Origin of the sequence: Streptomyces ochraceiscleroticus (genome assembly GCF_000720485.1) — a bacterium.
Taxonomy (GTDB): Bacteria; Actinomycetota; Actinomycetes; order Streptomycetales; family Streptomycetaceae; genus Streptomyces; species Streptomyces ochraceiscleroticus.
Map to the genome: position 1 here is coordinate 112,021 of NZ_JOAX01000008.1, position 56,151 is coordinate 168,171.

The window sequence follows — 56,151 nt, forward strand, 5'->3', positions numbered from 1 at the left end:
CACCGGCGCCGTCACCGAAGAGGAAGGCCGTCGCGCGGTCCTCCAGGTCGGTCAGGTCCGAGAGCCGCTCCACGCCGATGACCAGCACGTACTCCGCCGAGCCCTCGGTGACCATGCCCTTGGCCAGGGTCAGGCCGTACCCGAAGCCCGCGCAGCCCGCCGAGATGTCGAACGCGGCCGGCTTGCCCGCCCCTATCCGGTGCGCGATCTCCGTCGCGACCGCCGGGGTCTGCTTGAAGTGCGAAACCGTCGAGACGATCACGCCGCCGATCTGCTCCGGCGTGATACCGGCGTCGGCGATCGCCTTGCCGGCGGCCTCCACCGACATCGCCGCGACGGTCTCCTCGGGACCGGCCCAGTGGCGCGTGGAGATGCCCGAGCGCGACCGGATCCATTCGTCGGACGAGTCGATGTACTTGAGGATCTCCTCGTTCGGCACGACATTGACGGGGCGGTAGCCGCCCACGCCCATGATCCGCGCGTACGGGGCGCCCTGCGAGGGCTTGATCTTCGAGGTCATGCTCTTCGGTCTCCTTATCCGGCCGAGTTCTCGGCAGCGGGAGAAGCGTGCTCGGCGATCAGCTCGCGGGCCGCGTCGAGGTCCTCAGGGGTCTTCAGCGCGAGAGTCTTCACACCGGGCAGCGCACGCTTGGCGAGGCCCACCAGGGTCCCGCCCGGAGCCGCCTCGATCATCGCGGTGACGCCCAGCTCCTTGAACGTCTCCATGCACAGGTCCCAGCGGACCGGGTTGGCCACCTGGCCCACCAGCCGCTGCACGACCTCCTGGCCGCCGGTGACGACCTGGCCGTCCTTGTTCGAGACGTACCGGGTGTGCGGGGCGGCGGGGGACAGCTCGGCCACCGCGGCCTCCAGCGTGGCGACCGCCGGGGCCATGTGCACCGTGTGGAACGCGCCGGCCACCTTCAGCGGGACGACCCGCCGGGTGCCCTCCGGCTTGTCCTCGGCGAGCGCCGCGAGCTGCTCGGCGGTGCCGGCGGCCACGATCTGGCCCGCGCCGTTCACGTTCGCCGGGGTCAGGCCGAGCTTCTCCAGGTGCGGCAGGACCGTCTCCGGCTCGCCGCCCAGCAGGGCCGACATGCCGGTCTCGGTGACGGCCGCGGCCTCGGCCATGGCCAGACCACGCTTGCGTACGAGACCCATGGCGGCCTCGTCGGGCAGCACACCGGTCAGCGCCGCGGCGGCGAGCTCACCGACGCTGTGCCCGGCTGCGGCGCCGACGAGCGACGCGAAGTCCTCCGGCGAGGCGAAGAGCTGCCGCGCGGAGATCAGCGCGGAGGCGACCAGCAGCGGCTGGGCGACGGCGGTGTCACGGATCTCCTCCGCGTCCGCCTTCGTGCCGTAGTGGACCAGGTCGAGGTCGATGGCGGCCGACCAGGCACGCAGCCGGTCCTCGACACCGGGAAGGTCGAGCCAGGGAGTCAGGAAGCCGGGCGTCTGAGCGCCTTGGCCGGGAGCGACGAGTACGAGCACTCTCACACTCTCTCTTGTGGGAGGTCCCGCCCGCCCGTGGGGACAGGGACGAAGAACCATCGGGGTAATTGTGGGTGTCCGACAAAAGCTTAGGGCTGCGCCTCACCGTCGGCCAGACGCCCCAGGATGAGGGCGATACGCAAGGTGAACGCCGAGCGGACATCGGACGGCGACCATCCGGTGACGTCCGTCACACGTCGCAGCCGGTAGCGCACGGTGTTGGGGTGGACGAAGAGCATCCGCGCCGCCCCCTCCAGGCTGCTCGCCTGCTCCAGGTAGACGCTCAGCGTTTCGAGGAGGGCACTGCCTGCTTCCTCCAGTGGTCTGTAGATCTCCTCCACCAGCTGATCGCGGGCAGCCGGGTCGCCGGCCATCGCGCGCTCCGGCAGCAGATCGTCCGCCAGTACCGGCCGCGGCGCGTCCGGCCAGGCCGCGCACGCCTTCAGGCCCGCCGCCGCTGCCTGCGCCGACCGCGTCGCCGCCAGCAGGTCCGAGACCACCGGGCCCGCCACCACGGGACCTGCGGCGAACGGCCCGATCAGCGCCTTCGCCGCCTTCAGCGGCTCGTCCGAACCCCCCGCGATCACCACCAGCCGGGTCCCGAGCACGCCCGTCAGCACCTGCAGCTTCGCGTGCCGCGCGGCCCGCCGGATCGCCTCCACGGTCAGCTCGCTGTCCCCGTCCGGGGCCGTACCGAGCACCACCGCCACATGCTCAGGGGAGTTCCAGCCGAGCGCCGCGGCCCGGGACACCGCGCCCTCGTCCGCCTCACCGGACAGCACGGCGTTGACGACCAGCGACTCCAGCCGCGCGTCCCAGGCGCCGCGGGCCTCCGCGGCCTGGGCGTAGACCTGTGCGGTCGCGAAGGCGATCTCCCGCGCGTACACCAGCAGCGCCTCGCGCAGCACCGACTCGTCACCCGGAGCGGCGACATCGTCGATCGCCGTCTCCATGACCTCGATGGTGGTGCGGACCATCTCCACGGTCTGCCGCAGCGTGATCGCCCGGGTCAGCTCGCGCGGCGCCGTACCGAAGACGTCCGTGGAGATCGCCTGCGGGGTCTCCGGATGCCGGAACCACTCGGTGAAGGCCGCGATGCCCGCCTGCGCCACCAGACCGATCCACGACCGGTTCTCCGGCGGCATCGCCCGGTACCACGGCAGTGTCTCGTCCATGCGGGCGATGGCATGGGCCGCGAGCTTGCCGGAGGACTTCTCCAGGCGGCGCAGGGTCGCGGAGTGCGGGTGGGCGTCGTGCGATGCGGGTTCAGACACGGGCACAAGCCTGCCTTATCGGGGCGGGGTGATGGCGCGGTGGGGCTACGGTGGCTGAATGCTGTGTTGCCCGGGGGCGCTGCGGACGTCGGCGGCGACGCCGCGGGCCGGGCCCCCGGCCGGCCGCCGACCGGGCGGGCCGGAGCGGATCAGGAGAGGTGGACACGGGTGATCCAGGTACGCAGAAGCGACGAGCGGTACCGCGGCGGGGACGCCGACGCCGGCATCGACACCCGGCACGCCTTCTCCTTCGGACGGCACTACGACCCCGGCAACATCCGCTTCGGCGCGCTGATCGCGTGCAACGAGGAGCGGCTGGCCCCCGGGGCCGGCTTCGACGAACACCCGCACAGCAACACCGAGATCGTCACCTGGGTCGTCGAGGGCGAACTGACCCACCGCGACAGCACCGGACACGAGACGCTCGTACGGCCCGGCGACGTCCAGCGGCTCGGCTCCGCCGCCGGCGTACGGCACGTGGAGCGCAACGACTCCGACGCGCCGCTGCGTTTCGTCCAGATGTGGCTGGCCCCCACCGCCTCCGGCGGCGAACCGGACTACGAAGTGGTACGCGGCATCGCCGACGGCACCCCGTACGCCGTGCCGCGCGCCGACGCGATGCTGCACGTCCGGCGGCTCGCGGCGGGCGACCGCACGGCCGTACCGGACGGCGCGCGGATCTACGTCCATGTCGTACGCGGCGCGGTACGCCTCGGCGACGCGCTCACCGACGGCGGCCCGGCGCTGGTGGAGGCGGGCGACGCGGCGCGCGTCACCGACGCCAAGGAGCTGGAGCTGACCGCCGAGTCCCCGGCGGAGCTCCTGATGTGGGAGATGCCGGAGGAGCCCACGTACGGCTGATGCCCGGGCGCGGCCTGCGCGCCGCGGCTCGGGGCCCGTCTCAGGCCGCCCGCAGGTCCGCCAGTACCGCGTCCGTGAAGGGCGGCCACGCCTCGATCGCCCACGGCCCGAACGCGCGGTCCGCGAGCGCGGCGCAGGCGGCGCCCGCGTCCGGATCCACCCACAGGAACGTGCCGGCCTGCCCGAAGTGCCCGAACGTACGCGGCGAGGACCCGGCACCCGTCCAGTGCGGCGCCTTGCCGTCCCGGATCTCGAAGCCCAGCCCCCAGTCGTTCGGCTTCTGGTTGCCGTACCCCGGCAGCACGCCCGACAGCCCGGGGAAGACCACCGAGGTCGCCGCGTCCAGCGTCTCGCGCGCCAGCAGCCGCGGCGCCAACAGCTCAGCACCGAACCGTGCCAGGTCGGCGGCGGTCGACACGCCGTCCTTGGCCGGTGAGCCGCCGACCGCCAGTTCGGTCGCCGTCATGCCCAGCGGATCGAGCACGGCCTCCTTCAGGTACTGCGGGAAGGGGATGTCCGTGGCCTTCGTGAGGTGCTCGCCCAGCGCCTCGAAACCGGCGTTGGAGTAGATCCGCCGCGTACCGGGCGCGGCCATCACCCGGTCCTCGTCGAACGCCAGCCCGGACGTGTGCGCGAGCAGATGCCGTACCGTGGCGCCGTCCGGGCCCGCCGGCTCGTCCAGCTCCACCGCGCCCTCCTCCACCGCGAGCAGCGCGGCGTACGCGGCCAGCGGCTTGGTCACGGAGGCCAGTGCGAAGCGGTGCTCCTGCGGCCCGTGCGCACCGGCCACCGTGCCGTCGGCTCGTACGACGACCGCCGCAGCAGTGGGCACCGGCCAGTTCTCGATCATCCGCAGGCTCTCCATGGCGCCCAGCGTAACTTCCTCAAGATTCAGCCAAGTCTTCCCTTGCTTGGAGTGCACTCCAGCTCTCTAGCGTTGTCAGCGGCGTGAGCGAAACGGCGAACGGGAGAGACGGCATGACGGTCATGGAGAGCGCTCCGGTCACGGCACCGGCGAAGCCGCGCAACTGCGCCGGCCTGCGGTCCGGTCCACGGCGCGCCGACGGCCAGGACCAGTACACGATCAGCGAGGTCGTCGGCCTCACCGGGCTCAGCGCGCACACCCTGCGCTGGTACGAGCGCATCGGCCTGATGCCGCACGTCGACCGTACCCACACGGGACAGCGCCGCTTCAGCAACCGCGATCTGGACTGGCTGGACCTGGTGAGCAAGCTGCGGCTGACCGGCATGCCGGTCGCCGACATGGTCCGGTACGCCGAACTGGTCCGCGAAGGCCCGGCGACGTTCGCCGCCCGGGAACGGCTCCTCACGGCACACCGCGAGGACGTCCGGCAGCGGATCAACGAGCTGCGCGACACGCTGGACGTCCTCGACTACAAGATCAACCTGTACGCCGACGCCCGCCTGGGGTCGGAGGAGTGAGCCGGTGGCTGAGCGGGGGAGGGCTCCGCTCAGCCCACACCCAGGGCAAAGAGGGTGAAGCTCGCGGAGAGGGCCGTGGCGGCGCCGAGCCGAGTGCGGCTCGCGCCCCAGGGGGCCTCGAAGCGGCGGGTGAGGAGGGTGAGGGCGGCCAGTGTCAGGGCGAAGAGGGGGAGCCAGGCCAGGCGGGTGAGCAGCCAGGCCGTTGAGTCGGGGGCCGTGGTCAGGCCGGGTACCGGGCCGAGGGACGACGACGGCACCGCCACCGCCAGCATCGCGGTCTGGTGCCAGCAGAAGACGGTCATCGCGCAGAGGTTGACCACCACGACCGGCGCCCACAGTGCCGGCCGGCGCAGCAGCGCGGCGATCCGGTCCCGCAGCAGGACGGCGGCTCCGCACTGCGCCGCCGCCAGGGCCGGGACCAGCAGCGACGGCGGGTGCGAGTTCGTCCGGGCGGCGCCCGGGACGCCGACCATGCTCGCGGGGTAGTGGAAGACCAGGAGGAGGACGGCGAACACGGCCGCGCCACCGGTCAGCAGCGTCCACGCGGCGCGCCGGCCGAGCCTTCCCCGCTGCCGCTGCCCGGACGGCGTGGGGGCTTCTCCCTCGCCCCAGCAGACGCCGAGCTGGTACGCGAACAGCCAGCCGGGGAGCAGGTTGAGCAGCGCGAGCCAGGACGGCACGGCGGCGGCATACGGGCCGTACCGCAGGAAGTCGACCACCGCGACGGCCGCGAACAGCGGTGCGGCCGCCCATGGCCCGAGTCGTCGCGCGGCGCGCACGCAGTACGGAGTGAGCGCCGTGACTCCGGCGTACACGCCCACGAACCACAACGGCTGTACGACCAGCGTCGCCCCCGTCCGCAGCGTCGCCTCGGGCACCCCGGCGGCGGACAGCCCCCCGATCAGCAGCGCCCAGATGGCCGTTACGGCAAGTGCCGGGCGGCCCAGGCGGGCCAGCCGGCCGCCCAGCCAGCGCGCGGTGGACTCCCCGCGCCCGCTCGCGCGCCGGTAGGACAGCACCGAGGAGTATCCGCCGACGAGGAAGAAGATTCCCAGGAGTTGGAGGACCCAGCTCACCGGCGCGAGGAAGCCGAGCGCGGACAGTGCGCTGGCGTTGTGCAGCGCGCCGTCGGCGTCCCGTGTGAAGCCGCCGGCCAGCCAGTGCCCGGCCGGCACGGCGAGCAGCGCGAGCGCCCGCAGCCCGTCGATCCCGCGGTCGCGGTGGGCGGGGGTGCGGGCCTCGATGGCGGCCACGGCCCTGCGGAGCGGGCCGTGTTGCTCGGTCCGGTCGGTCCGTCCGGTCCGGAGGCCGCTGTCGGCGGCACCGGTGGCCGGTCCGGCACCGGGGTTCGGTCCGGCACCGGGATTCGGTAACGCGAGAGTCATGGCGGTGTCCTTGGAAGAGGGCGCGCTCAGCGCACGCGGGAGGGGTGGCCGAGCACGATGTCGGCGAAGCCGTCCAGGGAGTCGGTGCCGGGCACGAGGTAGCCGGTGTGGCCCTCGGCGCGGTCGGCGGCGACGCGGCGCGCGCCGAACGCGGGGTCGGTCGGGTCGGTGCCGTGGCCCAGGCCCAGTACCTCGACGTTCGGGATGTTGGCGATCCAGTCCGAGGCGTCCCGGGCCGCCCACACCCGCCCGCCGGCGTGCAGATCGGCGGCGCGCTCCGTACGCGCCCCCGGCGAGCCGAAGAGGATCACGTCGCCGACCGCGCTCCGTCCGGCGCGGGGCGCCGCCAGACCGCAGACGACCGAGCCGTAGCTGTGGCAGAGCAGGGCGGGCGCCGGGTTGCCGGTCGCGGCGAGCCCCGTCAGCAGCCGGGCCAGCCGCGGCGCGCCGGCCTCCGCGAGCCGCCCCGTCGCGGCGTCCGGGCCGAGCCCGACCGGCGTGGTGTAACCGGCCCAGGCGATCACCGCGGTGGGCGTCGCCGTCTCCTCGGCGGACATCCGGGCGCGCAGCGAGGCCGCCATGGCGGTCGGGGTGCCGTACCGGTCCCGCTCGCGGTCGAACGAGCCGAGGTCGATGTCCGAGCCGGGCACGACCACCGCCGTGCGCCGGGCCGCGCCGAGGTCTCCGTACACCTCGGCGACCTGACCCCGGCCGCGCGGGTCGAAGAAGAGGATCTGCCGTCCGGGGGCGAGGAGTTCGGTGCAGCGGGCGGCCAGCGCGCGGGCACGGGCGCGGTCGTCGGCGGCGCGGCCGGGGTCGTCCGCGCGGGCGCGCAGGCGGGCGCGTTCGGCCCGCAGGGCGCGGGCGTTCGCGCGGTAGCGCAGCCGTACGGGCGCGCCGTCCAAGGTGCCCACGGTCAACGGGTGCCGGTCGGCGAGCCGTTGCCGCTCCGCCTCGGTCAGGCCGGCGAAGAAGCGGGCCACGGCGGCGGGTGAGGCGGTCGTGGGGTCGGGCAGCGGCCGGCCGAGCGTGTGGTCGGCGCGCCAGGCGGCGGCGCCCGGCGCGGGTCCGGTGACGGCGGTCTGCTCGGTGCCGGCGGCCCAGCCGCCGGTGGCGGCGACGATCGCGGCCGTGGTGACCGCGGCCAGCAGCCCGCGCCTGCGGCGGCTCGTCCCCCGTCCGGACCGTCCCCGTCCGGAACTCCCCTGTCCGGTCATCTCGGAACGCAGCGGCATGGTGGTGTCTCCCTCTCCCCGGTGGCGTGGCGGAGGGAAACGTAGGGAGGGGGTGGGTGATGCGGCGTCACACCACGGGGGCAACTGCCCGGTGATACCGGGGTACCGGGGCCTCGTCCGTACGGATGAGACTCACCGATCGCCCGGCGTCACCAGCCCCGACTCGTACGCGAAGATCACGGCCTGGGCGCGGTCGCGCAGGTCCAGTTTGGCCAGCACCCGCCCGATGTGGGTCTTCACCGTCTGCTCGGCCAGTACCAGTTCGGCCGCGATCTCCTGGTTGGACAGGCCGCGCGCGATCAACTCCAGTACCTCGGTCTCGCGCGCGGTGAGGCCGTTCAGGCGCAGCGCGGTGCGGTCCTTGCGGGGTGCGGGGCGCTGCCGCGCGAAGTCGGCGATCAGCCGGCGAGTCACCGAGGGGGCGAGCAGCGCCTCACCGGCCGCCACGACCCGTACCGCGGAGATCAGGTCGGCCGGCGGCGCGTCCTTCAGCAGGAAGCCGGACGCGCCGGCGCGCAGCGCTTCGTATACGTAGTCGTCGACGTCGAAGGTGGTGAGCATCAGCACCTTCGGGCGGTGCGTGACGCCCGGGGGCGGGGACAGCAGTTGCCGGGCCGCCTCCAGGCCGTCCATCTCCGGCATCCGGACGTCCATCAGCACCACGTCGGGGTGGGCGCGGCGGCTCAGTTCGACGCCTTGCGCCCCGTCCGCCGCGTCGCCGACGACGTCGATGTCGCTCTGCGCGGCGAGCAGGGCGGCGAAGCCCGCCCGCACCATGGCCTGGTCGTCAACGATGATCACGCGGGTGGTCATGCGCGCGTCGGGTCCTTCCCCGTCGGGGGCTCCGTGAGCGGGAGCCGGGCGGCGACACGGTAACCCCCGTTCGGCAGCGGGCCGGTGTCCAGGGTGCCGTCCAGCAGACGTACGCGCTCGCGCATTCCGACCAGTCCATGGCCGGTCCCGGTCGTCTCCAGCGGCTCGGCGGCGCGCGGCGGCGGGCCGTTGACGACCAGGACCGACAGGCCGGTGCGGTCCGGCGTGACCGAGACCCGGGTGCGCGCGCCGGGCGCGTGCCGTACGACGTTCGACAGCGCTTCCTGCACGATCCGGTACCCCGACAGGCCGACGGCGGGCGGGAGTTCGCCGAGCGCCCGGGAGAGCGTCAGTTCCACCGGCACACCGGCGCGTACGGTCCCCTCCACCAGCCGCTCGAGCTGGTCAAGGCCCGGCTGCGGCGCCTTCTCGGGACCGCCGTCCCGTTCGCTCTCCTCGCTGCGCAGCACGCCCAGCAGCCGGCGCATCTCACCCAGCGACTCGCGCGCCGTCGCGGCGATCGTCCCGAACTCCTCGGCGGCTTCCGGAGTCAGGCCCTGGAGGCGGTACGGCGCGCTGTCCGCCTGCACCGTGATCACCGACATGTGGTGCGCGACGACGTCGTGCAGCTCGCGGGCGATACGGGTGCGCTCCTCCAGCAGCGTCCGCCGGGCGCGCTCCGCCTCGCTGATCGTCTCCTGCTCCGCCAACTGCCGCCGCGCGTCGCCGCGTTCCCGCAGCGCGCCCGCCAGCAGCAGCACCACACCGGAGAGCACGAAGAGCAGCAGCCAGGTGGCGTCTGAGCGGGCGGGCCGCAGGAAGCCGGAGAGGATGCCGGCCGCGCCGGTGGCGAGCCACACGGCGAGCAGCACGCGGCGCCGCTCGCGCAGCCCGAGGGCGAGCGCCAGGACGAGGTACCCGACGATGGTGGGCGGCGGCCAGGGCCAGATGGTGCCCTGGGCGGCGGGGATGCTCGCCAGGACCAGCGCGGCGGCCAGGTCGGCCGCGAAGATCACCCACCACGCCTGCAGCGGGCGGACCACCGCCAGCAGCAGCGGGACGGTCTGGGCGACGCCGAGCGCGCCGGCCAGCCCGGCGTTCATGCCGTAGTCGTTGCCCAGGACGACGATGGTGCTGGGCAGCAGCGAGACGGTGAACCCGAAGGCGACGACGTACGGCAGCCACCGCAGCCAGCGGGACCGCTCCGCGCCGAAGAGGGGGCCGGGGGAAGGGGAGGAGGACGTGGACATCGCCGGATCAGCGTATGGGGGCCGGGCCCGCCGGGGCGTCATACCGGAGTCGTCGATCCGGGGTCATACCTGGGTATCAGGAGCGGCGCTACGAGGGCCGGTCGCGCCCGGCATACGGGGACGCGCCACCCCGCCGTACGAAGGCCCGCCACTTCGCCGTACGACAGCTCCTCACGTCTCCGTACAGAGCCCGATCACATCACGGTAGGAATCCCTACAACTCCGCCAGCAGCTCGGCCTTCTTCGCGCTGAATTCGGCGTCCGTCAGCAGCCCCGCGTCGTGCAGCTCGCCGAGCTGACGTATGCGGTCGGCGATGTCGGCGGGGCCGCGGTGCGGCTCCAGGGGACGGCACTGGGGCGCGGGCGCGGGGGCCGGGCCCGCGGTCCGTACGGCCTGCAGGACGGCCGCGGCGAACGGCAGCGACTCGTGGACCGGGCCGTAGCCGAGGCCGAAGATCACCGAGGCCGGGTCCTGTTCGGCGCCGTCCCGGCTCTCCTCCTCGGCACCGTGCGCCAGCAGCCGCAGATAGCCGTTGTGCCACGTGCCGGGCGGGGTGGGCGCCGAGCCGCCGTTCTCCGGGGAGCGCCACACCACGCCGGACAGCCCGTCGACCGGAAAGCTCTGGTCGCCGGACTTCCACTTCGCGGACGAGGCGCCGGTCCAGAACCAGCGGAACGCCACCGAGCTGCCGTCGAAGGACGCCTTGCCGTCGTACGCCTTGAAGGTCAGCGGCGGCTCCGGGGCCGCCACGAGGTGCTGCTCGGCGGGGCCCGCCGCGTCCGGGCCGAGGAGACCGGTCAGCTCGTCGCGGTAGTACTCGGCGCGGTCGGCGCGGTCGGCGGGGAGCACCAGGCGGTACGGGTCGGCGTCGTCCTTGAGCTGGCCGTCGGCGGCATCCATCAGCGGGTCGGCACCCGGCCGGGGCCGGGCATGCAGGACCACCGTCCCGCGCCTGCCCCGCGAGAGCCGCACCGAGCTCAGCGCTTCGTAGGGGATGCGGCGCTCGCCGAGCGCCTGGAAGAGCTTGGGCTTGCGGATCCCCCGTTCGAAGCGGATGAGCACGGAGTCCGTGTCGAACTCCCAGACGGCATGAAAACCGGCCAGCACATCACCCATGCGGTTCATCGTAAGCGGCGGGCGGCCCGCCCGTCCCCCTTCCGTACAGCACCGTGCTACGCGCGTCACGCCGTTCCCCGGCCCCGTTGTCCGGCCCGTCGTGCGGCTCCGGCCGGCCGCCGGGCCCGTACGGCGCCGGGCCGGCCCTCACGCCAGGTCGGCCGCGCAGTGTCCGTCGTCGGTCGCGCAGCTCACGCCCGCGACCGCGCCGACCCCGACGAGTGCGAAGTTGGCCAGGCTCTGCGTGCCGCGGGCGAAGTACCCCGCGTGCCCGTCCGCGCCCGCCGCGGACAGCACCCGGGAGCCGAACGCCGGGTCCACCGGGTCGGCGCCGTGCCCCAGCCCGCCCAGCTCCAGGTTCGGGATGTCCTGGATCCAGTCGTCGGAGTCCCGCATCGCCCACACCCGGGCGGTGGTGTGCAGCGCGGCGGTGTTCTGGGCGCGCATGCCAGGGCTGCCCGCCACCACGATGTCGCCGACCCGGGAGGGCAGCGCGCGGGCCGCCACGCCGCAGACCACGGAGCCGTAGCTGTGGCAGAACAGCGAGACGTCGGCGCCGGTCGGCAGCGCGCCGATCATCGACTCCAGGCGCTGCGCGCCCGCCTGTGCCATCTGGCCGGCCGCCGCGTCCACGCCGATGCCGGCGGGCGCGGTGTAGTCGGCCCAGGCGATCACGGCCGTACGGGCGTCGGGACGCACCGCGCGCTCCGCGTCGTACAGCGAGGACGCCATGCCCACCGGGGCCCGGACGGCCTGCTTGGTCCGCTCGAAGTTCACCAGATTGGTGTCCACGCCGGGCACCACGACCGACACCCGGCGGGCGTGCGTGAGATCGCCGAAGACCTCGGCGGCACGGCCGCCGGCGGCCGGGTCGAAGGACAGGATCTGCCGCCCGGGCCGCATCATCGAGTCCAGGCGGTGCATCAGCCGGCCGGCGTCCTGGCGCCCCTCCGGCGTCAGCCGCGCGTCGTGCGAGCGCCGCGCGGCCACGTCGCGTGCCTGGTCCATGGCCTTGCGGTTGGCCTGGTAGCGCAGCGTGGCGGGGGCGCCGGCCATGTTGCCGACGGCGAGCGGATAGCGGTCGGCCAGCCGCAGCCGGTCGGCCTTGCGCAGTCCGGCGAAGAACGCGGCGATACGGTGCGGACCCGCGGCCGGGTCGGGCAGCCGGTGGCCGTGGAAGGTGGCGCCCGCCCAGGCGGCCCGGGAGCTGCCCAGCGGATCGGTGTCCCCCTTGGTACCTCTGATGCCCGTCCAGCCGGTCACCGCGAGCATCACGAACACCACCACCAGGGCGAGTGCCGCACGCCAGGCGGAGGACTGCAGAAAACCGGGGGGAGCGCCGAGCTCGGAGAAGGAAGTCACCGCGGGACAGCCTAGGAGACGGCGTGCGGCGGCCGTGGATTGGGTGAGACAACTCACGTTTCGCTGTGGGTCATTAGGGTCACAACGGACACTTCACGCCCGTTTGTCCTGCTCAGGCGTGCGGCGGCTTGCTCGCGTGGTCGCGCTGAGGGGTGGTTTTCCGCCACTCGCCGGCGATCGCCGGAATGATGCCGTCCAGATGCTGCTCGGTGGTCGCGCGGATGGACTCCACGCTGCACTCCCCGGCCTCGCCCCACAGCCGCCCGGCCAGCCGCATCACGCCGCTGAACGCCGCCACCACGATCCGCGGCCGCGGATCGGTCGCCACGTCCAGGCCCTCGCGCCCGGCGATGACCGTGGCGATCAGCTCCTCCAGCTCGGAGCTGCGCCGCAGGTGGGCCGCGACCAGCGCGGGTGTCGACTCGATCATCTGGTACGTCCGCATGTGCAGCTCGACCGGGATGATCGACTCGATCACCTGGCCGAGGTCGTCCCAGGCCAGCAGGACGGCGTTACGGAGCGCCTCCAGCGGGGGCTCGGCGGCCGGACGGGCCCGCAGCGCCTCCAGGAAGCGCGCCTCCACTATCTCCTGGACGGCGAAGACCACGTCCTCCTTGGTGGTGAAGTACCGGAAGAACGTCCGCTGGGAGACGTCGACCGCCTCGGCGATCTCGTCGATCGTGGTGCGGTCGTACCCCTGCTGGGTGCACAGCTCCAGCGCGGCGCGGATCAGCGCGTCGTGCGTACGCCGCTTCTTCCGCTCGCGCAGTCCGCACCGCAGCCCCTCACGCGGCGTCATCTCGGCCCTCATGCGCCGCCCTCCTTGGTGGATCAGTGCTGCTCACGATACCTGTGAGCTAACTGACAGTTACTGACGGACGAAAGGCTTTGTCAACTGTCAGTCACTGACATTAATGTCGGGGGCATGAGCTCACAGACCCCGGTAGCCGAGGCGATACCGGACATACCGATCCCGGAGCCGCGCAGGGGGCTGCGTGGCCATCCCTGGCTGACCCTCTTCTCCGTCGCCATCGGCGTGATGATGGTGGCCCTCGACGGCACGATCGTCGCCATCGCCAACCCGGCCATCCAGCAGGACCTCGGCGCCACGCTCGCCGACGTCCAATGGATCACCAACGGGTACCTCCTCGCGCTGGCCGTCGCGCTGATCACGGCCGGCAAGCTCGGTGACCGCTTCGGCCACCGGCAGACCTTCCTCATCGGTGTGGTCGGCTTCGCCCTCGCCTCCGGGGCCATCGGTCTCTCCAGTGAGGTGTCGCTGGTCATCGTCTTCCGCGTCCTGCAGGGACTCTTCGGCGCGCTGCTGATGCCGGCCGCGCTCGGCCTGCTGCGCGCGACCTTCCCGGCCGAGAAGCTCAACATGGCCATCGGCATCTGGGGCATGGTCATCGGCGCGTCCACCGCCGGCGGCCCGATCGTCGGCGGCCTGCTCGTCGAGCACGTCAACTGGCAGTCCGTCTTCTTCATCAACGTGCCCGTCGGCGTCGTGGCCCTCCTCCTCGGCCTGGTGATCCTTAAGGACCACCGCGCGAAGAACGCCCCGCGCTCCTTCGACATCCCCGGCATCGTGCTGCTGTCCGGCGCGATGTTCTGCCTGATCTGGGCCCTGATCAAGGCCGGCGAGTGGGGCTGGGGCGACGGTAAGACCTGGGGCTTCCTGATCGGCTCGATCGTGCTCTTCGTGCTCTTCGGCATCCTGGAGACCAAGGTCCGCGAGCCGCTGATCCCGCTGCGCATGTTCCGCTCCGTGCCGCTCACCGCCGGCACGGTCCTGATGGTGCTGATGGCCTTCGCCTTCATGGGCGGCCTGTTCTTCGTCACCTTCTACCTGCAGAACGTCCATGGGATGAGCCCGGTGGACAGCGGTCTGCACCTGCTGCCGCTCACCGGCATGATGATCGTCGGCTCGCCGCTCGCGGGCGCCATGATCACCAAGTTCGGGCCGCGGGTGCCGCTGGTCGGCGGCATGGTCCTCACCGCCGTCGCGATGTACGGCATGTCCACGCTGGACACCGGCACCGGCACCGGCGCGATGTCCCTCTGGTTCGCCCTCCTGGGCCTCGGCCTCGCGCCCGTCATGGTCGGCGCCACCGAGGTCATCGTCGGCAACGCGCCCATGGAGCTCTCCGGCGTCGCGGGCGGCCTCCAGCAGGCCGCGATGCAGGTCGGCGGCAGCCTCGGCACGGCCGTACTGGGCGCGGTGATGGCCTCCCGGGTCGATCACAAGCTGCCCGGGAACTGGGACGGCGCGCACCTCCCGCCGGTCCCGCAGGCCCAGCTCGACAAGGCCGCCGACGCGGTCGCGGTCGGCATCTCGCCGGTCCCCAAGGGCACCCCCGCGCCGATCGCCGAGAAGATCACCGCGGTCGCCCACGACACCTTCATCTCCGGGATGGGGCTCGCCTTCACGGTGGCCTGCGGTGTCGCGGTCGTCGCGGCGGCGGTCGCGATCTTCACCAAGCGCGGAGTGAACGCCGAGGCGGGCGCCGGCGTCGGCCACATCTGACGCGCCGTCCCGCGCTGCGGAGCGCCGTCCCGCACCACCACCGGGCCCCGTCTTCCCCTATCAGGGTGGACGGGGCCCGTACGTCTTCCCCGGCCCGCGCACCCGGGCCAACGTGTCGGTCACCGCACACACCACGACACGGGGGCTGATCCACGATGCGTACGACTCTTCTCGCGGCCACGGCAGGGGCGGCCGTCCTCCTCACCACGGCGGCGGCCGCGGCTCCGGCCCACATGGGCCCCGGCTGTGCCGCCGGGCAACTCTGCCTCTGGCCGAAGGGGGGCTACGAAGGCCCGCGCGAGACGCATGAGCTCTCCGATACGGACATCGAGAGCTGCGTGCCGCTGCCGGACGGCCGCCCCGCACGCTCCTTCGTGAACCGCACGGGACGGCCCGTGACCACCTTCCAGAGCGCCGAGTGCGCCGAGACCGGCGAGTTCGATACCTATCCGGGCGGCGGGACGTACGTACCGGACTCGCCGTACGCGGTACGCGCCTTCAGGATCGCGGAGCGGTGAAAAGCGGGTGCCCCCGGACAGCCGTGCTGTCCGGGGGCACCCGCTGCGCTCAGCGGCCGGCCCTACGCGTCGCCGCCGGCTTCGCCGGCCTCCGCCGCCGATACGTCCAGCAGCTGGTACCGGTCCACGGCCTTCTTCAGGGCCGAGCGGTCGATCTTGCCTTCCTTGGCGAGCTCGGTGAGCACGCCCAGCACGATCGACTGCGCGTCGATGTGGAAGAAGCGGCGGGCCGCGCCACGGGTGTCGGCGAAGCCGAAGCCGTCCGCGCCGAGGGACTGGTACGTCCCCGGGACCCAGCGCGCGATCTGGTCCGGAACCGCACGCATCCAGTCGGAGACTGCCACGAACGGACCCTCGGAGCCGGAGAGCTTCCGCGTCACGTACGGGACGCGCTGCTCCTCCTCCGGGTGCAGGAGGTTGTGCTCCTCCACCTCGACCGCCTCGCGGCGCAGCTCGTTCCAGGAGGTCGCCGACCAGACGTCCGCCTTGACGTTCCACTCCTCGGCGAGGATCTTCTGCGCCTCGATCGCCCACGGCACGGCCACGCCGGACGCCATGATCTGCGCCGGGATGGCGCCCTCGGAGCCGGTCGCGACCTTGTGGATACCGGCGAGGATGCCCTCGACGTCCACGTCCTCCGGCTCGGCCGGGTGCACGATCGGCTCGTTGTAGACCGTGAGGTAGTAGAAGATGTCCTCGCTGTTCTCGCCGTACATGCGGCGCAGACCGTCCCGGACGATGTGCGCGATCTCGAACCCGAAGGCCGGGTCGTAGGCGACGCACGCCGGGTTGGTCGAGGCCAGGAGCTGGGAGTGGCCGTCGGCGTGCTGCAGACCCTCACCGGTCAGGGTCGTACGGCCCGCGGTCGCACCCAGGACGAAACCGCGCGCGAGCTGGTCGGCCATCTGCCAGAACTGGTCGCCGGTCCGCTGGAAACCGAACATCGAGTAGAAGACGTACACCGGGATCAGCGGCTCGCCGTGCGTGGCGTAGGCCGAGCCCGCCGCGATCAGCGAGGCCGTGCAGCCGGCCTCGGTGATGCCGTCGTGCAGCATCTGGCCGGTCGGCGACTCCTTGTACGCCAGCAGCAGCTCGCGGTCGACCGACTCGTAGATCTGACCCAGCGGGTTGTAGATCTTGGAGGTCGGGAAGAACGCGTCCATGCCGAACGTGCGGTACTCGTCCGGCGCGATCGGCACGAAGCGCTTGCCGATCTCCTTGTCCCGCATCAGGTCCTTCAGGACGCGGACGAACGCCATGGTCGTGGCGATCTTCTGCTGGCCCGAGCCCTTCTTGGCGGTCGCGTACGCCTTGTCGCCCGGGAGCTGCAGCGGCTTCGCGCGCACGACACGGGTCGGGACGTACCCGCCGTTCGCCTTGCGGCGGTCGTGCATGTACTGGATCTCTTCCGAGTCCCGGCCCGGGTGGTAGTACGGCGGGTTGCCGTCCTCCAGGTCCTTGTCCGGGATCGGCAGGTGCAGCCGGTCGCGGAACATCTTCAGGTCGTCGACCGTCAGCTTCTTCATCTGGTGGGTCGCGTTGCGGCCCTCGAAGTTCGGGCCGAGCGTCCAGCCCTTGACGGTCTGCGCGAGGATCACGGTCGGCTGGCCCTTGTGCGCCTTGGCCGCCGCGTACGCCGCGTAGATCTTCTTGTGGTCGTGACCGCCGCGCCCCAGGTGCAGGATCTGGTCGTCGGTCATGTTCTCGACCATCTTGCGCAGCCGGTGGTCGTCACCGAAGAAGTGCTCGCGGATGTACGCACCGGTCTCGGTGGCGTACGTCTGGAACTGGCCGTCCGGCGTGGTGTTCAGCTTGTTGACCAGAACGCCGTCCCGGTCCTGCGCGAGCAGCGGGTCCCAGGAGCGGTCCCAGACCAGCTTGATCACGTTCCAGCCGGCGCCGCGGAACTGCGACTCCAGCTCCTGCATGATCTTGCCGTTGCCGCGGACCGGGCCGTCCAGGCGCTGCAGGTTGCAGTTGACGACGAAGGTGAGATTGTCCAGGCCCTCGCGCGCGGCGATGGAGAGCTGGCCGAGCGACTCCGGCTCGTCCATCTCGCCGTCGCCGAGGAACGCCCACACATGGCTGTCGGAGGTGTCGGCGATGCCGCGCGCCTCCATGTAGCGGTTCATCCGGGCCTGGTAGATCGCGCCGAGCGGGCCGAGGCCCATCGAGACGGTCGGGAACTCCCAGAAGTCCGGCATCAGCCGCGGGTGCGGGTAGCTGGAGAGGCCGTTCGGGGCCTTGGACTTCTCCTGGCGGAAGGCGTCGAGCTGGTCGGAGGAGAGCCGGTCCAGCAGGTAGGCGCGGGCGTAGACGCCGGGCGAGGCGTGGCCCTGGAAGAAGATCTGGTCGCCGCCCTTGCCGTCGTCCTTGCCCCGGAAGAAGTGGTTGAAGCCCACGTCGTACAGGGAGGCGGAGGAGGCGAAGGTGGCGATGTGACCGCCGACACCGATGCCGGGGCGCTGCGCCCGGGAGACCATGACGGCCGCGTTCCACCGGGTCGCGTTCAGGACCTTGCGCTCGATCTCCTCGTTGCCGGGGAAGAACGGCTCGTCCTTGGTCGCGATGGTGTTGACGTAGTCCGTGCTGCGCATCTCCGGCACGGCCACGCGCTTCTCGCGGGCCCGCTCGATGAGGCGGAGCATGAGGTAGCGGGCACGTTCCCGGCCTCGCTCATCGACGGCTGCGTCGAGCGAGTCGAGCCATTCCTGGGTCTCTTCAGGATCGAAGTCCGGGACCTGGCTGGGAAGGCCGCCAATGATGATCGGGTTGCGATCGGATCCGGAAGCCACGCTGTTCCTTCACTGTTCTGGTCGTGTCGTACTTTGCGCGCATGTGAGGTCCATGCAGTGCCGAGTACGAGGTCAGATTTCTGTCTCTGCTGGTGTCGCGCCGTCTTCCATCGTGTACCGAGCCACGCGGATACGTCATCTCTACCTGCGGGTAACCGCCCCCTGGCAGACGCCCGCCGACAGGTGCGCCCCAGGAGAGACCAAATCGCAACCATACGCCCATGTCGCGCACCCCCGACGTCCGGCCGTACGGTTATCGAACACCCGCATGCGGGCTGTCCGTACCCCTCGCCGGGCCCGGTCGCGCGCGTGTACCCCACAAGACCAGCACGACGCTGTGGCGTGAATCACCGCAGCACGGGGTAAGAGGGGTCGCAGTTGCGGCGAGACGGCCGTATCCGTCACCGTTTTGGCGGTCTGGAGGGCCGGGTACTTGCGCGATTCGCCCCGCCCGTGTGGACTACGCCCAATGCCCCGCGCACGCGCGAGGTGTAAGGCATATCCACAAGACATGACAGGAGGCAATCCGTGAGCGCGACCGCGGACCACGCGGAGGAGCGGACCAACCCGGCCGTCAGGCTGGGGTTCGAGCCCGGACAGGTGGTCCAGGAGATCGGCTACGACGATGACGTCGAGCAGGAGCTCCGTGAAGGCATCGAGGCCGCGATCGGCCAGGAGCTCGTCGACGAGGACTACGACGACGTCGCCGATGTCGTCCTGCTCTGGTTCCGGGACGAGGACGGCGACCTTACGGACGCACTGGTCGACGCCATCGGACTGATCGACGAAGGTGCCCCGGTGTGGCTGCTGACGCCGAAGACCGGACGCGACGGTTACGTCGAGCCGAGCGACATCAATGAGGCCGCGCAGACTGCGGGTCTGTCCCAGACGAAGAGCATCAACGCGGGCAAGGACTGGAGCGGCAGCCGGCTGGTCACGCCGAAGGCCGCCAAGTCCGGCAAGCGCTGAGCCGTCCGCCGGCACGTCCCCGAGCCCCCTTCCGCAGCCTTCCCCGGCCCCCGTGCCCAGGGAAGGCCGTCCGGAAGGGGGCTCGACGCGTCTTCGGAGGAGGGTCGCCACGTAGGGTTGGCGGGTATCTGTCCAGCATCTGCGAAGGGAAACAGAACCCATGGCGATCGAGGTCGGCGCGAAGGCTCCGGAGTTCGAGCTGAAGAACCAGCACGGGGAGACCGTCAAGCTCTCCGACTTCCGCGGCGAGAAGAACGTCGTGCTGCTCTTCTACCCCTTCGCCTTCACCGGCGTGTGCACCGGCGAGCTGTGCGCCCTGCGCGACGAGCTGCCCACGTTCGTCAACGACGACGTGCAGCTCCTCGCCGTTTCGAATGACTCCCCGTTCTCCCTGCGCGTCTTCGCCGAGCAGGAGGGCCTGGAGTACCCGCTGCTGTCGGACTTCTGGCCGCACGGCGAGGTGTCCCGCGCCTACGGCGTCTTCGACGAGGAGAAGGGCTGCGCCGTGCGCGGCACCTTCATCATCGACAAGGAGGGCGTGGTCCGCTGGACGATCGTCAACGGCCTGCCCGACGCGCGTGACCTGAACGAGTACGCCAAGGCGCTCGGCACCCTCTGAGCCGGTACTTCCGAGTCGGCGCCTTCCGATTCGACACCCCTGATGCGGCAACGCGTCATCGGCGGGAACCGGTCACTAGGATCAGTTCGTTGTTCTGATGCCATGCACGACGGGGGCGAATGCGTACCCCTCGAACTATGGGAGGACTCGTGGGAGTCAGCCTCAGCAAGGGCGGCAACGTCTCGCTGACGAAGGAAGCCCCCAATCTGACCGCGGTCATCGTCGGTCTGGGCTGGGACGCGCGTACCACCACCGGTACCGACTTCGACCTCGACGCCAGCGCGCTGCTGGCCAACGACCAGGGCAAGGTCGGCAACGACCAGAACTTCGTGTTCTTCAACAACCTGAAGAGCCCGGACGGGTCGGTCGAGCACACCGGGGACAACATCACCGGTGAGGGCGAGGGTGACGACGAGCAGATCAAGGTGAATCTGGCCGCTGTGCCGGCCGATGTCGCCAAGATCGTGTTCCCGGTGTCGATCTACGACGCCGAGACCCGTCAGCAGAGCTTCGGCCAGGTGCGCAACGCCTTCATCCGCGTGGTGAACCAGGCCGACGGCACCGAGCTGGCGCGGTACGACCTGAGCGAGGACGCCTCGACGGAGACCGCCATGGTCTTCGGCGAGCTCTACCGCAATGGCGCGGAGTGGAAGTTCCGGGCCATCGGCCAGGGTTACGCCTCGGGCCTGCGTGGCATCGCGCAGGACTTCGGCGTGAACGTCTGACCGAGGACACACACCTGCCCGGCGCCGTACGCCCCCTGGGGAGTGCGGCGCCGGGCGCGCTTGAGAGCAGAGCACCGACACCGGGGAGGAAGCGAAGAACATGGGCGTCACACTCGCCAAGGGAGGCAACGTCTCCCTCTCGAAGGCCGCACCCAATCTCACGCAGGTCATGGTCGGTCTCGGCTGGGACGCGCGCTCCACGACCGGCGCGCCGTTCGACCTGGACGCCAGCGCCCTGCTGTGCAGCAGCGGCCGGGTGCTCGGGGACGAGTACTTCGTCTTCTACAACAACCTCAAGAGCCCGGACGGCTCCGTCGAACACACCGGGGACAACCTCACCGGTGAGGGTGAGGGCGACGACGAGTCGCTCCTCGTGGACCTCTCCAAGGTCCCGGCCCAGGTCGACAAGATCGTCTTCCCGGTCTCGATCCACGACGCCGATGCGCGCGGCCAGAGCTTCGGGCAGGTCAGCAACGCTTTCATCCGGGTGGTGAACCAGGCCGACGGTACCGAGCTGGCGCGCTACGACCTCAGCGAGGACGCCTCCACCGAGACGGCAATGATCTTCGGCGAGGTTTACCGCTACGGCGGGGAGTGGAAGTTCAGGGCCGTGGGACAGGGGTACGCGTCGGGCCTGCGCGGCATCGCTCTAGACTTCGGGGTCAACGTTTCGTAAAGCGCCGTCCGCCCGTGCGCGGGGGACCCCACACAACGAGGGATTGGGTAGGAAGTGCTCCTGAAAACCTTTGGCTGGTCATTCGCCGTCACGGTGGCGGGCCTGGCCTTGGCGGGCGTCCTCTGGGGGTGGCAGGGGCTCGCGATTGTCGGGATCCTCTCGATCCTTGAGATCTCGCTCTCGTTCGACAACGCCGTCATCAACGCCGGCATCCTGCGGAAGATGAATGCCTTCTGGCAGAAGATCTTCCTGACCGTCGGCATCCTGATCGCCGTGTTCGGCATGCGGCTGGTCTTCCCGGTCGTCATCGTGGCCATCACGGCCAAGCTGGGCCCGATCGAGGCCGTCAATCTCGCGATCACCGACAAGCCGCAGTACGAGCACCTCGTCACCGCGGCGCACCCGGCCATCGCGTCCTTCGGCGGCATGTTCCTGCTGATGATCTTCCTCGACTTCATCTTCGAGGAGCGGGACTACAAGTGGCTCTCGTGGATCGAGAAGCCGATGGCCAAGCTGGGCAAGCTCGACACCCTCTCGATCATCATCGCGCTGGTCGCGCTGCTGGTGGCGGCCATGACCGTGGCCACCGACGTGGCGCACGGCGGCGGTGACAAGAGCGCCACGGTGCTGCTCTCCGGCGTCGCGGGCCTGCTCACGTACCTCATCGTCGGCGGCGTCTCCGGCTACTTCGAGGACAAGCTGGAGGACGCCGAGGACGAGGCGGAGGATGGCGAGGAGCGCGCGCCCGCCAAGGGCAAGGGCACCGGCGCGGCCGTCGGCCTGGCCGGCAAGGCCGCGTTCTTCATGTTCCTCTACCTCGAGGTCATCGACGCGTCCTTCTCCTTCGACGGCGTCATCGGCGCCTTCGCCATCACCAACGACATCTTCGAGATGGCGCTGGGTCTGGGCATCGGCGCGATGTACATCCGGTCGCTGACCGTCTTCCTCGTCCGCAAGGGCACCCTGGACGACTACGTCTACCTGGAGCACGGCGCGCACTACGCCATCGGCGCCCTGGCGGTGATCCTCCTCGTCACCATCAAGTACGAGATCAACGAGGTCATCACCGGTCTGGTCGGCGTGGTCCTGATTGCGCTCTCCTTCTGGTCCTCGGTGCGCAAGAATCGTGCCGAGGGGCGGCCGGGGGCGGGATCTTCCTCGAAACCCGAGGTCAGCTCGGGGGTGTGACCCCGGTCCGATTGAGGAACGCTTCTCTGCGGGGCGGCCATGAGGCGGAATGCCTCCGGCCGCCCCGCGGCTGTATCTGATGCTGATCGATGGGGTGGGGCGAAGTGTCGTTCTTGGGGAACTGGCGACGCGGCGGAGCGCCGCAGTTCGACAACGGCGGAGCGTCGTACGTCGTCAAACTGACCAAACGCGATCCCGTGGTCTCACTGACCAAGCAGGGCGCCGCCAGCGGTAACCTCCGGGTCAACCTCTCCTGGCAGATGCGCACCACGGACTTCGCGGAGTTCGCCGGGAAGCGGCAGAGCCTGTGGCGGCACCCGGGCCGGATATTCAAGCCCGAAGTGGTGCAGGCGCAGGGGCCGGCGGTCGTGAAGATCGACCTCGACCTGGCGTGCATGTACGAGCTCAAGGACGGCACGAAGGGCGTCGTGCAGCCGCTGGGGAACTTCCTCGGCGAGATCAACAGCCCGCCGTACATCCAGCTCAGCGGCGACGACCGGTTCGGCTCGGGGTCGGGCGAGACGCTCTACATCAACCTCGACCACCAGGACGAGTTCAAGCGCCTGCTGATCTTCGTCTACATCTACGACGGCACTCCCGCCTTCGACCGCACGCACGCCATCATCACGCTCTACCCGAGCAGCGGGCCGCGGGTGGAGATCGGCCTGGACGAGCGGGCGCCGCAGGCCCGTTCGTGCGCGGTCTTCATGCTGGAGAACGTCAAGGGCGAGCTGACCGTGCGCCGCGAGGTGAAGTACGTCTACGGCTTCCAGGCCGAGCTGGACCGGCTGTACGGCTGGGGCCTGCAGTGGGGGCGCGGCTACAAGAGCCAGGTGTGAGCGCCGGGCGCGCCCGCCAGCACGTGAGGTGAACGGGCGGCGCGCGCCGTGTCGCACGCGCCGCGGCGCCGGACGCCGTGTCGCGCGCCTCAGCGGTTCTGGAACTGCGGACCCTGCGGCGGCAGTACCAGCGGCCCGTTGTCCGGCACCGGCGCGGTGGCCGGTCCGTCGGGCGCGGGCGGCGGGTAGCCGTAGCCGGTGGCCGCGGTCTGCGGCTGCGGATAGCCGTACGCGGGCTGCGCCTGGCCGGGCCCCGGCTGCGGGCCCGGGTAGCCGTACGCGGGCCCGGGGGACTGCTCGGGCGGCGGGCCCGGGTAGCCGTACGCGGGCGGGCCGGGCGGCATGGGCGGCGGCGGGGGCACGTTCTCCGGGTAGCCGTAGCCGCCCGGGCCGGCCGCCGGAGCGCCGGTGGGCTGCGTCGGCGGCGCGAACGCCGCGGTGACGACGGGATCCATGGCCCCGGCGGCCGGTTCGGGGAACGGCACGGGGTCCGGCACGGCACGCGTGACGTCCTCGGAGCCGACCGGCGGCGGCCCGGGCACCGCCTGGGTCGCGTCGTCAGCGCCCGGCACGGCGCCCCGCGCCCCGTCGGCCCCCTGCGCGGCGCCGGACGGCTCAGCGGCGTCGTCCGCCGCGTCCTCGCCCTCGTCCACCGAGATGCCGAACTCGGTCGCCAGCCCCACCAGGCCGCTGTCGTACCCCTGGCCCAGCGCGCGGAACTTCCAGGCGTCCGCCCGCCGGTACAGCTCGCCGCAGATCAGCGCGGTCTCCTCGCCGGTCTCCGGCTCCACCTCGAACACCGCCAGTGGTTCCCCGTCGCTTCCGGTCGCGTCGTACAGTTCCACCCGCAGATCCGGCACCTGCCCGAACGGGCCGTCGTCCGCCGACGCGGCCACCACGACCCGGTCCACCGACGGGTCCAGCGCCGCGAGATCCGCCTCGACGGTGTCGGTCAGCGCGTCGGACAGCCGCTTCTTGGGGAGATGACGCACTGCTCCGCTGGGGTGCCGCGGCTGGTTGTAGAACACGAAGTCCGCGTCCGAGCGCACCCGTCCGTCGGCGCCCAGCAGCAGTGCGGAGGCGTCCACGTCGGGCACTTCCGTGCCCGGTGTCCAGCGCAGGACGGCGCGTACGGCAGTGGCATCGAGGGGCACGTTCGACCCCTTCTGCATGGCGTGCGTCATGACGTCATCCTGCCTGCTGAGCGGGGCGGCGGACAACGCGGGGGCGCGCCCGGCCCGGGAAACGGCGGCGCGCGGTGCCCTCCGGCAGGGTGTGCGGTCCTCCTCCGGCCGGGCGCGGGGCTCGCTCCTGCCGGGCGCGCGTCACGTGAATTTCACCTGCGCGGGAACTTTCCATAGGGGTCCACACGTACGATTACCGACCGGATCCAGACACCGGAAGCCGGGGAAAGCACCGCAGGGGTGGCCGAATCCCGCCCGCACACGGGGAGTTGTATGCGTCATTTCGGACACCTGCCGCCGGGCCTCCGCGCGACGCTCTTCCACCAGGAGCCCGGTGAGTTCACCGCCGACTCCCCGCAGCGGCTGCTCGCGGTCGCGCTCGGCGCCACCCTCTACAGCCCCGCGACCAGGCCCCGGCTCGCCGCCGACGTGGTCAAGCAGGCCGCGCGCGGCGTCGTGTCGATGGTGCTGTGCCTGGAGGACTCCATCGGCGACGACGACGTGGCGGCCGGCGAGGACAACCTCGTACGGCAGTTCACCGAGCTGGCCGAAAGGGAGGCCGGAGACCCGGAAAGTCCGCTTCCCCTTCTCTTCATCCGTGTCCGCACCCCCGACCAGATACCGGACCTGACCCGGCGGCTCGGCCCGGCCGTCCGGCTGCTCTCCGGGTTCGTGCTGCCGAAGTTCACCGCGCTGCGCGGCGTGCCGTTCCTGGAGGCCCTCGCCGCCGCCGAAGCGGCCTGCGGGCGGCGGCTGTTCGCGATGCCGGTGCTGGAGTCCCCCGAGCTGCTCCACCTGGAGAGCCGCACGGAGACCCTGCAGGGCATCGCCCGCACCGTCGACGCCTACCGCGACCGCGTCCTCGCGCTGCGCCTCGGCGTCACGGACTTCTGCTCGGCGTACGGCCTGCGCCGCGCGCCGGACATGACCGCGTACGACGTACGGATCGTCGCGTCCGTGATCGCCGATGTCGTCAACGTCCTGGGCCGCGCCGACGGCAGCGGCTTCACCGTCACCGGGCCGGTCTGGGAGTACTTCCGGCTGCACGAGCGGATGTTCAAGCCGCAGCTCCGGCAGAGCCCCTTCCGGGGCCGCGCCGAGGAGCTGCGCACCTCCCTCATCGAGCACGCCATGGACGGCCTGCTGCGCGAGATCGAGCTGGACCGGGCGAACGGCCTGCAGGGCAAGACCTGCATCCATCCCTCGCACGTCCCCCCGGTGCACGCCCTGTCGGTCGTCAGCCACGAGGAGTTCAGCGACGCGGCCGACATCCTGCGCCCCGAGCGCGACGGCGGCGGCGTCCTGCGCTCCGCCTACACGAACAAGATGAACGAGGTGAAGCCGCACCGCGCCTGGGCGGAGCGCACGCTGCTGCGCGCCGAGGTCTTCGGCGTCGCGCGCGAGGGCGTCAGCTTCGTGGAACTGCTGGCGGCGAGCGTGCCGCATGCCTGAGAACACGCCTGAGAAGAGGAACGACACAGTGGTGTGGACCGGCACATGGGTCGCGGAGCGGCTCGGAGTCGAACTGAACGGCGCGGACGGGCTGTCCGGGCTGCTGGGGCTCGCGCTGCGGCGCAACCCCAAGCGGGCCCATCTGCTCGTGTCGCAGGTGCTCGGCAAGCATGTGCCGCAGCGGCCCGCCGTGGTGTACGAAGCGGGGCACGGCCTCGGCCGCCGGGTCCGCGCGCTGCTGGGTGACGAGGCCGCCGCGCGGGCCGTGGTCCTCGGATACGCCGAGACCGCCACCGGCCTCGGGCACAGCGTCGCCGACGGCCTGGCGCTCGCGACGTACATCCACTCCACCCGGCGCCCCGTGCCCGGCGTCGAGCAGGCCGGCGGCTTCGAGGAGGAGCACAGCCACGCCACCTCGCACCTGCTGCTCCCCGAGGACCCCGCCCTGCTCACCGGCGACGGCCCGCTGGTCCTGGTCGACGACGAGTTCTCCACCGGGCGCACGGTCCTCAACACCATCGCGGCCCTGCACGCCCGTTACCCCCGTCCGCGGTACGTGATCGTGGCCCTGACCGACATGCGGTCCGCGGCGGACCGTGCCCACCTGGAGAAGTTCGCCGCCGAACTGGGGGCGCGCGTCGACCTGGTGGCGCTGGCCGCCGGGACGGCCATACTCCCGGCGGACGTACTGGAGCGCGGCCAGGCGCTGGTGGCGGAGTACGGCACGGAGCCCGCCGCCGTCCCCGCCGCCCGGGACGCGGCCCGGGCCGGGATCACCCGGACCGCCCTGGAGTGGCCCGCCGGGCTCCCGGACGGCGGCCGGCACGGCTTCACCCCGGACCACCGCGCCCGGCTGGAGGCCGCGCTGCCCGGCATGGCGGCCCGGATCGCGACCGCGCTGGGCGAGCGCGGGCTCCGCGCGGACGTCCGCGTGCTCGTCCTCGGCAACGAAGAGCTGATGTACGCGCCACTGCGGCTGGCCTGCGCGCTGGACGAGGCGCTGCCCGCCGAGGTCCGCTTCTCCACCACGACGCGCTCCCCGGTGCTCGCCGTGGACGACCCCGGCTACGCGATCCGTACGAAGCTCGCCTTCCCGGCGCACGACCGCCCCGCGGACGGCCCGGGCGAGCGGTACGCGTACAACGTCGCGCCCGGCACGGACCCCGGCCGCCGCTTCGACGCGGTCGTCGCGCTCGTCGACTCGGCGGGCGACACCCCCGAACTGCACGCGCCGGGCGGCCTGCTGGCATCCCTCGCCGCGCACACGGACCACGTCCTGCTCGGCGTCGTCCCCGCGTACAGACCGGGAGCCGGACCACTGCGCGGCCCCGCCTTCTCCTCCTACGCCCCCGAGGACGTCGGCTGGCTGCTCCAGGACTTCTCCGACGTCACCCTCGAAGCGCCCACCGAGGAGCGCGAGGAGGCGATCCAGCGCGGCGGCGCGCACTACGCCGAGTCGCTGCCGGTGGAGTACCAGCCGAGCGAGGAGTATCAGGCGCTCTTCCGTGCCGCGCTGGAGATCTCGGCGGCGCGCATCGCGCGGGCCGTCGGCGCGGTCACCGAAACGGTGCTGGCCGAGCGGTCGCCCCGCCCGGTGCTGGTCTCCCTCGCCCGCGCCGGCACCCCCGTCGGCGTCCTGATGCGCCGCTGGGCACAGTACGCACACGGCCTGGACCTGCCGCACTACGCGATATCGATCGTCCGCGGCCGCGGCATCGACACCACCGCGCTGCGCTGGCTCGCCGCCCACCACGACCCGGCCGACGTGGTCTTCGTCGACGGCTGGACCGGCAAGGGCGCGATCACCCGCGAACTGGCGCAGGCGCTCCGGGACTTCCCCGGCGCGGCCTTCGACCCGCGCATCGCGGTGCTCGCCGACCCCGGCGGCTGCGTGGACACCTACGGCACCCGCGACGACTTCCTCATCCCCTCCGCCTGTCTGAACTCCACGGTCTCCGGGCTGATATCCCGTACGGTGCTCCGCGGCGACCTGGTGGGCCCGGACGACTTCCACGGCGCGAAGTTCTACTGCGAGCTGGCGGACACGGACGTCTCGCAGCACTTCCTCGACACCGTCGCGGCCCGCTTCGACGAGGTCGCGGCGGACGCCCGCGCCGACGCCGCGGCGCTGCTCGCCGCCGACCGCACACCCACCTGGGAGGGCTGGGCAGCGGTGGAGCGGATCAGCGAGGAGTACGGCATCCACGACGTCAACCTCGTGAAGCCGGGCGTCGGCGAGACCACCCGCGTGCTGCTGCGCCGCGTGCCCTGGAAGATCCTCGCGCGCAAGGGCGCGGGCGCGGACCTGGAACACATACGGCTGCTGGCCGAGCAGCGCGGTGTACCGGTGGAGGAGACCGACGGCCTGCCGTACAGCGCCGTCGGGCTGATCCACCCGCGCTACACCCGCGGCGCGACCGGCGCCGACGGCAGGGCGGTGGCGGCGCAGTGAACACCCTGATAGCCAGTGATCTCGACCGTACGCTGATCTACTCCGCGGCCGCGCTCGCGCTGACCATGCCCGATGCGCGGGCGCCGCGCCTGCTGTGTGTCGAGGTGTACGGGCAGAAGCCGCTGTCGTACATGACCGAGACTGCGGCCGGGCTGCTGGAGGACCTGGCGCGGTCCGGGACCTTCGTACCGGCCACCACCCGCACCCGCGAGCAGTACGGGCGCATCCATCTGCCGGGCCCTGCCCCCGAGTTCGCGGTCTGCGCCAACGGTGGGCATCTGCTCGTCGACGGCGAGTCGGACCGCGACTGGCAGCGGACGGTCGCCGCCCGGCTGGCCGCCGAATGCGCATCGCTGACGGAGGTACGCGCTCATCTGCTGGCCGCCGCCGACCCGTCCTGGCTGTTGAAGGAACGTATCGCCGAGGATCTGTTCGCGTATCTCGTCGTCGACCGGGAGCGCCTGCCCGAGACCTGGGTGAAGGATCTCGCGGACTGGGCGGACGGCCGCGGCTGGGCGGTGTCCCTCCAGGGTCGCAAGATCTACGCCGTACCGAAGCCGCTGACCAAGAGCGCGGCGGTCCGGGAAATCGCCCGCCGTACGGGTGCCGACACGATCCTGGCGGCCGGCGACTCGCTCCTGGACGCCGATCTGCTGCTGGTCGCCGACCGCGGCTGGCGTCCGGGCCACGGCGAACTGGCCGACTCCGGCTGGACCGCCCCGCGGGTCACGGCGCTGACCGAGCGCGGCGCCGCGGCGGGCGAGGAGATCGTACGGGCGTTCCTGGCGGGCCTGGACGGCTGAGCACCCCGGCCCCGTGGGGCCTCAGCCGCAGCAGCCGCCCCCGCAGCAGCCGCCGCCTCCGCCCCCGCTCGGGGCCGGCGCCGCTGCCGTACCGCCGACCGCGACGGCCGACAGCAGCTTCACCGTGTCGGCGTGGCCCTCGGGGCAGGGGGCCGGCGCGGCGGACTCGGCCATCGGGCGGCTGACCTCGAAGGTCGTCTCGCAGGAGCGGCAGCGGTACTCGTATCGGGGCATGGCCCAAGAATACGGCGGGCGGGCCGGGGCCCGCCGGGACACCGGCGCTCAGCGCACGACCGTGCCCGGAGCCGCGCCCAGCATGCCCAGTTCGGCGCGGGTCGGGGCGCCCTCCCAGTCACCGGGCGAGGCCACCGCGAACGCGCCCGTGGTGACCGCGCGCTCCAGCCGCCCGGCCACTGGCTCGCCGTCCAGCAGGGCCGAGAGGTACCCGGCCACGAAGGCGTCGCCCGCGCCGACCGCGTCCACCGCCCGTACGGCCTTCGCGGGCGCGTGCACCGGCCCGTCGGCCGTGTACGCGGTGGCGCCGGACGCGCCGAGCTTGACGACGACCTCGCGGGGCCCGGCCTTCAGGAGCCAATCGGCCTGCGCGGCAGGCGAAGACACGCTCTCCGGCAGGCACAGCGGCAGCTCGTCCTCGGAGGCGATCAGTACGTCCACGGACGGCACCCAGGAGCACAGCACCTCGGCCGCCGCTTCCGCGCTCCACAGCCGGGACCGGAAGTTCACGTCCAGGCAGACCGTGCTGCCGTGCGCGCGGGCCAGCCGCAGGGCCCGTTCAGCCGCTCCCTGCGCCTCGGGGCCCAGCGCGGGGGTGATGCCGGTGAGATGCAGGACGCGCGGCGGCGCGGCCGCGAACGCCCGCTCCACGGCGTCCGCGCGCAGCCGCGAACCGGCCGAGCCCGCCCGGTAGTAGTGCACCCGCGTCACCTCGGGCAGCCGCGGCTCGAACATCAGCAGCCCGGTCGGCGCGCCGCCGTCGTCCGTCGACGCGCCCGAGACGTCCACGCCCTCGGCCCGCAGCGTCCGCAGCACGAGCTGCCCGGCCTCGTCGTCGCCGACCGCGCCCGCCCAGCGCACCGGGTGCCCGAGCCGGGCCAGGCCGATGGCCACGTTGCTCTCGGCGCCCGCGACGGACACCTGCATCGTGCCGCCCAGCTTCAGCGGCCCGCTGCCGCGCAGCGCGACCATCGTCTCGCCGAGGGTGAGTACCTCTGCCGTGCCCGTACCGCTCACGCCAGCCCCTCCGCGCCCTCGGCGCAGACCTCCAGGAAGTCGGCGGTCCGCCGGCGCAGCCCGTCCAGGTCGCCGCCGTCCGCCGCGTCCCCGATGAGCGGCGAGCCGACGCCCACCGCCACCGCGCCCGCGGCCAGATACGCGCGGGCCGCCGCCGCGTCCACGCCGCCCACCGGCACGAACGGCAGCTCCGGGAAGGGCGCCCGCAGCGCCTTGAGGTACGCGGGGCCGCCGATGGAGGCGGGGAAGAGCTTCAGGGCCGTCGCTCCGGCGGCCTTCGCCGCGATCACCTCGGTCGGCGTCATCACCCCGGCCACCACCGGCAGCCCCCGGCGCACGCACTCGTCCACGCCGGCGCCCAGCCCCGGCGTGACCGCCAGGTTCGCGCCGGCCTCGGCGGCCCGCTCGACGTCCTCAGCGGTGGTGACCGTGCCCGCGCCCAGCCACGCGTCCGGCCCCAGCTCCTGCCGCGCCCGCCGGATGACGCCGAGCGCGTCCGCCCCGCTGAGCGAGACCTCGACGAGCCGCACCCCCTCCTCGGCGAGGGTCATGACCGTACGGAAGGACGCCTCGGGGTCCTTGCCGCGGATGATGGCGACGAGTCGCCCGGCCCGGAGCGCTGCGCTGAAGTCCATGGTTCTCCCGGTGGGTGCGGCGGTGGGCGGTCCTTGCCGCCCATTCTGAATCACCCCGCGCCGCACCGGCGGACGCGGGCCCCTCGACCACGACGCCCTCCTCCGGCCGGTCCACTAGAACCCCGTCATGCTCCCTCTCCCCGTCGCGTCGCGCCGTGCCGCAGCGTGCCGTCCTGCCGCGCCTTCCGCAGCAGCGCTGCCTGCTGCGGGTTCAGCCGGGCGGAGCGGGGCACGGCCTCGGGGTGCCGGGCGCGCCAGTACGGGTTGTCGTGCGGCAGGCCGCCGCTGACCCGGCCGTACATGCCGAAGACCAGCAGCATCACCCCGACCACAAAGCTGAACAGGACGTTCTGGAGGTGGAAGGCGAGGTAGTTGAAGCCGGTCTCCAGGACCGCCAGATTGACGAAGCCGCTCAGCAGGAAGGCGAGGCCGAGCACGGTGTTCAGGGTGGAGGCGAAGTTCCCGCCGATCACCATCCCCACGAAGAGGAGCAGGCCGATGAGGATGGACAGCACGCTCAGCGCGCCGTTCGTGTTCAGGCCCGCGACCGTGTCGCCGCCGGTGTCGAAGAAGCCGATCCGGTCGATCAGGCCGAGGACGCCGAAGGCGACCAGTACCAGTCCCATCAGCCCGGCGCCGACCCGGTAGACCGTACTGAGCCGGTGGTCGACGGGCAGATGCTCGTCGAGCCTGGTGTGCCGCCGGGGAGCGTGCCGCCGCGGGGTGTGGGAGGGCCCGTGAAGGGCGTGGCCAGCAGTCATGTCCGGCCTCCTTTGCACAGAAGGACCGCCAGGGCCGTACCGCCGTACCTCCCTCCAGCTTCCGCCTCCGGGGGCGCGGACGCCATCGCACGGCCGGGCGGGCTCCGGCGGTCAGCTCCCGCCGCCCCGTTCCTCGCGGATCGCCTGGACGACCCGCGCCGCGGTCTCCCGTACCGCGTCCGTCTCGGTCAGGAAGTGCCACCAGTCCGGATGCCGGCTGCCCTCCAGCCCGGCCTCCGCCCGCTCCAGTCGCGCCACGGCCTCGTCCAGCGGCCGCGCGTGCCGGGGATCGGGCGTGCTCCGCCCCGCCATCGCCAGCCGCTGCGCGTCCCGGATCGCGAACCGCGTCCGCTCGACCTCCCGCTTCCGGTCGAAGGACACCTCGTCCAGCCGCCGCAGCCGGTCCCCGGCGGCCGACACCGCCTCGTCCGTCGTGTTCAGCAGCGCCCGTACGGTCGCCAGCAGACTCGTCGCGTCCGCCCACCGCTGCTCGTCCCGCGCGCCCTGCGCCTCCCGCAGCTTCACTTCCGCCTGCCGTACGGCGTCCGCCGCCTGCTGCGGCACCTGCTGCAGGTCCTGCCAGCACGCCGCGCTGTACCGCCGCCGCAGCTCGCTCAGTACGGGGTCCACGTTCCCCGCCCGCGTCGTGATCGCCTGCGCCCGGGTCCGCAGCGACACCAGCCGCTTGTCGATCTCCGCGGCCTTCTCCGGCAGCCGCTCCGCCTCGCTCCGTACGGCCTCGGCCCGGCGCAGGACGTCATCGGCGCGCTGGATCGTCTCCTGTACGCCGTGCTGCCCGGCCCCCTGGTTCAGCTTGGTCAGCTCGGGTGACAGCGCCGCCAGCCGGGCCGCGAGATCATCGGCCTTCAGGCCGCCCGCGCGCACCGCGTCCAGCGCCTGGGTCGCCGCCAGCAGCGCCTGCCGGGCCCGCTCCACCGCCGGCGCCAGCCGCGCGAGCTGCGTCTCCGCGGTCTGCAGCAGCGGCCCGAGGCCCTGCGCGAACCGCTCCAGCTCCTTGCCGACCGCCGTCAGCTCGTCCTTGGCCCGGGCCAGATCGGCGCGCGCCCGGGAGGCAGCGGCACCGTCAAGATCGTCCCGGTCCAGATCATGGGCGTCCACGGCCGCGATGTACGTCCGGCTGACCTCGTCGATCCGCTGCCCGAGCTGCGCGTACCCCTCGGCGGCCCGCCGCGCGCCCGGCGAGTCGTCCACCGCCGTGATCGTCTCGATCGAGATCCGCAGGTCCCGCTGCGCGGTGTCCAGCTCGTAGAACGCGGCCGCCGCGGCATCCTTCGCCGCCTGCGCCTCGGCCCGCTGACTCTCCCCGCGCCCGAACCACCGTCTGGTACCGCCACCGGCGAACGCCATCATCCCCCCACCGACTGCCGTCGCGGCCGGCACCGGCACCGACGACGTGCTCGCTGCTCGTACGACCGCGTGTGTGTCGCCGTCACAACCCTCTCCCGCTCGCGTCGCCCCAGGCCCGAAGCCATTCTCCCACCCTGTACGGACGAACACACCGGCCGGTAGGTTCACCATCCGGACGCTTCCCCACACGGGTTTGCGAACCATCCCCGCAGGCAAGGTAGTCTGTCGGTTCATCCGGGCGCATAGCTCAGCGGTAGAGCGCTGCTCTTACAAAGCAGATGTCACAGGTTCAAATCCTGTTGTGCCCACGTGTATGAAGACCCCCAGCCGGCTCGGCTGGGGGTCTTCGGCGTCTTCGGGGCGTCTCGGCGCGAGGATTAGGGTGGCGTTGTGTTCGGTACCGGGCAGAGGGCTGCTGCGTTCGATGTCGTGTGTCTCGCGGCTTCGCTGGGTGGGGTGAGCGCCTACCGGGAGGTGCTCGCGGCGCTGCCCGAGGGGTTTCCGGCCGCGGTGGTGCTGGTGCAGCATCGGCCGGTGCGGGAGCAGGACGGGCTCGTCAAGGTACTGGGGTACCGCTCGGCGCTGCCGGTGCGGCTGCTGGCGGACGAGGACCGGCTCGCGCCGGGTGTCGCGCATGTCGTGCCGGCGGGGCGGTCGGCCGTTTTCACGCCGGCGGGGGACGTGTCGCTGCGCGCCGTCGAGGGCCACCGGGCGGCTGATCCGATGTTCGCCTCGGCCGCTGCCGCGTTCGGTCCGCGGGTGCTGGCGGCGGTGCTGACGGGGCGTATGGAGGACGGGGCGCTGGGGGCGCGGCACATCCGGGGTGCCGGGGGCCGGGTGCTCGCGCAGGACGCCGGAACGGCGGAAGCCTTCGGCATGCCCAGCGCGGCGATCGCCACCGGCTGCGTAGACTTTGTACTGCCCTTGCCGGTGCTGGCGCACGCGCTGGTCAGCCTGGTGATGGCGCCGGGTGCCGCAGGCTTGATGCGGGTGTCGCTGCCGCCCTGGGCGGCGGTGATCCCACCGGCGGTCGCCGCCCGAGAGCCGGTCGCCGGTCGTACGGAAGGGTGAGTGCGCCATGGCGGGCAACGCGCCGCCGGACAGCCGGCAGGACGGCGCCCTGGAGGACAACCGGCTGCTCGCCGCGCTGCCGAAGCGGGAGCTGGAGCGGCTGCGGTCCGGGCTGGAGCCGGTCGAGCTGAAGCTTTCGGACGTCTTGTACCGGCCCGGCGAGCGGATCGAGGCGCTGTGGTTCCCGGTACGCGGCGTGGTCTCGCTCCTCGCCGAGCTGGACGGGTCGGACGCCCAGCCGGACGGGTCGGGTCCCGAGTCGGGCGGGGCGGGCCCCGGGCCGGACGGTTCGGGCGCCGAACCGGGCGCGACGAGCGTCGAGGTCGCCACCGTGGGCGACGAGGGCGTGGTCGGGCTGCCGGTGTTCCTGGGCGTCGGCATCCCGACCGAGCGGGCGATGTGCCAGGTCGCCGGGTGGGCGCTGCGGATGGACGCCGACCGGTTCCGGCACGAGATCGCCGTGGTGGACGGCGCGTTCCAGCAGGTGCTGCACCGCTACACCCAGACCATGTTCACCCAGCTCGCCCGGAACGCGGCCTGCAACCGCAGCCACCGCACCCGGGAACGGTGCGCACGCTGGCTGCTGATGACCGCCGACCGTATGCACAGCGACGAGTTCGTGCTCACCCAGGAATTCCTCGCCCGGATGCTCACGGTGCGCAGATCCTCGGTGAGCGAGGTCGCCGGCGCGCTGGCCGAGGAGGGGTGCATCCGTTACCGCCGCGGCACGATCACCGTGCTGGACCGCCCGGGCCTGGAGGCCCGGGCGTGCAGTTGTTACCGGGCCCTCCGCGAGGTCACGGACGCCGCGTTCCCCCGGTAAGGCGGCACGACGGTAAGGCCGTAAGTACGTACGCGCGGTGGCTGGCGGAGGGTGGGCGCGGCGCTACGCTCGGGGGACCGGGGGAGCGGACCAGGTGGGTACCAGGGGGGTATCTGATGGCATCCCATGAGGTGAACGGTGCGGTACTGGCCGGTCTTCGGGCCGGGTTCGCCGGAGAACTGATCACGCCCGGTGATCCCTCGTACGACGAGCACCGCAGCGTCTTCAACGCGATGATCGACCGGCGGCCCGCCGTCATCGCGTGCTGTACGACCGCCGAGGACATCGGCCGGGCGGTCCGCTGGGCGCGCGAGGAGGGGCTGGAGATCGCGGTGCGCGGCGGCGGGCACGGCGTCGCCGGGACGGCGGTGAACGACGGCGGTCTCGTCGTCGACCTGCGGCGGATGAACGGCGCGACGGTCGATCCGGAGAGCCGTACGGCACGCGTCGGCGGCGGCGCGACCATGGGTGATCTCGACCGGGCGGCCGGCGCGCACGGGCTGGCGACGACCGGCGGGCGGGTCTCGACCACCGGCGTGGGCGGCTACACGCTGGGCGGCGGCTCTGGCTGGCTCGAGCGGAAGTACGGCCTGACCTGCGAGAACCTGCTGGAGGTCGAGCTGGTCACGGCGGCCGGGGAGACCGTACGGGCGAGCGGCGCCGAGAATCCGGAGCTCTTCTGGGCGCTGCACGGGGGCGGCGGCAACTTCGGGGTGGTGACGTCCTTCACGTTCCGGCTGCACGAACTGCCCGCGTTCAGCTTCGGGCTGCTGCTGTGGCGCCCGGAGGCCGGCCCCGAGGTGATGCGCGCGTACCGCGACTTCATGGCGGCGGCGCCCGACGAGGTCGGCGGCGCGCTGCTCTATCTCACCGGCCCGCCCGAGGAGTTCGTGCCCGCGCATCTGCGGGACCGGATGGCGTGCGCGTGCCTGATCACGTACGCGGGGCCGGTGGCGCGGGCGCGCGAGGTGATCGCGCCGATGCTGCGCCTCGGGCACGAGGGGGAGCTGATCGCGGACATGCCGTACGCGGACTTCCAGTGCATGCTCGACGACCCGCCCGGCTACCGGAATTACTGGTCGGCGGAGTACCTGGCGGAGCTGCCCGACCGTGCCGTCGACGCCTTCTGCGTGCGCGCCGGCGACATGGTCGTCCCCTCGCCGTCCCAGCATCTGCTGCTGCCCCAGGGCGGCGCGCTCGCGCGCGGCGCGGCGAACTATCCGGTGCCGTGGCGGTCGGCGCCGTGGGCGGTGCATCCGCTCGGCCTCTGGGAGGACCCGGCCGACGACGCGCGCGCCCGGCAGTGGGCGCGTGACCTGCGCGCCGACATGCGGCCGTGGTCGATCGGCGCGGTCAACCTCAACTTCATCGGGGACGAGGGCGGCGAACGGGTCGTCGCAGGCGTGGGCGCGGACAACCACGCGCGGCTCGCGGCGGTGAAGGCCGCGTACGACCCGGACAACGTCTTCCGCGGTAACCACAACATCGGGTCGGGGCGGGCCGCGTAGCCGCCGGGCCGTGCCGTACGGACGCCGGAAAGGGCCGGACACCGTACGGACGCCGGGTGTCCTTTCTGTCGGTTATGCAGGCGTGGTGACTTCCTGCGCCGGAAATGCAGCGGAAGGGGCGGGTGTGGCGGGGGAGGGAACAGTGTGCGCGTGAGGTGACCGAAGGGCGAAGTGGCCGGAATTGGCGGGTTCCGCGTCGATCGTGAGTTCTATGGTGAAGCGGAGTGGCCCCGGACCCCGGTCGCGCCTGTTCAGCGCGCCCTTTCAGTGGCGGAGTGCCGGTGGGATTCCCCGGCAGCAGGCCCCCGAGTCCACTTCCGAAGGAGAGCAGGGTCCGGCCATGGAGCAGAGTACGGCCGCCTCCCCCATGTCCCCGGCCGCCGGCCGCGCCCCCGCGTTCCGCTGGGGGCTCAGCGCACGGCGACGGCCCGGTAGCGACAAGGAGGCCACCGTGCTGGCTTGCGCGGTGCTGGACGCGCTCGGCGTGCCGGGGGAGGGGAGCGCGTCCCTGGTCTCTGACCTGGCCCGGGCGACGGCGTACGTGCTGACCCACGGCAGCGCGGACGCGTACCGCCTCACGATCGAGATCGACGGCGGGCAGTGCGCGGTACGGGTCGACGACCGGGAGACGGGCGAGGATTCCGGGGGCGAGGGGACCGGGCAGCAGGGCGCCGGGGACGCGGGCGCGGGGCGGCTGTGCGTGGACCACCGTACGGACGGCTCGCTCGCGGTGTTCTTCCGCCGGCCGTTCCCGGAGGTCACCGAGCTGGCGCCGGGTGGTCCGGAGAGGCAGGGCGGTGCGGAGGTGCCGGGCGGTCCGGCGAGGCCGAGCGGTCCGGAGCGGGAGGGCTCGGCGGACGTCGTTCCGCTGCCGGTCGTTCCGCTCGCGTCCGGGGCCTGCGGCAGGCCCGAGGCCGTCACCACGGATATGGCCGCCGAGGGTTGACCATTCACCGTTCTGCTTTATGCTTTCCGATGTTCGGGGATTTCCTGCATAAATGCAGCGTTCTGCCCTCCCCTCGCGGTGTTTTACGGTGCCATTCGGCCACGTCTGAGCCTGGTATGCCGTCAAGCGATATGGATAAAATTCACCCGTCAGTGGCGTTCTGTCCTGCCTGATCGATTCTGCGTTGCAGGGCGCGGTTACGGTGCCTGTGCATCCCAGACCCTGGTGCGTACTGGCCCGTCGCCGTGTTCGTGATACGGCCTGAAGTACAACTGGGGGTGACGTGGGGGGAAGCGACGCCGATGTGCAGGTGACCGTTCGCCGTGGTGGCGACCTGGTCGTTCTTGCACTTCATGGCGAACTCGACCTGGCCATGGCGCTGCGCATCGAAGCCGACGTTCTGCTGGCGCTGCACGCGCTGTACGCGCTGCGGCGGTCGGCGATATTTCCCGCTCCTCGGGCCCGGGCGGTGCCGAGGCCGCCGAGGGTGATTCCGCGGATACTTCCCCGCGTGAAGACCCTTCCGGAAGCCCGCCCCGACGTCCGGACCGAAGACCGTTCGGACGGTCATCCCGAAGTCCACCCCGAAGTGCCCGCGGAAATGATTCCACTGCCGGGCGGGCTTCCGGTCGCCCTTCCCGGATTTCTGCCCGAAGTACGGTTCGACGGGCTGCCCGGCGTGTTCGCGGGCCGCTGCGAGGCCGGCGGGAGGAACGCCAGGCCCGGCGAGAAGGCCATGGTGGTCGATCTGCGGCACGTCACGTTCATGGACTGCAGCGGCCTGGACCTGCTCTGCCGGCTGCGGGACCAGGTGACGGCCCGGGGCGGTCGGCTGGCGCTGATGAATCTCCGGCCCATCGTGCTCCGCCTGCTCAAACTGGCCGCCCTGCGCGAGCCGTTCGAGCTGGTCGAGCAGGTGGACGACGACGTGCGGCCCGGCGTCTGACGCCGCCCGGCGCCGGGCGGCACGCGCCCCGGCTCCCCGCGGGAGCAGCGACTGTCCGCGGGGGCCGGAGGCGGCGACGGGGCCGCTCGGGTCCCTGCGCGCGCCGGTCCCTGGGCGCTTCAGTACGCGGCACCCCGTAGGAATTCGGCCAGTTCACGGTCGAACCGTGCGGCATTCTCCAGGTTCACCATGTGGCCGGCGGCCGGAATACGGGCCCGTCGGGCGCCCGGCACCGCGAGGGCGACCGCATGGGCGTTGGCCGAAATATCGGTACTGTCCAGGTCGCCGTCCATGACGAGGGTCGGCACCCTGATCTCCGCCAGCCGGCCCGCCGCGCCGACCTCCAGGGCCATGCCGCGCCCCATCCCCTCGGCGTGCGCCCGCACGGTGGCCTTGGCCGTCGCCCGTATCCGCTCGCGCAAGTCGGCATCCACCGACGCCGGTTCGCGGTGCGGGCCGTCCACCCACATCCGCAGGAAGTGCTCGACGAAGAGCGTCACGCCGCCCGGTGCGCTCACCGCCGCGACCTGCTCCCTGATGTGGTGCAGCAGGAACGGGTCGGAGAACGCGCGGCCGCTGATGCCGGGCGCGGCCAGTACCAGAGCGGCGACGGCGTCCGGGTACACCAGCGCGCTGTCCAGCGCGACGCGCGCGCCGTGCGAGTGCCCGACCAACGTCGCGCGGGCGATGCCGAGATGGTCGAGCAGCGCCCGGAGGTCCTCGTGGTGGGCGTAGTCCCCGTCGACGACGGAGGAGCGGCCGTGGCCCCGCGCGTCGTACCGCACGACCCGGTACCCGGAGCGCGCGAGCCACTCGAACTGCTCGTCCCACATGGTCAGATCGAGCATGCCCTCGTGCAGCAGCACCACCGCCGGGCCCGCCCCCGCCGCCTCGTAGTACAGCTCGCCGCCCGCCACGGGGGCGGTGCCCGACTCGACGCCCGGCTCGGGGAACAACTCCGGCTCGACGCCTGCGGGCATCCTCATATCGCTGCTCATGGTGTCATGATCACACTTTTGCTCTGGATAAGGGAAGGGCGGGAGGGATCGGACAGAGTCGGTCACTTCGCCTGCTCGGGGTGCTCTTCCTGCCCGCGGCACGGCGCGACACGGAGCTGGTGAGCCCGGCCGCCTTCGAGGGGCTCGACGATCTCGCGCTGTGGCAGGGGCCGGTGGCAGGCGGCACGCTCAAGGGGGTTGAGCACCCGCCCGCGCGCATACGGGTCGAGATGCTCGCGCACCGGCGGATCGTGCTGGTCACGGACGCCGCACCGGCCACGTCCCAGCCGTTACCGGCGCGCGAGGCCATGAAGAAGCGCGTACTGGCACGGCACTTCGCGCGCGTCGGCACCACCGAGACGCACGGTCGCCGCGTCGACGTGTACGTACGAAAGCGTTCCTGAACTGTCCACGCGAAACCGTCCACACACGGAAGCGTCCTGCCCCGTACGCGGGACCTCAGCCCGCCGCGACCCCCAGCCGCCACAGGGACGTGACCTCCACCGCGCGGGCCGCGTGCAGCGGGTCGGTGGTGTCGCGGGCGCGCGGGTGCCGGGGCGCGATGTCCAGCCGGTCGAGGACCGTCAGCCCGGCCGCTTCGAAGAGGGCGAGCAGATCGGCGCGGGTGCGCAGCCCGAGGTGTTCGGCGAGGTCGGAGAGGATCAGCCAGCCCTCGCCGCCCGGCGTCAGATGCTGCGGGAGCCCCGCGAGGAAGCCACGCAGCATCCGGCTGTTCGGGTCGTAGACGGCGTACTCCACGGAGGAGGTCGGCTTGGCCGGTACCCAGGGCGGGTTGCAGACGACCAGCGGAGCGCGCCCGACGGGAAAGAGGTCGGCCTCGATGATCTCCACCCGGTCGGCGACGCCCAGCCGCTCGGCGTTCTGCCGCGCGCACGCCAGCGCGCGCGGGTCCTGGTCGGTGCCGATGACGCGCGGGACGCCGCGCCGGGCCAGTACGGCTGCGAGCACGCCGGTGCCCGTGCCGATGTCGAAGGCCAGCTCCGGCGGCTGTCCGGGCAGCGGCGCCTGGGCGACCAGGTCGACGTACTCGCCGCGCTGGGGCGAGAAGACGCCGTAGTCCGGGTGGACGCGCTCGCCGCCGAGGGCGGGGATCTCGACGCCCTTGCGGTGCCATTCGTACGCGCCGACGAGCCCGAGGAGCTCGCGCAGGGAGACGACGGAGTCCGTACCGTCCGGCGCACCGCCGCCCTCGGGCGCGGGGCCGTAGGCCAGGGCGCAGGCCGCGCGGACGTCGGGGGCGCGGTGCAGCGGGACGCCGTACTCGGCGTCGAGCGGCACCAGCAGCATGCCGAGGATGCGGGCGCGCTGGCTCTGCGCGGCGCGGTGCAGATGGAAGGCGCGGGCCGGGTCGTCGGCGGGGACCGGCTTGCGGGGGCGGCGGTCGATCCGCCGGGCCAGCGCGGCCAGGAGCTGGCGGGCGTTGTGGAAGTCGCCGCGCCAGAGCAGCGCGGTGCCCTCGCAGACCAGCTTGTACGCCGCGTCGGCCTTCGTCCGGTCGTCGGCGATCTCGACCCGCCGCGGCGGCGCCGCGCCGTTCTCCGAACGCCAGCGGGCGGAGCGCTGCACCCCGGACTCTTCCCAGGTGAGTACGGGGACCGAAGGGGCGGTGGAGGCGGTCGGCCGGTGTGCGTTCATGACGTCCCGGATCAGGCGGCACGGCCGGCTGAGGGCGCGTCCCGGAGGAGGGGCACGCCCCAGGAGCGGGGCGGTGCGAGGACGTTCGACTTTACCGGCTCCGGGACACCCGGTCCGCTGCTGATCGTGACCGCGCTTGTTCGTACCTGTCCGGTATCTGTCCCATGCGCGGTTGTATCGCCCGTAATGGGTACTGGCCGCATCCTTTCCGGGAGTGGTAACGATCGCAGTGGAGCGGCCGTGGCCGTGGCGGTCGCGGGGGCGGCGGGCCGCGCGGCCGCCACGGCCCGGCGGCAGAACGCAGGGAGGCAGCCATGGACAGCATGCCGGTCATCGTCGGGGCGGACGGGTCCCCGGACAGCGAGCGCGCGGTGCACTGGGCGGCGGAGGCGGCCCGGCTCCGCTCCGCGCCACTGCAGGTCGTGCACGTCTGGCCGTACGTCACCGCGGCGCGCGCCGCCGACGCCGAGGCGGGCACCGGCGATCCCGTACTGGAGGAGCTGCGGCAGCGGCTGGCCGGGGCCGCCGGGCTGCCGGAGGTCGAGTTCCGCAGCCTCAACGGCCTCACCGACACCATCCTCCCCGCGCTGGGCGACGAGGCGCAGCTACTGGTGCTCGGCTCGCGCGGCCGGGGCGGCTTCGCCAGCCTGCTGCTCGGCTCCAACGGCATGGCCTGCGCCGCGCACGCCGCCTGTCCCGTCGTGGTCGTGCCGCGCCCGGACCGGGGCGGCGCACAGACGGCGGCGGCGGCGGCGGACGGCGGCGCCGCCCGGCCCGGCGTCGGTCACCGCGAGGGACCGGCACGCGGCCGCGTCACCCTGGGCATCGACCCGACGGCCGAGGAGACGCGGGAGAGCAGCGCGATCGGTTTCGCCTTCCAGGAGGCGGCCCGGCGCGGAGCGGCCCTTCAGGTGATCGCCGCGTACATGTGGCCGATGGTCGTGCCGAACGCCTTTGACTACGTGGTTGCTTACGACACGACACAGCGGGAGTACGAGCAAGCGCTGGTCAGGCAGGTGACGGAGGTCCTCGACGGATACCGGGAGCGGTATCCGGAGGTCGCGGTGGAGGCCGTGCTGCGTCCGGCGGACGCGGCCGGGCAGCTGGTCGAGGCGTCCGAGCAGAGCGACCTGGTGGTGGTCGGGCGGCACCGCCGGCGGCTGCGGATCGGCCGCCGCCTGGGCTCGGTCGCCCACGCCGTGCTGCTGCACGCGCTGTGCCCGATCGCGGTGGTGCCCGAGGCGGCGCGGGAGGAGAGCGAGTAGGCGGCGGCCGTCAGCCCGAGTGCGCGGGCCGGCGCTCCGGGCGGCGCATCACGTAGAGCGCGGCGGAGCCGGCGGCGACGAGGGCGAGGAACGAGACCGCGGTACTGAACCACGTGGCGCCCAGCAGGTGCCCCCCGAAGTAGCCCAGGGCCACGCTGTACGCCGCCCAGGCCACCCCGGCCACCATCGACCAGGGCAGGAACTCGCGGACCGTACGGTGGGCGACGCCCGCGCCGAGGCTGACCACGGAGCGCCCGGCGGGCGCGAAGCGGGCCAGTACCACGATGGTCCCGCCGCCCCGGGTGAGTGCGGTGCCGAGACGTTCCTGCGCGGCGGTCAGGCGGCGCGAGCGGGCGATGGCGCGGTCGAAGCGGTCGCCGCCGCGCCAGGCCACCCGGTAGGCGGCCAGGTCGCCCAGTACCGAAGCGGTCGCGGCGCACAGGGCGAGCGCGAGCAGGTCCGGCAGGCCGGAGTCACCGCGTACCGGCGAGACGCCGACGGTGGCCGACCGGGTGCCGGCGGCCGTCGCGGCGGCGATCAGCAGCACGCCGCTCGGCAGGAAGGGCACGAAGACGTCGAGCAGTACACACAGCCCGACGATCAGATAAATCCACGGGGGATCGGCCAGCGCCCCCAGACTTTCCAGCACCTCGTCACTCCAAGTCGTCCCCGGCCGCGACGTCGCATGGCAGCGGCAGGGGCGGCTTGTCGCTCGTACAGCTGTACAGCGTACGCCTGGGATGTCCGGAGATCGGAGCCCGGGGTCGCAGGTGTTGTCCGAATCACGCGTTTCCTGCCGGTGAGATCGCCTGCTGGGCTACACGGTGGACCCGGCGCGCACCCGCGCGCCTCCGGTACGGGGAGTGACGAGGAGGAAGTGGGATGGCGGCAGGAATGGTGACGGGTGCGGTGGCGGCGCTGCTGCTGGCGGCGTCGGCGGTGGCGGCGCCCGCGTACGGCGGCACGCCTGGGGGCGGGGACCTGGTGGTGGGCAAGGAGAGCCGGTTCACCCCGGTGTCGGAGTTCGACCCGTCCGACGCGGTGACGTACGACACGAAGAAGGTGCCGGCCAGCGCGCGGATCGCGGTGGCGCAGTGGAAGAACGACCACGGGATGACCATCCGGCTGAAGGTGAAGGGGCTCCAGCCGCACCGCACCTACGGTGCGCACGTCCACACCAAGCCGTGCGGCGAGAAGCCGGACGCCTCCGGGCCGCACTACCAGAACCGGAAGGACCCGCGGCAGCCGTCCACCGACCCCAAGTACGCCAACCCGGAGAACGAGGTGTGGCTGGACTTCACCACGGACTCCGATGGCGACGCCTCGGTGTCGTCGAAGCACTCGTGGTGGTTCCGCCAGGGTGAGGCCCGGTCCGTGGTGATCCACGACCACAAGACGCACACCGGGCAGGGCCATGCCGGCATGGCGGGCGACCGGCTGGGCTGCCTCTCGGTGCCGTTCAAGCACGCGGCGAAGTGAGCGGCGGGGCCGCCTGAAACGACCTTGAGGGCCGCCGGGGACGGGCGGCCCTCAAGGGCTGAGCGGAGAGCGGCGGGTCAGGCGGCGCTGGGCTCCCGCCGGGGCGCGGCCGCAGCGGCGCTCTCGTCGCGGTCGCCGGGGCCGAAGAAGACGCGGTCCAGCGCCCAGGCGCCGGGACCGGTGAAGACCAGCAGGAGGAAGGCCCAGCAGAACATCGCGGACGCCTCGCCGCCGTTCTGGATGGGCCACAGCGCCTCGCCCTGGTGGACGGCGAAGTACGCGTACGCCATGGAGCCCGAGCTGATCAGGGCGGCGGTGCGGGTGCCGAGGCCGAACAGGACGAGGAGGCCGCCGACGAGCTGGATGACCGCGGCGTACCAGCCGGGCCAGGTGCCGGCCGGGACGGTGCCGCCCTGGCCCATCGCGCCGCCGAGCACGCCGAAGAGCGAGGAGGCGCCGTGGCAGGCGAAGAGCAGGCCGGTGACGATGCGGAAGAGGGCTGTCGCGTGGGGGCGGGCGCGTTCGGTGAACGCGGGGAGGGGTGTGGACATGACAGGGACTCCTGCGGTTGGGGACGGTAACCGAGAGACCTGAAGGTTAGGCGTGCCTTATCGGTGCTTGCAAGTTCAAGTGTTCACGGGTGGGGTTGGTCTGAACCTGTACCGTGTCCGTCACCTTGGTCCAGACCAATAGTCCCGTCAAGAGGATGCGCAGCTCTGGATATCGAGCGCCTCCTCACGTCAACGAACGCTCCAGCACCCGCTCCAGACGTGCCGACCGCCGTCCGCTTCCCGAATCCGTCACCTCGCGGGCCTGGTCCAGGCCCAGCCGGGCGTCGCGGCCGTGCAGGGTGAGCGTCATGAGCTGGTTGCCGAACCACGGGCCGCCGGTGCGGCGCCAGGACACCGGCGGCCGGCCGGCCCGTACGTGCCGGGACAGCGCGCGCCCCAGCCACCGGCCCGCCCGGCTCCAGCCGAAGCGGAAGCCGGCCCGCAGGGCCGCCGGGATGCTGTTGTGCACGGGCGAGCAGGTGAGCTGCAGGACGCGGCCCGCCGGGCCCGCGCCCTCGGGCCAGTGCGGCTCGGCCACGTACGCGTGGTGCACGTCCCCGGACAGGACGCACACGGTGGCGGGCGCGGCCGGCCCGTCGGCGGCCTCCGAGATCAGATCGGCCAGCGCCGCGAAGGACTCCGGGAAGGCGGCCCAGTGCTCCAGATCGGCCCGCTGGCGCAGCGCTTCGCCGCGGCGGGCCCACCCCGGGCCGCGCGCGCCGCGGCACAGCGCCGCGTTCCAGACTTCCGCGTCGTGCACCAGCTGGGGCAGCAGCCACGGCAGTGAACTCCCGATCAGCAGGTGGTCGTAGCTGCCGGGTCCGTCCAGCACCTCCTGCCGCAGCCACTTCGCCTCTTCCGCGTCGAGCATCGCCCGGCTGCCCTCCTCCAGGACGCGGGTGGCGCGCGTGTCGACCATGACCAGGCGTACCCGGCCGAAGTCGCGCCGGTAGCTCCAGCGCGCGCACGTCGGATCGGCGTCCGCCGCCGCGGCGAAGTCCCGTACGAGGTCCGTGCCGTCCGCCGCCGCCCGCACCCGGGTGTACAGCTCGTCGCGCGCCAGGTCGGCGGGGGAGAGGTTCCCCAGGTGCTGGTGGACCCAGTACGACATCAGGCCGCCGAGGATCCGGTCGCGCCACCACGGGGTCGCGCGCATCCGGGTCAGCCAGGCGGCCGAGGTGTTCCAGTCGTCGATCACGTCGTGGTCGTCGAAGATCATGCAACTGGGGACTGTGGAGAGCAGCCAGCGCACCTCCGGGTCCAGCCAGGACTCGTCGTAGAGGTGGGTGTACTCCTCGTAGTCCGCCACCTGCGTCCACGGCGGCCGCGAGGTGTCGCGGCGGCGGGCCAGCAGCGCCGCGGTCGCCTCGGAGGTCTGGTCGGCGTAGACCTGGTCGCCGAGGAGCAGCAGCACGTCGGGGCGGGGTCGCGCCGGATCGCGGGCCAGCGTGGCGGCGAGGGTGTCCAGCGCGTCCGGGCCCGCCGGGTCGTGGTGCTCGCCCGGCACGCCCGGCACCGCGGCCAGGTGGCTCCTGCTCCCCGAGGGCGGCGCGGCCCAGCGGCAGGAGCCGAACGCGACCGAGAGCGGGCCGCGCCCCTCGGGGGACAGCGTGCGGATGACGGAGGGCGGGTACGGGCTGTCCGGCAGCGGCCAGACCTGCTCCCCGTCCAGCAGGACCCGGTACGGCGTCTCCTCGCCGGGCGTCAGGCCCTCGACGGGGATCAGCGCGTAGTGGTGCCCGGCGACCTGCCAGGTGCGGTCGGCGCCGGTGACGCCGCTGCCGCACGCCACGGTCACCTCGCAGGGCGCCGCGGTCTCCACCCACACCGTCGCGCTGTCCTCGTCCACGTAGCGCAGCAGCGGTCCGAGCCGCAGTCCGGTCATCGCGGTCCTCCCTCGCGCGGGCCGGTGCCCGCACCTCGTACGGGCGAGCGCCCGCGCCTCGGGTCCGAGGATAGGAGCCCCCGCCCTGTGAGGCGGTGGCCGGGCGGCCGGAGGGAGGTCGGGCGGCTCCGCGGGGCATGGGGATGGAGGGCGGAGCCGCCCGGTCGGTGGTGACTGCCCGTCGGCAGCCGGTCGGCGGACGCTTGTCAGCAGCCGTCGAGGATCTTCTTCAGCGCGCCCTTCTCGGCGGAGTCGGCGGTCATGCCGTACTCGTGCTTGACCCATACCCACATCCGCGCGTACTCGCAGTGGTACGAGGTCTTCGACGGCAGCCACTCGGCGGGGTCCTGGTCGCCCTTCTCCTGGTTCACGTTGTCGGTGACCGCGAGAAGCTGGGAGTGCGTGAGGTCGTTGGCGAGCTGCTCGCGGCGGTCGGTGGTCCAGTCGGCGGCGCCGGACTTCCACGCCTCGGAGAGCGGCACCATGTGGTCGATGTCGACATCGGCGGGCTGCGTCCAGGTGGCGCCGTCGTACGGGGAGGTCCAGGAACCGCTGGTCGCGGCGCAGCTCCCGTCCGTCTCGACGTCCTTGCCGTCGCGCTTGAGGACCACCTCGCGGGTGTTGCAGCCCTCGCCCTGGTCGCTCCAGTGCGGGAACTTGTCGCGGCTGTAGCCGTCCTGCGGGCCCTCGGCCGCTTCCTTGATCTCGGCGAGATACGTACGGGCGGTGGCGGCATCGGGCGGGGAGGGCGGCGCGGCCTGGGCGGACTGGCCGTTGAGCAGCAGCGTGCAGACGAGCGCGGCGGCCGAGCCGGCGGCGAGGGACGCACGACGCGCGTAGACCTTGGACATCGGAACTCCCGTTGATGTGGGGGAAGGGAAGTCGCGAGCGATCGGTCGATCGGTCGGTGGTGCGATCGGTCGGGCCACACGATGGCGAGTGGGGGTTTCCGCCGTGCGGTCTCCAGGTAACAGAGTGACGACATGCTCACGTCAGATCAAGAGGTGACGCGCCGCCAGCAGACGCCGAAAGCACGTTCGTTGGCCCCGCCGGTCGGCCCGTCCTTAAGGTGATCGTGTGCTGCTGCCGGTCAACATCACCCTCGCGGTCGTGCTCGCGGTGCTGCTCGTCGCGGCCGTCACGGTCGCCGCGCTGTGCCGGCTCGACCACGCCCGGGACATCGCCGTCGCGGGCCTGCGCGCCGCCGTCCAGCTCGCCGCCGTCTCCTTCCTCATCGGCTGGGTGGTGCGCGCGGTCCCGCTGCTGGTCTGCTTCCTGCTGCTGATGTTCGCGGTGGCGGTGCGGACGGCGGGCCGCCGGATCACTCGTAACCACACGTGGTGGTGGGCGGCCGCGCCGATCGCCGCCGGGGTGCTGCCGGTGGTCGCCGCACTGCTGCTGACCGGCCTGGTGCCGCCGCGCGGGGTGACCCTCATCCCCGTGACCGGCATCCTCATGGGCGGCGCGCTCACCGCGACGGTACTGAGCGGGCGGCGTGCGCTGGACGAGCTGGAGACCCGGCGCGGGGAGGTCGAGGCGGGCCTCGCGCTCGGGCTGCTGGACCGGGAGGCGCGGCTGGAGGTGGCCCGGCCGGCCGCCTCGGACGCGATGCTGCCCGGGCTGGACCAGACCCGGACGGTGGGGCTGGTCACACTGCCGGGCGCGTTCGTCGGCATGCTGCTGGGCGGTGCTTCACCCGTTCAGGCCGGTGCGGTGCAGTTGTTCGTCCTGGTGGCGCTGCTGGCCGTGCAGGCGGTCGCGGTATCGGTGGTACTGGAGCTGGTCGCGTGCGGCCGGCTGCACCGCGTACCCTTGATCCCAGCAGAAGGGGAGTAGCTCTCCGCCGGACCGTCGACATACTGCGCGCCCTCGTGGCGCGCCGGCGCCCGGAGCGTACGGACGGATCCTGTCCGTACGCCAGCGAGACCTTCGGCCGCAGTGTCCGACGCTGCCGTGCCGAAGCGACCCCTTTCCCGGGCCCCTTTCGGTGCGGCCCTATCGAACGAGGTATCCCACCCCGTGTTCAGCTTTTCCGTCGCAGCCGTCGTCTTCGGCGTCGTCTTCCTCGCCGAGCTGCCCGACAAGACCGCACTGGCCGGGCTGATGCTCGGCACCCGCTACCGCGCGTCCTACGTGTTCGTCGGCGTCGCGGCGGCCTTCCTGGTACATGTCGCGCTCGCCATCGCCGCGGGCAGCGTGCTCACCCTGCTGCCGCACCGCCTGGTCCAGGCGATCGTCGGCGTGCTCTTCCTGGCGGGCGCCGCCGTGCTGCTCTTCAAGAAGGACGACGACGAGGAAGAGGTCAAGAAGCCCGCCGACCAGAGCTTCTGGAAGGTCTCCGGGGCGGGCTTCATGATGATCCTGGTCGCGGAGTTCGGCGATCTGACGCAGATCATGACGGCGAACCTCGCGGCCCGCTACGGCGACCCGGTCTCCGTCGGCATCGGCGCCGTGCTCGCCCTGTGGGCGGTGGCCGCGCTCGGCATTCTGGGCGGGCGCACGCTGATGCGGTTCGTCCCCCTGAAGCTCATCACGAAGATCGCGGCCTGCGTGATGATCGTGCTCGCGGGCTTCAGCCTGTACGAGGCGATCACGGGCTAAATCAAGCCCGCCCGGCGATTGAGGGCGAACGGCGCCCCTTGGGGCGCCGTTTCCTTGGCGGCGGCGCTCAGCCGTCGATGTGCAGCCGTACGCCCGCGTCGTCGGCGAGCACCTCGACCCGGACCAGCGTCAGGTCGGTCACCAGCGCCGTAGGCGCAAAGGCCGCGGCGCGCTCGCCCACGCCCACGACGCGCATTCCGGCGGCCTGGCCGGCCCGGATGCCCGCCTCGGAGTCCTCGAAAACGAGGCAGTCCTCGGGGGCGAAGCCCAGCTCGGCGGCGCCCTTGAGGAAGCCCTCCGGGTCCGGCTTGCTGGCGCTCACCGACTCGGCGGTGATCCGTACGGCCGGCATCGCCAGCCCGGCGGCGCCCATCCGGGCGTCGGCCAGCGGGATGCTCGCGGAGGTGACCAGGGCGTGCGGCACGCCGTCGAGCGCGGCCATGAACGCGGGCGCGCCCGGTACCGGTACGACGCCGTCGGTGTCCGCGGTCTCCTGCGCCAGCATCCGCCGGTTGTCCTCGTGGTTCTGCTCCATCGGGCGGTCGGGGAGGAGCGCGGCCATGGTGGCCCAGCCCTGGCGGCCGTGCACGACCTTCAGCACCTCTTCGGCGTCCATGCCCTGCTCGGCGGCCCAGCGGCGCCAGCAGCGCTCGACGACGGCCTCGGAGTTCACGATGGTGCTGTCCATGTCGAGCAGCAGCGCGCGGGCGGTGAGCGTGCGGGGTGCCGTCATCGGCGGGCTCCTCGGCTGGAGGGCTGAGTGATGCGAGACAGAGCGGCTCCGCCCGCCGGTCAGGGGAAGCGGGCGGAACCACTTTGTTCATCCACGATACAAAGCGGTTCCGCCACACGCCAAGCCCCCCTGGTCAGGAGGCCAGGGGGGCGAGGTGGTACGGACAGCAAAAGGGCCGGTCAGGGCCGGGTGAGGAATTCCAGGGATGCGCGGGTCGCGGGTCCGTAGACGCCGTACGGGTCGGTCGTCTCGCCGTACGTCCGCTGGTACCGCGCCACGGAGGCGGTCACCCCGGCGTCGTACCGGCCGTCCGCCGCGCCGGCGTACAGGGCGAGCTGCGCCAGCCGCCGCTGCAGCTCCACGACCTCCGGGCCGCTCGCGCCCTCCGCCAGTACGCCCGCGCTGACGGTCCGCGGGCCGGGCAGCCGGGCCGCCGAGCGGGAGGCCGGGGCCGGGGCGGTCGGCCGGGGCTGCGCGGCCTCTGCGGCTTCCTCTGCCTGCGCGGCTTCCGCGGCCTCCCGGGCCTCCTCCGTGGGCAGGTCGGCGCTGGAGCGGCTGCCGAGGTCGGGCAGCGCCTGACCGGTACCGTCCGCGGGGCGCAGCTCACCGCCGAAGAGCGCGGCACAGACCGAACCGGCCGCCGCGGTGACCATGAGCCCGGCCAGCAGGGCGGGTCGGCCGCGCCGCCGGGGCGCGGGCGGAGCCGTCGCCGCCGTGGGAGCGGTTTCCGGTGGCGGATCCATGAACGCCACCGGCCCGGCGACGGGGAGCCCGGCCCGCCGCGGGCCGGGTAACCCGGCGGAGTACAGCGCAGGGGCTTCCCCGGTGTACGGCTGGTACGGCTCCGGGACCGGCTGGTACGGCTCCGGGACCGGCTCCTCGCCCCGCGCGGTGTACGGCGGCGGCGCGTACGGCGGCCGCTCCACCCGGACGTACGAAGGCGGCGGGAACGCCGGCGGACTGTAGGCGCGCACCGTGAACGCGCGGGGCCTGCGGTTCATGTCCGGGTGATCGTCCGGGTCGGGCGCGTCCGGCAGCGAGACGTACGGACGGATGTGCAAGGGGTCGAAATCCGGCGCTGCCGCCTGCTCGCACCGGCAGCCTGGGTGGCCGTCGGTCCGAGCGGGGGCTAAGCAGGTCGGGCAGTTCCTGGCCTCCACGTGCGGGTCCCCTCCCTCGTCGTCGGCTGCGATTATCCAGATGCCGCCGCCTCCTGCACAGGGCCCCCGGACGTGAACAAGCGGCGACCGACACGTCGCCCGACCGGCCATAGCGGGGCAAAATGATCCGGACGGGGAGTGCGCTCCGCTCCCCGGCCGCGGCCGGGCCCGCCCCTGCCCGCCCGCCGCCGCGGTTCCGACGTAAGGAGACGTCCATGGCGCAGGACACCAGCGCTCCCGCCGTCCCCGCCGAGGACCGGCCGCAGCGGACCGTCCTGGTGGCGATCGGCGCGCTGCTGCTCGGCATGCTGATCGCGGCGCTCGACCAGACCATCGTCTCGACCGCGCTGCCCACGATCGTCAGCGAGCTCGGCGGCCTGGACCACCTCTCCTGGGTGGTCACCGCCTATCTCCTGGCCTCCACGGCGGCCACCCCGCTGTGGGGCAAGCTCGGCGACCAGTACGGCCGCAAGAAACTCTTCCAGACCGCCATCGTGATCTTCCTGATCGGCTCCGTGCTCTGCGGCATCGCGCAGAACATGCCGCAGCTCATCGCCTTCCGCGCGGTCCAGGGCCTGGGCGGCGGCGGTCTCATGGTGCTGTCGATGGCGATCGTCGGCGACATCGTGCCGCCCCGCGAGCGCGGCAAGTACCAGGGCCTGTTCGGCGCGGTCTTCGGCGGGACAAGTGTGCTGGGACCGCTGCTCGGCGGACTCTTCGTCGACCACCTGAGCTGGCGCTGGGTCTTCTACATCAACCTGCCCATCGGCGCGGTCGCGCTGATCGTCATCGCCGCCGTGCTGCACATCCCGTCGAGCCGCACCCCGCACCGCATCGACTACCCCGGCACCGTCCTGATCGCCGCGGTCGCCGCCTGCTTCGTCCTGATGACCTCGCTCGGCGGCGTCAGCTACCCGTGGGGCTCCTGGCAGATCATCGGCCTCGGCGTGCTCGGCGTACTGCTCCTCGGCGCCTTCGTCCTGGTCGAACGGCGGGCGGCGGAGCCCGTACTGCCGCTGCGCCTCTTCACCATCCGCACCTTCGCGCTCACCTCCGCCATCGGCTTCGTCATCGGCTTCGCGATGTTCGGCGCGATGACGTACCTGCCGACGTTCCTGCAGGTCGTGCACGGTGTCTCGCCGACCATGTCGGGCGTGCACATGCTGCCGATGGTGGTCGGCATGCTGCTCTCCTCCACGGTCTCGGGCCAGCTCGTCAGCCGTACCGGGGGCGCTACAAGGTCTTCCCGATCGCCGGCACCGCGGTCACGGCCGTGGGCCTGCTGCTCCTGCACAACCTCGACCGCGCCAGCAGCGTCGCCGAGATGAGCGGGTACTTCTTCGTCTTCGGTCTCGGCCTCGGCCTGGTCATGCAGGTCCTCGTGCTCATCGTGCAGAACGCCGTCCCGTACACGGACCTGGGCGTGGCCACCTCGGGGGCGACGTTCTTCCGCTCGATCGGCGCGTCCTTCGGCGTCTCGATCTTCGGCACGATCTTCGCCAACATGCTGGGGCCGCGGATCGCCGACGCGCTCGCCGGCCGCCGGCTGCCGCCCGGCGTGGACCCGGGCACGCTCGCCGAGGATCCGCGCGCGGTGGCCAAGCTGCCGCCGGGCGAGGCATCCGGCGTGCTGGACGCCTACTCGACGTCGATCACCAACGTCTTCCTGTACGCGGTCCCCGTCGTCCTGCTCGCCTTCGCGCTGGCCTGGCTGCTCAAGGAGGAGCCGCTACGTGGCTCGGTCACGGCCCCGGACACCACTGAGGTGCTCTCCTCGAACCCCGTCGAACGGTCCTCGCACGACGAGTGCGCCCGCGCGCTGACCAAGCTCGGCTGCCTGGAGGGCCGCAAGAAGCTGTACCAGTCGATCACCGCGCGCGCCGGGTGCGACCTGAAACCGGCGGCGAGCTGGATGGTGCTGCGGATGAACCGCTACGGCTCGGTGGAACCCGCGCTGCTCGCCGAGCGCAGCGCCGTACCACTCGGCGTGATCTCCGAGGCCACCCGGCAACTGGAGGAGCGCGGACTCGCGGAGCGCCAGGGCATGCCGATGGTGCTCACCGAGTCCGGCCGGCGGATCGCCCACCGCCTCGCGGCCGCCCGCCAGGAGGCCCTGGCCGAGCTCCTCGGCGACTGGTGGACCAAGGACCGCCCCACCGACCTGACCGAACTCGTCCGCCGACTGACCGCCGAAATGGGCGGCTCGGACGGCGAACGCCCCCACAACGGCGACGACAGACGCCTCCAGCGCCGCGCGACGGGGGCCCGCCCGGCGGCCTGACCTCCGGCCCTCAGTCCAGCCGCTTCTCGAACCAGATCTGCGCGTACGGACCCTCGTTGTACGCCGGTATCTCCACGAACCCCGACCGCCGGTAGAAGCCGATCGCCTCCACCAGGTCGAGGCGGGTGTCCAGCCGGACGCGCCGGGCGCCCATGCCGCGCGCGGCGGCCTCCACGGCGGCCAGCAGCGCGCCGCTGCCCCCGCTGCCGCGCAGCTCGGGCCGGACGTACATGCGCTTGAGCTCGGCCGTGCCCGGAGCCAGCAGCCGTACGCCCGCGCAGCCGCCCGGCTCGTCGCCGTACCGGGCCAGCAGGAATACCCCGCGCGGCGGTGTCAGGTCCTCGACCGGGTCCTCGGCGACGGCCCGGTCCAGCTCCTCGTCGGTGGCCGGGCGGCCGTACCAGCGGGAGGCCACTTCGGCGAGGTAGTCCCGCAGCACGCCGGCCGCCTCGGGCGAGGCGACCGGCTCGGCACCGACCGCCCACACCCGGCGGCCGGTCGCGCATTCCCCCGTCACCGCGGCCTCAGGCGTTCTTCGGGGCGGCCTGCTGGACGACCTCGAAGGACCAGACGGTGGAGCCGGAGGCGGCCGGCTTCGGACGCTCGGCACCCTCGCCGCCGCCCTGGTGGGCGGCCTTCATCGGGCCCTCCATCCATGCCTGGAAGGACTCCTCGTCGCGCCAGCGGGTGTACACCAGGTACTGGTCGGTGCCCTCCACCGGGCGCAGCAGCTCGAACCACTCGAAGCCGTCCGAGGACTCCACGGCGCCGGCGCGCGAGGCGAAGCGCTTCTCCAGCACCTCCCGCTGCTCCTCGGGGACGGTCAGCACATTGATCTTCACGATGCTCATGCCGTCATCCTGCCGCATCGGCCCGCGCGCACGAGAGAGCCCCCTGCCGCGGGGGCAGGGGGCTCTCTCGTGCAGTCGGCGCGGGTGGCGGGGTCAGGCCGCTTCGCGCAGTTCGCGGGCCTCGGTCTCGCTGGCCACCGCGGGCTTGGAGCCCGGCAGCGGGCGGCCGGCGCTCTCGGCCATCTTCCACACCGCGAGACCGCCGATGACGCCGGCGGCCATCATGTAGTACGCGGGCATCATCTTGTCGCCGGTCGCGCTGATCAGGGCCGTCACGACCAGCGGGGTCGTGCCGCCGAAGAGCGAGACGGAGATGTTGAAGCCGATCGAGAGGGAGCCGTAGCGGACCTTCGTCGGGAAGAGCGCGGGCAGCGTGGACGGCATCGTCGAGGTGAAGCAGACCAGCAGCAGGCCGAGCGCGGCCATGCCCAGGCCGATCGCGGCCAGCGAGCCCTGGCGGATCAGCAGCAGCGCCGGGATGGAGAGGACGAAGAAGCCGATGCAGCCGGCGGCGATGACCGGGCGGCGGCCGAAGCGGTCGGAGAGCCGGCCCGCGAACGGCTGGACGCACATCATCAGGGCCATCACGGCCAGGACGACCAGCAGGCCGTGCGTCTCGTCGTACTTCAGCTCCGAGGTCAGGTAGCTGGGCATGTACGACAGCAGCATGTAGTCCGTGACGTTGAAGACCAGGACCAGGCCGATGCAGAGCAGCATCGCGCGCCACTGGCCGAAGACCATCTCGCGGATGCCGGTCTTCTTCTCGGCGGCACGGCGCTCCTTCTCCTGCTCCGCCGCCTCCTTCTCCATCTCCGCGAAGGCCGGGGTCTCCTCCAGGCGCATCCGCAGGTACAGGCCGATGATGCCCATCGGGCCCGCGATCAGGAACGGGATCCGCCAGCCCCAGGAGAGCAGGTCGTCATGGCTGAGCAGCGCGGTCATCAGGGTGACCAGGCCGGCGCCGCCGATGTAGCCGGCCAGCGTGCCGAACTCCAGCCAGCTCCCGAGGAAGCCGCGCTTCTTGTCGGGCGAGTACTCGGCGATGAAGGTGGAGGCGCCGCCGTACTCACCGCCGGTGGAGAAGCCCTGCACCAGGCGGGCGATCAGCAGCAGTACCGGGGCCCAGACGCCGATGGCGGCGTACGAGGGGATCAGGCCGATCGCGAAGGTGCCGATCGCCATCATGATCATGGTGATCGCGAGGACCTTCTGGCGTCCGATACGGTCGCCGAGCGGACCGAAGACCATGCCGCCGATGGGGCGCACGAGGAAGGCCGCGGCGAACGCTCCGAACGTCGACAGCAACTGCGCGGTCGGGTTCCCGGAAGGGAAGAACACCTGCCCGAGGGTGACCGCGATGTAGCTGTAGACGCCGAAGTCGAACCACTCCATCGCGTTACCGAGCGCGGCGGCCGAGACGGCCCGTTTCGCCATGGCCGGGTCGACGACCGTGGCACCGTGCACCGAAGTGCTGGACGGACTTTTCGTACGGGCACGGGGGCCGGGTGCGACGGAAGTGTGCGTCGGCACGTGTTCGCTCGCCTGCGCTCTCTGGGACGACTGCAAAACATTCGCCCGCCGGGCCACCGACGGGCGAACAACGACCATAGGGGCAGAACGGATCGTCACGGAGTGTGCACGGTTGCATAAGGGAATCGACTAAAACCGCCGCATTGCAGGGGCGACCTCGCCGTCAAACCGGACATCGCGAAAGTATGCCTGTGATCCTTGTCGCTGCGATCCGGCGGAACTGGGGCCCGTAAGTGTGGCCTGGCGCACGTGGACGGCGCGGTACTCCGGGGAGTACCGCGCCGTCGGATCGTCGCCCGTCCAGCATCCGCCCGGCGGCCGTGCCGCGCCACTCGGACGGATGCGGGCCGGCCGGTCAGCAGGTCACGGATGTCAGCCGGTGACGGTGATCTGTGCGGCCGGGTCGGTCGTGTCCGACACCGTGTATGTGGCACCGAACGTCGAGGTGGTCGCGCTGGTCGGGCAGCCGAAACCGCCGGTGACGGTCACCGGGACCGAGGCGCCCGAGAAGGTGAGCGAGGACGGCGCGCCATTGGTCCAGGTGCCGTTGACGGTGGCGGGTCCGCCGGGCGCCGCCGTGACCGTACAGGTGGCGAGGCCGCTGGTCTTCACGACGACGCCGCCCTGGGGGATGTTCATGGCCGCCGTGCTGGGCGCGCCGTTCTGCATGGCCACGCCCCAGGTGCCGCTGGTGGTGACGGTGGCGCTGACGCCCGGCATGCTCGTCGTGCAGGAGCTGTAGGTGGGGGCGGTGATCGTACTGGCCACCGCGCCCGCGTCGTTGTGGTTCGCGGGCGCGTCCGGGACCTTGCCGGTGGCGTCGGAGACCGTACAGGTCACGGTCACCGAACCGGCCTTGAAGGTGGCCTTGCCG

General features: G+C 72.4%; 53 protein-coding genes, 1 tRNA gene and 1 pseudogene (2 of these 55 cut by a window edge). 25 read left to right on the forward strand and 30 right to left on the reverse strand.

The genetic code is table 11. The features are described from left to right. The 3 genes from IG84_RS0112640 to IG84_RS0112650 form a co-directional block, all read right to left on the reverse strand. Window positions 1-520: the 5' portion of a ketoacyl-ACP synthase III gene (locus tag IG84_RS0112640; protein ID WP_031055117.1), read on the reverse strand. It extends 527 nt beyond the left edge of the window; 520 of the gene's 1,047 nt are visible here — the first part of the coding sequence; its start codon is at window positions 518-520; its stop codon lies off the left edge, out of view. Window positions 521-534: 14 nt separating this feature from the next. Next, entirely contained in the window at window positions 535-1,491 is a 957-nt protein-coding gene (locus tag IG84_RS0112645) for an ACP S-malonyltransferase (protein WP_211266453.1), read from the reverse strand. Window positions 1,492-1,580: 89 nt separating this feature from the next. Next, complete coding sequence (locus IG84_RS0112650; RefSeq protein WP_030249149.1) at window positions 1,581-2,765, reverse strand: PucR family transcriptional regulator; 1,185 nt, start codon at window positions 2,763-2,765, stop codon at window positions 1,581-1,583. A 168-nt stretch (window positions 2,766-2,933) separates the two neighbouring features. Between IG84_RS0112650 and IG84_RS0112655 the strand changes: the two genes are divergently transcribed. Next, entirely contained in the window at window positions 2,934-3,626 is a 693-nt protein-coding gene (locus IG84_RS0112655) for a pirin family protein (protein ID WP_382467342.1), read from the forward strand. Window positions 3,627-3,666: 40 nt separating this feature from the next. On the opposite strand, the gene IG84_RS0112660 is transcribed toward IG84_RS0112655, so the two are convergent. After that, window positions 3,667-4,491 (reverse strand): serine hydrolase domain-containing protein, encoded by an 825-nt coding sequence (locus IG84_RS0112660; protein ID WP_037800100.1) that lies wholly within the window; start codon window positions 4,489-4,491, stop codon window positions 3,667-3,669. A 113-nt stretch (window positions 4,492-4,604) separates the two neighbouring features. On the opposite strand from IG84_RS0112660, the gene IG84_RS0112665 reads away from it, so the two are divergent. Next, window positions 4,605-5,069 carry a MerR family transcriptional regulator gene (locus IG84_RS0112665; RefSeq protein WP_031055126.1) on the forward strand — a complete coding sequence of 155 codons (465 nt, stop codon included), beginning with the start codon at window positions 4,605-4,607 and terminating at the stop codon, window positions 5,067-5,069. A 29-nt stretch (window positions 5,070-5,098) separates the two neighbouring features. Here the strand turns inward: IG84_RS0112665 and IG84_RS0112670 are convergent, their stop codons facing one another. From IG84_RS0112670 to IG84_RS0112700, 7 genes are all read right to left on the reverse strand, one after another. Next, entirely contained in the window at window positions 5,099-6,454 is a 1,356-nt protein-coding gene (locus IG84_RS0112670; protein ID WP_245659327.1) for an acyltransferase family protein, read from the reverse strand. 26 nt (window positions 6,455-6,480) lie between these two features. After that, window positions 6,481-7,671, reverse strand: coding sequence for an alpha/beta hydrolase (locus IG84_RS0112675; RefSeq protein ID WP_051861682.1), 1,191 nt, complete (start codon window positions 7,669-7,671; stop codon window positions 6,481-6,483). 150 nt (window positions 7,672-7,821) lie between these two features. Next, the gene (locus tag IG84_RS0112680; protein WP_031055137.1) at window positions 7,822-8,502 is read right to left on the reverse strand and encodes a response regulator; all 681 of its coding nucleotides are present in this window, start codon (window positions 8,500-8,502) and stop codon (window positions 7,822-7,824) included. Then, window positions 8,499-9,794: a sensor histidine kinase gene (locus IG84_RS0112685; RefSeq protein WP_051861652.1), complete on the reverse strand. Its 1,296-nt coding sequence runs from the start codon at window positions 9,792-9,794 to the stop codon at window positions 8,499-8,501. Before IG84_RS0112685 ends, IG84_RS0112680 begins: the two co-directional genes overlap by 4 nt. A 172-nt stretch (window positions 9,795-9,966) precedes the next feature. Beyond that, window positions 9,967-10,869 (reverse strand): DUF4429 domain-containing protein, encoded by a 903-nt coding sequence (locus tag IG84_RS0112690; protein ID WP_031055142.1) that lies wholly within the window; start codon window positions 10,867-10,869, stop codon window positions 9,967-9,969. Between the two features lie 147 nt (window positions 10,870-11,016). Beyond that, window positions 11,017-12,231: an alpha/beta hydrolase gene (locus IG84_RS0112695; RefSeq protein WP_031055145.1), complete on the reverse strand. Its 1,215-nt coding sequence runs from the start codon at window positions 12,229-12,231 to the stop codon at window positions 11,017-11,019. Between the two features lie 112 nt (window positions 12,232-12,343). Next, window positions 12,344-13,042: a TetR family transcriptional regulator gene (locus IG84_RS0112700; RefSeq protein WP_245659329.1), complete on the reverse strand. Its 699-nt coding sequence runs from the start codon at window positions 13,040-13,042 to the stop codon at window positions 12,344-12,346. 114 nt (window positions 13,043-13,156) lie between these two features. Here IG84_RS0112700 and IG84_RS0112705 point away from each other — a divergent pair, with 114 nt between their 5' ends. Continuing rightward, complete coding sequence (locus tag IG84_RS0112705; protein WP_031055148.1) at window positions 13,157-14,758, forward strand: MFS transporter; 1,602 nt, start codon at window positions 13,157-13,159, stop codon at window positions 14,756-14,758. 155 nt (window positions 14,759-14,913) lie between these two features. After that, a complete protein-coding gene (locus IG84_RS0112710; protein ID WP_031055151.1) occupies window positions 14,914-15,276 on the forward strand; it encodes a peptidase inhibitor family I36 protein in 363 nt (120 codons plus the stop codon). A gap of 62 nt (window positions 15,277-15,338) precedes the next feature. Here IG84_RS0112710 and aceE read toward each other — a convergent pair whose 3' ends face one another. Continuing rightward, entirely contained in the window at window positions 15,339-18,071 is a 2,733-nt protein-coding gene (gene aceE, locus IG84_RS0112715; protein WP_031055154.1) for a pyruvate dehydrogenase (acetyl-transferring), homodimeric type, read from the reverse strand. 528 nt (window positions 18,072-18,599) lie between these two features. Here aceE and IG84_RS0112720 point away from each other — a divergent pair. The 6 genes from IG84_RS0112720 to IG84_RS0112745 all read left to right on the forward strand — a co-directional run bounded on the left by IG84_RS0112720 (window position 18,600) and on the right by IG84_RS0112745 (window position 23,087). After that, window positions 18,600-19,040, forward strand: a complete 441-nt coding sequence (locus tag IG84_RS0112720; protein WP_031055156.1) for a DUF3052 domain-containing protein — start codon at window positions 18,600-18,602, stop codon at window positions 19,038-19,040. Window positions 19,041-19,200: 160 nt separating this feature from the next. Then, window positions 19,201-19,659, forward strand: coding sequence for a peroxiredoxin (locus IG84_RS0112725; protein WP_031055160.1), 459 nt, complete (start codon window positions 19,201-19,203; stop codon window positions 19,657-19,659). Window positions 19,660-19,808: 149 nt separating this feature from the next. Next, window positions 19,809-20,384: a TerD family protein gene (locus IG84_RS0112730; protein WP_031055163.1), complete on the forward strand. Its 576-nt coding sequence runs from the start codon at window positions 19,809-19,811 to the stop codon at window positions 20,382-20,384. Window positions 20,385-20,484: 100 nt separating this feature from the next. After that, complete coding sequence (locus tag IG84_RS0112735) at window positions 20,485-21,060, forward strand: TerD family protein (protein ID WP_031055166.1); 576 nt, start codon at window positions 20,485-20,487, stop codon at window positions 21,058-21,060. 54 nt (window positions 21,061-21,114) lie between these two features. After that, window positions 21,115-22,248: a DUF475 domain-containing protein gene (locus IG84_RS0112740; protein ID WP_031055169.1), complete on the forward strand. Its 1,134-nt coding sequence runs from the start codon at window positions 21,115-21,117 to the stop codon at window positions 22,246-22,248. Between the two features lie 104 nt (window positions 22,249-22,352). Continuing rightward, window positions 22,353-23,087, forward strand: a complete 735-nt coding sequence (locus IG84_RS0112745) for a Tellurium resistance (protein WP_031055172.1) — start codon at window positions 22,353-22,355, stop codon at window positions 23,085-23,087. A gap of 89 nt (window positions 23,088-23,176) precedes the next feature. Here the strand turns inward: IG84_RS0112745 and IG84_RS0112750 are convergent, their stop codons facing one another. Then, complete coding sequence (locus IG84_RS0112750; RefSeq protein WP_031055175.1) at window positions 23,177-24,271, reverse strand: TerD family protein; 1,095 nt, start codon at window positions 24,269-24,271, stop codon at window positions 23,177-23,179. 273 nt (window positions 24,272-24,544) lie between these two features. Here IG84_RS0112750 and IG84_RS0112755 point away from each other — a divergent pair, with 273 nt between their 5' ends. From IG84_RS0112755 to IG84_RS0112765, 3 genes are read left to right on the forward strand one after another with little or no spacing between them, the layout of a single operon-like run. Next, window positions 24,545-25,723 (forward strand): HpcH/HpaI aldolase/citrate lyase family protein, encoded by a 1,179-nt coding sequence (locus tag IG84_RS0112755; protein ID WP_031055177.1) that lies wholly within the window; start codon window positions 24,545-24,547, stop codon window positions 25,721-25,723. Next, the gene (locus IG84_RS0112760; RefSeq protein ID WP_031055178.1) at window positions 25,716-28,175 is read left to right on the forward strand and encodes a phosphoribosyltransferase; all 2,460 of its coding nucleotides are present in this window, start codon (window positions 25,716-25,718) and stop codon (window positions 28,173-28,175) included. The genes IG84_RS0112755 and IG84_RS0112760 overlap by 8 nt, the downstream gene beginning before the upstream one ends. After that, window positions 28,172-28,978 (forward strand): HAD family hydrolase, encoded by an 807-nt coding sequence (locus IG84_RS0112765; RefSeq protein ID WP_031055180.1) that lies wholly within the window; start codon window positions 28,172-28,174, stop codon window positions 28,976-28,978. The genes IG84_RS0112760 and IG84_RS0112765 overlap by 4 nt, the downstream gene beginning before the upstream one ends. 21 nt (window positions 28,979-28,999) lie before the next feature. Here the strand turns inward: IG84_RS0112765 and IG84_RS0112770 are convergent, their stop codons facing one another. The 5 genes from IG84_RS0112770 to IG84_RS0112790 form a co-directional block, all read right to left on the reverse strand. Continuing rightward, entirely contained in the window at window positions 29,000-29,212 is a 213-nt protein-coding gene (locus IG84_RS0112770) for an FmdB family zinc ribbon protein (RefSeq protein WP_030618155.1), read from the reverse strand. A gap of 48 nt (window positions 29,213-29,260) precedes the next feature. Beyond that, entirely contained in the window at window positions 29,261-30,229 is a 969-nt protein-coding gene (locus IG84_RS0112775) for a sugar kinase (RefSeq protein WP_031055182.1), read from the reverse strand. Further along, window positions 30,226-30,864 carry a bifunctional 4-hydroxy-2-oxoglutarate aldolase/2-dehydro-3-deoxy-phosphogluconate aldolase gene (locus IG84_RS0112780; RefSeq protein ID WP_031055183.1) on the reverse strand — a complete coding sequence of 213 codons (639 nt, stop codon included), beginning with the start codon at window positions 30,862-30,864 and terminating at the stop codon, window positions 30,226-30,228. Before IG84_RS0112780 ends, IG84_RS0112775 begins: the two co-directional genes overlap by 4 nt. A 125-nt stretch (window positions 30,865-30,989) precedes the next feature. Beyond that, entirely contained in the window at window positions 30,990-31,625 is a 636-nt protein-coding gene (locus IG84_RS37920) for a DUF4383 domain-containing protein (protein WP_051861653.1), read from the reverse strand. Window positions 31,626-31,736: 111 nt separating this feature from the next. After that, a complete protein-coding gene (locus IG84_RS0112790) occupies window positions 31,737-32,996 on the reverse strand; it encodes a coiled-coil domain-containing protein (protein WP_051861654.1) in 1,260 nt (419 codons plus the stop codon). Window positions 32,997-33,229: 233 nt separating this feature from the next. On the opposite strand from IG84_RS0112790, the gene IG84_RS0112795 reads away from it, so the two are divergent. From IG84_RS0112795 to IG84_RS42205, 6 genes are all read left to right on the forward strand, one after another. Beyond that, window positions 33,230-33,301, forward strand: a tRNA-Val gene (locus tag IG84_RS0112795). Window positions 33,302-33,383: 82 nt separating this feature from the next. Further along, complete coding sequence (locus tag IG84_RS0112800; RefSeq protein WP_051861655.1) at window positions 33,384-34,064, forward strand: chemotaxis protein CheB; 681 nt, start codon at window positions 33,384-33,386, stop codon at window positions 34,062-34,064. 7 nt (window positions 34,065-34,071) lie between these two features. Next, window positions 34,072-34,887, forward strand: coding sequence for a Crp/Fnr family transcriptional regulator (locus IG84_RS0112805; protein ID WP_031055194.1), 816 nt, complete (start codon window positions 34,072-34,074; stop codon window positions 34,885-34,887). A 116-nt stretch (window positions 34,888-35,003) separates the two neighbouring features. Further along, on the forward strand, window positions 35,004-36,395 hold the full coding sequence (locus IG84_RS0112810; RefSeq protein WP_031055197.1) for an FAD-binding oxidoreductase: 1,392 nt from the start codon (window positions 35,004-35,006) through the stop codon (window positions 36,393-36,395). 340 nt (window positions 36,396-36,735) lie between these two features. Next, on the forward strand, window positions 36,736-37,341 hold the full coding sequence (locus tag IG84_RS41125) for a hypothetical protein (RefSeq protein WP_031055199.1): 606 nt from the start codon (window positions 36,736-36,738) through the stop codon (window positions 37,339-37,341). Between the two features lie 310 nt (window positions 37,342-37,651). Beyond that, the gene (locus tag IG84_RS42205) at window positions 37,652-38,287 is read left to right on the forward strand and encodes an STAS domain-containing protein (protein WP_245659330.1); all 636 of its coding nucleotides are present in this window, start codon (window positions 37,652-37,654) and stop codon (window positions 38,285-38,287) included. Window positions 38,288-38,406: 119 nt separating this feature from the next. On the opposite strand, the gene IG84_RS0112825 is transcribed toward IG84_RS42205, so the two are convergent. Beyond that, complete coding sequence (locus IG84_RS0112825; protein WP_245659331.1) at window positions 38,407-39,285, reverse strand: alpha/beta fold hydrolase; 879 nt, start codon at window positions 39,283-39,285, stop codon at window positions 38,407-38,409. A gap of 80 nt (window positions 39,286-39,365) precedes the next feature. Here IG84_RS0112825 and IG84_RS41820 point away from each other — a divergent pair, with 80 nt between their 5' ends. Continuing rightward, window positions 39,366-39,689, forward strand: coding sequence for a hypothetical protein (locus IG84_RS41820; RefSeq protein ID WP_031055207.1), 324 nt, complete (start codon window positions 39,366-39,368; stop codon window positions 39,687-39,689). 55 nt (window positions 39,690-39,744) lie between these two features. Here IG84_RS41820 and IG84_RS0112835 read toward each other — a convergent pair whose 3' ends face one another. Further along, on the reverse strand, window positions 39,745-40,941 hold the full coding sequence (locus IG84_RS0112835) for a methyltransferase (RefSeq protein ID WP_051861658.1): 1,197 nt from the start codon (window positions 40,939-40,941) through the stop codon (window positions 39,745-39,747). Window positions 40,942-41,255: 314 nt separating this feature from the next. Here IG84_RS0112835 and IG84_RS0112840 point away from each other — a divergent pair, with 314 nt between their 5' ends. Further along, window positions 41,256-42,206 (forward strand): universal stress protein, encoded by a 951-nt coding sequence (locus tag IG84_RS0112840; RefSeq protein WP_031055212.1) that lies wholly within the window; start codon window positions 41,256-41,258, stop codon window positions 42,204-42,206. A 10-nt stretch (window positions 42,207-42,216) separates the two neighbouring features. On the opposite strand, the gene IG84_RS0112845 is transcribed toward IG84_RS0112840, so the two are convergent. Further along, the gene (locus tag IG84_RS0112845; protein WP_031055214.1) at window positions 42,217-42,855 is read right to left on the reverse strand and encodes a DedA family protein; all 639 of its coding nucleotides are present in this window, start codon (window positions 42,853-42,855) and stop codon (window positions 42,217-42,219) included. A gap of 233 nt (window positions 42,856-43,088) precedes the next feature. On the opposite strand from IG84_RS0112845, the gene IG84_RS0112850 reads away from it, so the two are divergent. Further along, entirely contained in the window at window positions 43,089-43,685 is a 597-nt protein-coding gene (locus IG84_RS0112850) for a superoxide dismutase family protein (protein WP_037800109.1), read from the forward strand. A gap of 77 nt (window positions 43,686-43,762) precedes the next feature. Here the strand turns inward: IG84_RS0112850 and IG84_RS0112855 are convergent, their stop codons facing one another. From IG84_RS0112855 to IG84_RS0112865, 3 genes are all read right to left on the reverse strand, one after another. Next, the gene (locus IG84_RS0112855; protein ID WP_031055221.1) at window positions 43,763-44,236 is read right to left on the reverse strand and encodes a DoxX family protein; all 474 of its coding nucleotides are present in this window, start codon (window positions 44,234-44,236) and stop codon (window positions 43,763-43,765) included. Window positions 44,237-44,420: 184 nt separating this feature from the next. Further along, window positions 44,421-46,121 carry an alkaline phosphatase D family protein gene (locus tag IG84_RS0112860; RefSeq protein WP_031055224.1) on the reverse strand — a complete coding sequence of 567 codons (1,701 nt, stop codon included), beginning with the start codon at window positions 46,119-46,121 and terminating at the stop codon, window positions 44,421-44,423. A gap of 206 nt (window positions 46,122-46,327) precedes the next feature. Further along, window positions 46,328-46,972, reverse strand: a complete 645-nt coding sequence (locus IG84_RS0112865) for an HNH endonuclease family protein (protein WP_031055226.1) — start codon at window positions 46,970-46,972, stop codon at window positions 46,328-46,330. Between the two features lie 226 nt (window positions 46,973-47,198). On the opposite strand from IG84_RS0112865, the gene IG84_RS0112870 reads away from it, so the two are divergent. Together IG84_RS0112870 and IG84_RS0112875 are read left to right on the forward strand one after the other, a co-directional pair. Then, window positions 47,199-47,957, forward strand: coding sequence for an ABC transporter permease (locus IG84_RS0112870; protein ID WP_031055229.1), 759 nt, complete (start codon window positions 47,199-47,201; stop codon window positions 47,955-47,957). Between the two features lie 183 nt (window positions 47,958-48,140). Continuing rightward, a complete protein-coding gene (locus IG84_RS0112875; protein ID WP_031055231.1) occupies window positions 48,141-48,722 on the forward strand; it encodes a TMEM165/GDT1 family protein in 582 nt (193 codons plus the stop codon). A gap of 67 nt (window positions 48,723-48,789) precedes the next feature. On the opposite strand, the gene IG84_RS0112880 is transcribed toward IG84_RS0112875, so the two are convergent. Both IG84_RS0112880 and IG84_RS39790 read right to left on the reverse strand, forming a co-directional pair. Continuing rightward, window positions 48,790-49,455 carry an HAD-IA family hydrolase gene (locus tag IG84_RS0112880; protein WP_031055234.1) on the reverse strand — a complete coding sequence of 222 codons (666 nt, stop codon included), beginning with the start codon at window positions 49,453-49,455 and terminating at the stop codon, window positions 48,790-48,792. Window positions 49,456-49,634: 179 nt separating this feature from the next. Beyond that, a complete protein-coding gene (locus IG84_RS39790; RefSeq protein WP_051861659.1) occupies window positions 49,635-50,516 on the reverse strand; it encodes a peptidoglycan-binding domain-containing protein in 882 nt (293 codons plus the stop codon). Window positions 50,517-50,830: 314 nt separating this feature from the next. Here IG84_RS39790 and IG84_RS37930 point away from each other — a divergent pair. Then, a pseudogene (locus tag IG84_RS37930) lies at window positions 50,831-52,896 on the forward strand (MFS transporter). A gap of 10 nt (window positions 52,897-52,906) precedes the next feature. On the opposite strand, the gene IG84_RS0112895 reads toward IG84_RS37930, so the two are convergent. The 4 genes from IG84_RS0112895 to IG84_RS41130 all read right to left on the reverse strand — a co-directional run. Further along, window positions 52,907-53,413 (reverse strand): GNAT family N-acetyltransferase, encoded by a 507-nt coding sequence (locus IG84_RS0112895; RefSeq protein WP_245659332.1) that lies wholly within the window; start codon window positions 53,411-53,413, stop codon window positions 52,907-52,909. Window positions 53,414-53,420: 7 nt separating this feature from the next. Continuing rightward, on the reverse strand, window positions 53,421-53,747 hold the full coding sequence (locus IG84_RS0112900; protein ID WP_031055243.1) for an antibiotic biosynthesis monooxygenase family protein: 327 nt from the start codon (window positions 53,745-53,747) through the stop codon (window positions 53,421-53,423). Window positions 53,748-53,840: 93 nt separating this feature from the next. Next, window positions 53,841-55,181 carry a glycine betaine/L-proline transporter ProP gene (proP, locus tag IG84_RS0112905; protein WP_037800185.1) on the reverse strand — a complete coding sequence of 447 codons (1,341 nt, stop codon included), beginning with the start codon at window positions 55,179-55,181 and terminating at the stop codon, window positions 53,841-53,843. A gap of 468 nt (window positions 55,182-55,649) precedes the next feature. Next, window positions 55,650-56,151, reverse strand: the 3' portion of a protein-coding gene (locus tag IG84_RS41130) for a hypothetical protein (protein ID WP_031055249.1). Its footprint extends 191 nt past the window's final position; 502 of the gene's 693 nt are visible here — the last part of the coding sequence; its start codon lies off the right edge, out of view — the gene reads right to left on this strand; it ends in the stop codon at window positions 55,650-55,652.

Coding starts and splice junctions, on each gene's coding strand:
- IG84_RS0112660 (WP_037800100.1), bottom strand. CDS start 4,491: ATGGAGAGCCTGCGGATGATCGAGAACTGGCCGGTGCCCACTGCTGCG.
- IG84_RS0112665 (WP_031055126.1), top strand. CDS start 4,605: ATGACGGTCATGGAGAGCGCTCCGGTCACGGCACCGGCGAAGCCGCGC.
- IG84_RS0112670 (WP_245659327.1), bottom strand. CDS start 6,454: ATGACTCTCGCGTTACCGAATCCCGGTGCCGGACCGAACCCCGGTGCC.
- IG84_RS0112675 (WP_051861682.1), bottom strand. CDS start 7,671: ATGACCGGACAGGGGAGTTCCGGACGGGGACGGTCCGGACGGGGGACG.
- IG84_RS0112680 (WP_031055137.1), bottom strand. CDS start 8,502: ATGACCACCCGCGTGATCATCGTTGACGACCAGGCCATGGTGCGGGCG.
- IG84_RS0112685 (WP_051861652.1), bottom strand. CDS start 9,794: ATGACGCCCCGGCGGGCCCGGCCCCCATACGCTGATCCGGCGATGTCC.
- IG84_RS0112690 (WP_031055142.1), bottom strand. CDS start 10,869: ATGGGTGATGTGCTGGCCGGTTTTCATGCCGTCTGGGAGTTCGACACG.
- IG84_RS0112700 (WP_245659329.1), bottom strand. CDS start 13,042: ATGAGGGCCGAGATGACGCCGCGTGAGGGGCTGCGGTGCGGACTGCGC.
- IG84_RS0112705 (WP_031055148.1), top strand. CDS start 13,157: ATGAGCTCACAGACCCCGGTAGCCGAGGCGATACCGGACATACCGATC.
- IG84_RS0112710 (WP_031055151.1), top strand. CDS start 14,914: ATGCGTACGACTCTTCTCGCGGCCACGGCAGGGGCGGCCGTCCTCCTC.
- IG84_RS0112725 (WP_031055160.1), top strand. CDS start 19,201: ATGGCGATCGAGGTCGGCGCGAAGGCTCCGGAGTTCGAGCTGAAGAAC.
- IG84_RS0112735 (WP_031055166.1), top strand. CDS start 20,485: ATGGGCGTCACACTCGCCAAGGGAGGCAACGTCTCCCTCTCGAAGGCC.
- IG84_RS0112750 (WP_031055175.1), bottom strand. CDS start 24,271: ATGACGCACGCCATGCAGAAGGGGTCGAACGTGCCCCTCGATGCCACT.
- IG84_RS0112755 (WP_031055177.1), top strand. CDS start 24,545: ATGCGTCATTTCGGACACCTGCCGCCGGGCCTCCGCGCGACGCTCTTC.
- IG84_RS0112760 (WP_031055178.1), top strand. CDS start 25,716: ATGCCTGAGAACACGCCTGAGAAGAGGAACGACACAGTGGTGTGGACC.
- IG84_RS0112770 (WP_030618155.1), bottom strand. CDS start 29,212: ATGCCCCGATACGAGTACCGCTGCCGCTCCTGCGAGACGACCTTCGAG.
- IG84_RS0112780 (WP_031055183.1), bottom strand. CDS start 30,864: ATGGACTTCAGCGCAGCGCTCCGGGCCGGGCGACTCGTCGCCATCATC.
- IG84_RS37920 (WP_051861653.1), bottom strand. CDS start 31,625: ATGACTGCTGGCCACGCCCTTCACGGGCCCTCCCACACCCCGCGGCGG.
- IG84_RS0112790 (WP_051861654.1), bottom strand. CDS start 32,996: ATGATGGCGTTCGCCGGTGGCGGTACCAGACGGTGGTTCGGGCGCGGG.
- IG84_RS0112805 (WP_031055194.1), top strand. CDS start 34,072: ATGGCGGGCAACGCGCCGCCGGACAGCCGGCAGGACGGCGCCCTGGAG.
- IG84_RS0112810 (WP_031055197.1), top strand. CDS start 35,004: ATGGCATCCCATGAGGTGAACGGTGCGGTACTGGCCGGTCTTCGGGCC.
- IG84_RS41125 (WP_031055199.1), top strand. CDS start 36,736: ATGGAGCAGAGTACGGCCGCCTCCCCCATGTCCCCGGCCGCCGGCCGC.
- IG84_RS0112825 (WP_245659331.1), bottom strand. CDS start 39,285: ATGAGCAGCGATATGAGGATGCCCGCAGGCGTCGAGCCGGAGTTGTTC.
- IG84_RS0112835 (WP_051861658.1), bottom strand. CDS start 40,941: ATGAACGCACACCGGCCGACCGCCTCCACCGCCCCTTCGGTCCCCGTA.
- IG84_RS0112840 (WP_031055212.1), top strand. CDS start 41,256: ATGGACAGCATGCCGGTCATCGTCGGGGCGGACGGGTCCCCGGACAGC.
- IG84_RS0112850 (WP_037800109.1), top strand. CDS start 43,089: ATGGCGGCAGGAATGGTGACGGGTGCGGTGGCGGCGCTGCTGCTGGCG.
- IG84_RS0112855 (WP_031055221.1), bottom strand. CDS start 44,236: ATGTCCACACCCCTCCCCGCGTTCACCGAACGCGCCCGCCCCCACGCG.
- IG84_RS0112860 (WP_031055224.1), bottom strand. CDS start 46,121: ATGACCGGACTGCGGCTCGGACCGCTGCTGCGCTACGTGGACGAGGAC.
- IG84_RS0112865 (WP_031055226.1), bottom strand. CDS start 46,972: ATGTCCAAGGTCTACGCGCGTCGTGCGTCCCTCGCCGCCGGCTCGGCC.
- IG84_RS0112880 (WP_031055234.1), bottom strand. CDS start 49,455: ATGACGGCACCCCGCACGCTCACCGCCCGCGCGCTGCTGCTCGACATG.
- IG84_RS0112900 (WP_031055243.1), bottom strand. CDS start 53,747: ATGAGCATCGTGAAGATCAATGTGCTGACCGTCCCCGAGGAGCAGCGG.
- proP (WP_037800185.1), bottom strand. CDS start 55,181: ATGGCGAAACGGGCCGTCTCGGCCGCCGCGCTCGGTAACGCGATGGAG.